Below are 42,691 nucleotides of genomic sequence, written 5' to 3'. Positions count from 1 at the left end.
AACAACGATCCTTAGAGGCTTAAGAAATAGAAAAATGAGAGGTAAATCCCTCTCTTATTTTACAAAATATGAAAACCAACTCCCAAAAGTCCGCTTTTTAGCGGACTTTTGGGTCAGCCCCTTTTACATTGGAATGTGTTATAATGGGGGCGGAGTGTGATAGTTATGCTAAAAATTGGTTATCGAACGACGAAAACAGCGATCGGAACAGCGAGTGCGATTGCGATTGCCCAATCGTTGCATCTTGAAAATTTCGCTTCTGCCGGAATTATTACATTACTTTGCATTCAAGTGACGAAAAAAAAGTCATTGCAAACGGCGCGTGCTCGGTTTGTTGCCGGTTTAGTTGGCTTGTTGTTTTCGTTTTTCTTTTTTGAAGGGCTTCGTTATCATCCGCTTTCGATCGGTTTATTGCTCTTATTTTTTATTCCGACGACCGTTTCGTTGAAAGTGACCGAAGGAATTGCGACAAGTGCGGTCATCATTTTGCACGTATATATGGCGAAAACGATGACGTGGCATCTCGTATATAATGAGGTGATGTTGATGATTATCGGCATCGGCATCGCTTTGCTCGTCAATATGTACATGCCAAGCGTGGAAAAAGATTTAAAAGAATATCAGCGCATTGTAGAAGATTTATTTCGCATCATTTTTAAAGAAATTGTTCATTATTTACGGACGAATGAAAGTTTATGGGATGGAAAAGAAATTGCGTTAGCGGGCGATACGTTAAAGCAAGCAAAGGCGCTTGCATTGCAAAATATTGAAAACCATTTTTTGCGCAATGAAGATTATTATTACCGATATTTTCGTATGCGCGAACGGCAATTTGAAATTATTGAGCGGATGTTGCCGCTGATTAGCTCCATGACATATACGGTCGAGCAACGCAATATGATTGCTGATTTTATCGATGAACTAAGCGATGCGATTCACCCGGGAAATACAGCGGATCGTTTTATTCGACAACTTCAGGAGATGAAAAAACAGTTTCAACAAATGCCGTTACCAAAAACGCGCGAGGAGTTTGAAGAACGTGCGGCTCTTTTGCATTTTGTGAAAGAGATGGAACAATATTTAATCATCAAAAGTCAGTTGTAACGGTATGATCGCCCTTTTTTCACGCACAATAATTGAAAAAGGGTGAGATGATGCCGCTTCTTTTTGCTTTCTTTCTTTTTCTTTCACCGCTTTGGCCGCTTGGAGACAATCCGCGCGTTGGTGATCCGATGATTATTGTTAATAAACAAACGAACCAACTTGCTTTTATTCGCCACGGGAAAATTGAACGTATATATCGTGTTGCCACAGGAAAAACGAATGCGCTCACGCCAGAAGGATTATTTACCGTTACGGTAAAGGCAGTCAATCCGTACTATCGAAAGAAAAACATTCCAGGTGGCGCCCCGAACAATCCGCTTGGTACAAGATGGATCGGATTTGATGCGCGCGGGACAGATGGACGAACGTATGGGATTCATGGAACGAATCGACCGTCATCGATTGGACGTTATATAACAGAAGGATGTGTAAGAATGCACAATCGGGATGTCGAGGCGTTATATCCGAACGTGCCAATAGGAACGAAAGTAGCGATTGTAAAAACAAATGAATCGTTCCAACAGCTCGGTAAAAAGTATGGGGCGCTGAAATAAACAAAGAACAAGCTGACCGAATATGGTCAGCTTGTTCTATATCCACATGCTTAATCCAGCGAGCAAAGAGGTTAAAAGCATCGAGCCGAGCATTAAATAAACAACAATTTTTTGCACTTTTTTTGAATGCATGTTCTTCACCTCTTGCTTTCTATTGTACAAACATGCTGTTCGGCAAACAAGCAGGAAAAATGCAAAAAAAGAAGGAAAAAAGAAAAAAGATGTCGAAATACATAAATGGTTTGCAACCGAGAACAACAAAGGGGTTGGGGGTTTATGGAAGTAAAAAAAGTCGATCATATTGGCATTGCAGTCAAATCGTTAGACGAGGCGCTTCCGTTTTATACGGATACGCTCGGCTTATCGTGCGTTGGCATTGAAACGGTCGAATCAGAACAAGTTCGTGTAGCGTTTTTAAAAGTTGGCGATGTCAAGCTTGAACTGCTTGAGCCGCTCTCTGAACATAGCCCGATTGCTTCTTTTATTGAAAAGCGAGGCGAAGGCATTCATCATGTCGCGCTTGGGGTTGATCATATCGAACAGCGCATCGAAGAGTTAAAAAATAACGGCATTCGTATGATTCACGAGCAACCGAAGCGCGGTGCAGGCGGTGCACACATCGCTTTTATGCATCCGAAGTCAGCCCGCGGCGTGTTATATGAGCTTTGTGAAAAGGTCGGTGGGCAATAATGGACATGTACGATAAAATCAACGAGCTGTATGACCGTCGCCGAGAAATTGAGTTAGGCGGTGGCGACGATAAAATTGCAAAACAACATGAAAAGGGAAAATTAACAGCAAGAGAGCGCATCGATCTTTTATTAGATGAAGGGACGTTCGTTGAGTTAAATCCGTTTATTGAACATCGTTGCACCGATTTTGGATTAGCGGGAAAAAAAGGACCAGGTGACGGAGTTGTCACAGGATACGGTAAAATCGATGGGCGAACAGTATTTGTCTTTTCGCAAGACTTTACTGTATTCGGTGGAGCACTTGGGGAGATGCATGCGAAAAAAATTGCGAATATTATGGATTTAGCGGCGAAAACAGGGGCTCCAATCATCGGATTAAACGATTCTGGTGGCGCGCGCATTCAAGAAGGTGTATTGTCGCTTGATGGATACGGCCATATTTTTTATCGGAACTCGATTTATTCGGGCGTCATTCCACAAATTTCGGTCATTATGGGGCCATGTGCAGGAGGGGCTGTCTATTCACCAGCCATTACTGATTTTGTATTTATGGTCGAAAAAACGAGCCAAATGTTTATTACCGGACCGAAAGTGATTGAAACGGTGACAGGCGAAAAAATTAGCGCAGAAGATTTAGGTGGCGCGCGCGTTCACAATACGATTAGCGGAAATGCTCACTTTTCAGGAGCGACAGAAGAAGAGGTGCTTGCGCAAGTACGACGGCTATTAAGCTATCTTCCACAAAATTGTCAAGAAAAGCCGCCTGCTGCACCTGCACAAAAGGAAAGCGATGATCGTCCCGATTTAGCGGATGCCATTCCTATTGATGCGGTGCGTCCATACGATGTGCGAAACGTCGTGTGGCAAGTCGTTGACGAAGGATCATTTATGGAAGTACAAAAAGATTTTGCGAAAAATATTGTCATCGGCTTTGCCCGCATAAAAGGAGAAGTTGTCGGACTTGTATGCAACCAGCCGAAGTTTATGGCGGGAGGACTAGATATCGACTCGTCCGATAAAGCGGCGCGTTTTATTCGCTTTTGCGATTCATTTAATATTCCGATTATTACATTTGAAGATGTGACAGGCTTTTTCCCAGGAGTCAAACAAGAGCACGGGGGAATCATTCGCCATGGAGCGAAAATTTTATATGCGTATTCGGAAGCGACGGTGCCGAAAATAACGGTCATTTTACGGAAAGCATATGGCGGAGCATACGTTGCATTAAACAGTAAATCGATCGGAGCCGATGTCGTATACGCATGGCCAAATGCAGAAATTGCCGTTATGGGACCACAAGGGGCAGCGAACATTATTTTCGCAAGCGACATCGAAAATAGTCCGAACCCAGAAGAAACGCGGGCGCAAAAAATTGAAGAATACCGCGATAAGTTCGCGAATCCGTATGTCGCAGCCAAGTACGGTATGGTCGATGACGTCATCGATCCGCGAGATACGAGAATCAAGCTCATTCAAGCGCTCGATATGCTTCGCCATAAACAGGAAGAGCGTCCAAAAAAGAAACACGGGAATATTCCGTTATAGTAGAGAAAAGCGAACAGTGGGTGCACTGTTCGCTTTTTCTTACGAGAACCATGTTTGCAATGTTGGAATGCGACGGATAACAATCCAATCGACAACAAAAGCGATGACTAATGAAAGAGCGACTAAAGGCATGGTAAGTCCTAATACGATAATGATGAAGGTGACCTTTCGCATCACTTTTTTGTTTTGGGGTGCAGGTGGTACCCCAAGTGCGCCTTTTGGGCGTCTTTTCCACCACATGACAACACCGCTATACGCAATGAAAATAAGACCGAGGCAAGTCATAAGACCGATCAATTGATTAAATAAGCCAAAATATCGACCTTCATGAAGAGCAATACCAATTTCGATCATTTTAGCTAGCCATCCATAATCTTTAAAGCGTAAATCGGCTAACACTTCACCGCTATATTGATCAATATGTAATGTAGCTTGATCTTGTGGCAAGTTCGGAAAGACGGAAACGGTATATACTCCTTTTTCTCCTTCAGGGAAGTAAATCGAAAAGCCAGGATGGACATGACGCTCTTTTGCAATTTGAATAACTGATTCAATCGGAATCGTCATTGCTCCATTTTGTTTCGATTCAGGCACAGGCATATTTTCTGCAGCCCAAGGCACATCTGCGACCAATTTGGTTGGAACAACAGATTCAGGTATTTCATCCCATAATCCAGATGGATATCCTGTATGGGTGGCTGTAGCGATTTGATTAATTTTATCGCCCATAAATCCAGCCCAAGGCAAACCGGTTAAAATAAGCAATAAAATAAACATGGAAAGCCAAATAGCAAGAACAGAATGAATGTCTTTCCACATGACGCGCTTCCCTTCATGAAAGCGAATTTTTACAATGCCATATAAAGAGCGGTTTCGTGGCCACCATAAATATAATCCTGTTATTAATAAAATAACGGCCCAACATGCTGCAAGTTCAACGATTCGATCGCCAACTGTTCCGACCATGAGCTCGCCGTGCAACTTGACAATGATATGCATAAGTTTATCTTCTTTAGCGAGTTTACCAACAATATCGCCGGTATATGGGTTAACAAAAACGATATAAGTTTTTCCATCTAAAACAATGCCCACTTCTGTTGAACGGTTAGGCGCATCGCTCGGACGATAACTGACGACAGTAGCATTTTCATACGTGTTTGTGACTTGTTCAATGATGCGGCTCGGGGCTAATTCGTGCTCTCCTTCTTGAACATAATAGAAATGTTTGTATAAAACAGATTCAATTTGTGGTTTAAATAAGTAGATGGCTCCCGTAATGGAAAGAATAATTAAAAATGGTGCAAAAATGATTCCGGCATAAAAGTGCCAACGCCATATCGCTTTGTAAAAATCTTTGTTCGTTAAAGAATCCATAAAAAACCTCCTGATTTACTATGAAATAAAGCCCAAGGTGAATGATATAATGAAATTGTGACAAATGTGTGAAATGAAAGAAAAAAATTTATGTGTACATGTTCATCGCCATATGAAGGAAATTTCGTTATACTTAAAAGTGAGTACATACATAGGAGGATGCATGATGGTCAATGAGCAACGTTTAGTTGATGAATTTTTAGAGCTTGTACAAATTGATTCTGAAACAAAATATGAACGTGACATTGCAGATGTGCTGAAAGCGAAATTTGAAGCGCTCGGTTTACACGTTATTGAAGATGATACGACAGCACAAACAGGTCATGGAGCAGGAAACTTAATTTGTACATTGCCCGCGACAAAAGAAGGAGTCGATCCGATTTACTTTACATCACACATGGATACGGTTGTGCCAGGCAAAGGGGTCAAGCCGTCGATTCAAGATGGATATATTGTGACAGATGGGACGACGATTTTAGGAGCGGACGATAAAGCAGGGCTTGCCGCCATGTTTGAAGCGATCCGAGTGTTAAAAGAAAAACAAATCGCACACGGCACAATTCAATTTATTATTACTGTTGGAGAAGAATCTGGGCTCGTTGGGGCGAAGGCGCTTGATCCGTCGCTCATTCAAGCGAAATTTGGATATGCGCTAGATAGCGATGGAAAAGTTGGACAAATTATCGTTGCTGCTCCGACGCAAGCAAAGTTGAAAGTGACCGTTCACGGAAAGACGGCTCATGCGGGTGTTGCACCAGAGCGAGGCGTATCGGCAATTACAATCGCCGCGAAAGCGATTGCGCAAATGCCGCTTGGGCGCATCGATGAAGAAACAACCGCAAACATCGGTCGTTTTGAAGGTGGAACACAAACAAATATCGTTTGCGATCGCGTTGACATTTTAGCAGAGGCGCGTTCGCTCGTTCCGGAAAAAATGGAAGCGCAAGTCGTGAAAATGAAAGAAGCGTTTGAGCGAGTAGCGGAAGAAATGGGTGGTCGTGCAGATGTTCATGTGGAAGTGATGTACCCAGGATTTAAATTTGGAGATGGGGATCATGTTGTTGAAGTAGCGAAGCGAGCGGCTGAAAAAATTGGTCGTCCGCATGAGCTGTTGCGTAGCGGTGGCGGTAGCGATGCGAATGTTATTGCAGGATTTGGCATTCCAACTGTAAACTTAGCGATCGGCTATGAAGACATTCATACAACAAATGAACGAATGCCAATTGAAGAACTTGTCAAAGCAACGGAGATGGTGCTCGCCATTATTGAAGAAGTAGCGACAAGGGGGTGAAACGATGGAGAAAGTCGTCGTTTTTCAACTTGCGAACGAACAATATGCCATTCCAGTTGAACATGTTGTTTCCATCGAAAAAATGAGCCATCCGACGCTCATCCCGGGAATGCCTTCGTATATGCTCGGTGTTGTGCGCATTCGCGGTGAACTTGTTCCTGTGCTTGATACGTCGCAAATTTTATATCGCCGTCCATATACGGAAACAGAAAAAACGCGCCTCATCGTTGTCCATACAGACGATGTATATGTCGCGTTTATTGTAGACGATGCAAAAGAAATTATTGATATCCCGTCACATATGATGAAGCAAGTGAATATGCTCGCTTATCAACAAACGCCATACTTCATCGGCATTGCGAACTTGCCTGATCGGCTAATTACCGTCATTGATCCGACAATATTATTCGATCATTTAGAAGGGTCGAGTACAATTAAAGAACATATAAAAAATGAGAAACAGAACACTTGAACGAGAAAAGATGATTATGGTATGTTCTTTTTTGAACAATCAAAATATAGAAAGGAACGTTTGCTATGGCGAAACAACAAATTGGTGTGATCGGTTTAGCGGTCATGGGAAAAAACTTGGCGCTTAACATTGAAAGCCGTGGATATTCCGTTGCCGTATATAACCGTTCACGCGAAAAAACAGACGAGTTTTTAAAAGAAGCGGAAGGGAAAAACGTCGTCGGTACATATAGCATCGAAGAGTTTGTCAACGCACTTGAAAAACCGCGCAAAATTTTATTAATGGTAAAAGCAGGTGCCGCAACAGACGCAACCATTGAGCAACTAAAGCCGTATTTAGAAAAAGGCGATATCGTGATTGATGGCGGCAACACGTATTTTAAAGATACACAACGTCGCAATAAAGAACTTGCTGAACTTGGTATTCATTTTATCGGTACAGGCGTTTCTGGTGGAGAAGAAGGGGCGCTGAAAGGTCCTTCCATTATGCCGGGTGGACAAAAAGAAGCGCACGAACTCGTTCGCCCGATTTTTGAAGCGATTGCCGCAAAAGTCGATGGCGAGCCGTGTACGACATATATCGGTCCAGACGGTGCGGGCCATTACGTAAAAATGGTGCATAACGGCATTGAATACGGCGATATGCAATTAATTGCCGAAGCGTACTTTTTACTAAAACATGTGCTTGGCTTAAACGCGCAAGAGCTTCATGAAGTGTTTGCGGAGTGGAATAAAGGAGAATTAGATAGTTATTTAATCGAAATTACGGCAGACATTTTTACAAAAATCGATGAAGAAACAGGCAAGCCGCTCGTCGATGTCATTTTAGACAAAGCAGGGCAAAAAGGAACAGGAAAGTGGACGAGCCAAAACGCGCTCGATTTAGGGGTTCCGCTGCCGATTATTACCGAGTCCGTATTTGCGCGCTTTATTTCCGCCATGAAAGAAGAGCGTGTGCAAGCAAGCAAGCTATTAGCAGGCCCAGCAGTGAAGCCGTATGAGGGTGATCGCGCGCACTTCATTGAAGCCGTTCGCCGCGCGCTTTACATGAGCAAAATTTGCTCGTACGCCCAAGGCTTTGCGCAAATGAAAGCTGCTTCGGAAGAATACAACTGGAATTTACAATACGGCAATATCGCGATGATTTTCCGCGGCGGCTGCATCATTCGTGCGCAGTTTTTACAAAAAATTAAAGAAGCGTACGACCGCGATCCAGCGTTGCCAAACTTATTGCTCGATCCATACTTTAAAGACATCGTCGAAAACTACCAACAATCGCTCCGTGAAATTGTCGCAACCGCAGCGATGCGCGGCATTCCAGTCCCAGCGTTCGCTAGCGCCTTAGCATACTACGACAGCTATCGAATGGACACATTGCCAGCGAACCTTATCCAAGCACAGCGCGACTACTTCGGTGCGCACACATACGAGCGTATCGACAAAGAAGGCGTTTTCCATACGGAATGGTTGAAATAAACGAACACCCCCTAGGGCAAGTGGCTCTAGGGGGTATATTAGGGTTATTTTGTTAAAATATTATAAAATTTCTAAGTAAATAATTGACATGTCTCTTTTTTTTTTATAATTGGTTCATCACCACAACATGTACTTGACAAGTGATACGCTTTCTTGAACAAAAATGTACAGAAATCATTGGTTTACTGCTTCTTCCTCACAAGCATCGGTAGAGTGTGTTATAAAAAATCAAGTACAACTTTTGGTGAAGAGCCTTATAATTTACACAGATGTGTATTAATTACCAGTTTGAATGTATATATTTTACGAAGTTAGTCTTTGTATTTTATAGATAGGAGCGATTTATTTTGAATGATAAGTACAATATCAGAAAGGATTATGTATGGATGAAATGGTTTTCTATACTATTCCGAATGATAGCAAATATGAAATTAGATGTTGCCTTGATTTCTATTTATTTGGGTATTCTCGTTTTTTATTGTATAAACCCGTATACAATAAATCCAGCTGAGTTTATTTTGTACAAGAAATATTTGCTCCCTATTGGAGTTGTTGTCTGGCTGTTGACAAGTTTTCGACTACATCTTTTGATTATAACCTCAACACCGATTGATTGGCTCTTAATGAATAATATTATACAAAAACCGAAAAAGATCATCGCTCATCAAATAGCTATTCTATTCACATGTTTTTTCATATTACAAATACTGATCGCAGGAGTTGTAGCAAGTACGATTGTTGTAAACTATTCGGCAGGTTGGGATCTTTTGAAGTTTCTTTTTCGGTTGTACTGTATTTGTTTTGTTCTCCCATTCATATGGGCATGGATCATCGGATTATTTATCAGCATGATTGATGCATACTATTCTCACAAAAAAGCAATGTTGCTCCTCAGTGTATTTCTTCTATGGATTACGACGCTATTTTCCCTTGAATATAGTCCGTTTCAAGTGTTTATCGAAAACCGCTTTCCTTATATTGATCCTTTATTTAGTCTAACGTTTATAGAAAAAAATGTGTGGATTCAGTTGGTATATGTTGTTTGTTCGATCATGATTTGCATTGTATTTATGAAAATTAAACGTGCGGCATTCGGGTCTACTATAAGTGTGTTTTTGATTATTTCTGTCACATTTACGATCTATCATACTCAAACGAAATTCCAGCTAGATGATATTTTACTCGCAAATGACTACAACCTTTATCAACATATAAAATATAAAACTTACCACAATAAAAGCATGACAAATAATTGGAGAATAACAGGAATCGAGGTCGAACCTGAATCACGATATCCAATTACAGTTGAGCTCACTTTAGATAAAAGAACCCATTTTGTGCGTTTTTCGATGAACGAGCAATTCGAAATCGACCACATAAAAAGCAGGGGGAAAAATTTATCTTTTAATCAACAAGGAAGAGTCGAGTAAAAGTGTATTTTTTGTCATACCAGAAAACTACAATCAGTTGTGGCGGAACTATCGTTTACGAGAAATACCTAAGTTGTTGAATCAGTCGTTTAGGAAATCTGAATTGTGCGAAAAGTATTGTATACCACCTGATGCGGCAATTGATTCGTTAACAGCATTTCAACGGCTAATTTATCACATTTCTCTTGGACAAGCATTAAAACGTACCATATTTATTTTTGATCAGCCGACGAAACATTTCGATTTTGAGGATTTAAACCATTTCTATTACTTTTTAAAAGAGGATTTTTCGGATGTGCATTATCTCATTTTTACGAATCGAATCGAAAACGTATTTTTAATGCTTTCTAATCCCATTTATCAAATCGATCGCATAAAATTATTTGCTTTGAAAGGGGGGATAAGAATGCTGATCGATGACATTATGCATTCTGTAGGTATTTGATTAGTTTAGATGTCTGGATGAAAGGAAAGAGACCGAATGACAAAAATTTAAAACTAGGGGAGGAAAAGTGTATGTTAGTGAATCGAAAAAACAAGTGGAAATCAAAATTTGCTTCTTTATCGCTTGCAGCAGCAGTAATTGCAACTGCTAGTGCGGTAACGGCAGAATCTGCAACCGCCTTTTTAGATGGATCAAGTACTTATAAAGACACAGCCATTGTTAAAGCAACTACAAATGGTACAGGAACACTGTATGCGATAAATAATGGAGCAAATACACAAACTAGAGGATATGCTTATAAGTCTATTGATTGGTGGCCTGAGAGCATTGTAGCTTCTACGAATTGGCTAAATCCAGGACAAACGGAAAACCGCAGTTTTACGCAAACAGCAGGGGATAACTATTACGGTCAAATTGTCGGTCAAACAGTTGGATCAAGGGGAAGTGTGACTATTACAGTTAAGTAGTCAAGGTTGGGTATGAGTGCTATAAATATCAGGGATGTGTATGACGGCACTTCCCTGATTTTACTTGTTCTGTATCCAAAATTAGCATACGCTCTTCAAAGAAAGCGGGTGAGCAGTCATGAGATGGAAATTTCTTTTTGTATTTTATTTCAAACACATGTTCAAAAGTAAGTTATACGCTAGTGCTAGCATCTTATTTTTTGTTTTGTTGATTGCTAGACTTATTTTATTCTTTTCAGATCCGTATGATATGGAAGCGTATGGACAATTGCCACACGAAGTCTTTATGCTTGTACAAATGATATCGATCTTTTACATTGTTTTTTTCTATCTTCTTCATTCAAAGGAGCTTCTTTATGGCGTTCAGTCATTTTTTACAGATGGGTATCGGATTATGTGGGAAAAAATGAGTTCAATGTTTGCGGCTCATGTGTTGTGCCAAGGAGCTATGGTAGTTTTTTCTTATCTCATTTTTGCCATTGTTTATTTTTGTGTAGGCATTGAGCCTTCCAATATTTATTTGTCTTTGTTTCGATTTCTTGTCGTTTATATGTTCGGTCCGCTTGTGCTTAGCAGTATGTACGGCTTGGTTGTGGCGATGTTATTTGGAACGAAAAAAATTAGTTTTTTTGTGATACTGATTATATGGATTATAACTGGACCGATGACGACGGAGCTATTTATTCCTTTCTTTATAAAGGTTCATGCGAATGACTTGGAATCTCTCCTTTTCATAGGTAAGCATGCCATCCAACATATTTATGACTCTTATATTGGTTTTGAGGTTGATCATGGTAATGAATTAAAACTTTTCACATGGTTTCTCGTTTTTTTCGCCATCATTTTAATGTTGTCGATTCGTTGGGTGCTCACAAAGAGGGAGCGGAATGCCGTCATAAAAGTGCTGCTTCTGCTTCCGTTCCTTATTGTCGCGTCAGCTTATAGTTCTTTACAATCCAACACTAAAGCGTTTACTCGAGCCGATCAAACAACGGAGATCGATGACTACCGACAGATGAGCACGGATGTAAAAACAGACTTGCGGTATGACATTCAGTCGTACTCCATTTCATTGAAAGGAAAACAGGCTACCGTGCATATAAAGTTCTCTCGTATGGACACAACCGAGCCAACGTTTCAACTGTACTATAAGTATCCGATTCGGTCGATTCAAGCGGATCATCAACAGGTTAAATTCACAAGAAATGGAGATATTGTGACGGTTTACTTGCCCGAACGCACGTTTTCTCTCATTTTTCGCTATGACATCGTGGATACGAGCCTTATCCCTTATACGAATGGACGGACGCTTCTTCTTGCCGATAAAGCGTGGTATCCGAAAAAGAGATCAACACAAATGTATAGAGTGTACGAGTTTTCATCGAATGATTCAAAAGGACGGGTAGAATGGGGTGAATTTACAGACAGATTCTTGCCAAGCGAAAGTCATTTTTTTACCCTGAAAGTGGATGGCGATGTGCTATTTTGTAATTTGCCGAAGCGTGGAGAGGTTTACTACGGTAAGGCGCAGGCGATCACGCTGATCAAGGGGCAAGGCAACCAACTTGTTTATAAAGGCTATCAAATTACATATCCGGCCGACTGGCCAGATATGGGAGAGAGGGTTTCAACGGTGGTACCGCAGTTGGAAAAGGCGTTTCAAGACGTGCGGCAACTTGCACAGACGGATGTTTCAATACTTCCAAAAAGAATTGTATTTTCTAGTTTTGGACTGTCTTCGTTTATGACAGATGATCATCTTATTTATAATACTAATGATTTATATGCTATTGATCAATACATCTTAGATCGGGATTTTTATGAAGAAATATTTTTTCTTTCCGTGCCGCTGAAAGGTTCGTTGATCATGTATCACGAGTGGATTTCGTTGGCCACTCGGTGGCTGATGCAAAAAAACGAGTTGTCCGCGATCGAATGGGTATCGAAAAGCTATCTATTCGGGGCACAGCCGCTGTCCGTGCAGAAACAGATTGAATCCATTTACGAAAGTTTTCAACCACTCAGCTTAGAACAAAAACAACAATTCCTGCGAACATGGTATGAAAAAATGGATGAGACTTGGACATGGGATCACGTATTACAATTAGTAAAGGAGTCGGGGGCCATTGGAGATTTACATTGAAGAACTGACCAAAATCATCAAAAAGAAACATATTTTATCAGGTGTGACACTTTCGATTTCTGGAGTTTACGGATTACTAGGACCGAACGGTGCGGGCAAGACGACATTAATGAAAATATTAGCCGGATTACTGGAGTTTAATACTGGACGCGTGCTTCTTGCAGGGGAGTTGATCAGTACAGGTACGCGTGTGAAGAGAACGGATCATATTGGGTATTTGCCGCAAGATTTTATGATTTATCCAGAATTAAGGGTATATGAAGTGCTCGAGCATATTGCAATTCTTCAAGGAGAGCATCCGAAGTTGTACCAAAGCAAAATTAAGGACGTTGTCGAACAAGTGAATTTATCTGAACATATCAATAAAAAAATGCGAGAATTGTCCGGTGGTATGCGTCGGCGCGTCGGCATTGCCCAACTTTTATTGCGCAAGCCGTCTGTGCTCATTTTTGATGAGCCGACAGCTGGGTTAGATATTCGAGAGCGCGTGCGCTTTCGTAATTTATTGAAACAGCTTGGAAAACGTCATACGGTTATTATTTCTTCGCACATTGTAGAGGATATTGAGTTTCTTTGCACGAAAATTGGCATTATTGACAAAGGGAGAGTTTTATTTGAAGGGAGACCAGCGGAATTAAAGAAAAAAGCAGAACACTGCACATATGAAATTCATGTGTCGTTTGAAGAACTTGATGAAGTCATGGCGACAAAGGAAGTAGTCCAAATGAGCGAAGAGCCATCACACGTTGTTGTCCGCGTATTATCGGATCATCCTATCGGTCAGCTGGTTAGTCCACGGCTAATGGACGGGTATTTAGCTCTTTTAAAAGAGGCGGATCTTTATGAATAAGCTTATTCATTTATTTAAGTTTGATATAAAGTTACTAGGTCATTTATATAGTTTTCCTTTTGTCATATACGTGCTGTGCATGTTGCTTATGTTGTCTTTTCACGCGCGCTCTAATGATCCATTTATGCCGTATATTGTCGTCCAAGGTATTGCTGTGCCGATTGCCGGTTGGCATATTGTTTTTTTATACAACAGCCTTTATGAAGAAGGAGCAACAGAGGCGCTATTTTTCTACTATCGCAAAGTGCTTATTACCGATATTATACGCTATGTGACTTTGCACGGAACGTTTGCTTTTTTGCTTGTTGGTTTCATCGTATGGATAAATGGTACAAAATTTTTTACTGTTTCTTTAGTCATCCATTTTATACTGTTGTTTATTTTTTATCAAATCGTTGGACTTGCTGTTCTAAGTGCTGTCAAAAGTTTAGATGTTGCACTTGCGATCATAGCGATGTATACGTTTATGGAAGTGGCGACACAAGGAACGTTCATGCCCTGGCCACATATATTTATTTTTCGCGAACCTGTTGATTCGATTTCAATGTTTCTTCCTTTGTTTTGGCTAGTCATTGGTATATTTTTATCCGTTGCACAAATATGGAGGACGTTTAAATAAACCATTGCGCATAAGCAACTCCTCGTACAACAGCTATCGAATGGACAACACACTGCCGGCAAGCCCTATCCAAGCACAGCGCGAATACTTCGGTGCGCACACATACGAACGCATTGCCGTGGCAATCATACAAATAAAGGGACATCATATGAATCGGGAAGTAATATTGAAGAAAAGGAAAGCTACTTTTTCATAGAAAAACAAGTTATTCAAAACTAGCATGTTTAGAAAAATGGCTTCTTAAAAATTAGTTGATTTTTTTTTTATATCCTAAAATTGTAATGAATTGTTTATTATGGAAGGATGTGAGAGTATGCGGGTGAAAACAAATGTTGTATCCATCTTAGCTATTTTAAGTGTATTAGCTGTAGGAAGTGTGAGTGCAGCATCTTATGTCACTTATGCTACTACTCTTCCTGTTTTATCTGGCGACAAGACATTAGCAAGTGCGAACAAAGCGAATAACAGCAAAAGTAAAGTTGAAAATTCAATTGTTGGACAAGATTACAAAGCAAATATGTGGATTCAGCAAGGTTCAACAAAAGTATCAGCGACAGCAACAAATGTAACGGACAACGATACAAGATATTTCACCGTAGATCAAAGCGCAGTTGGTAAAAAAGTTTCCCTAGTTGGTGAAAACGCGACTTGGACATACGTGACAGTGGACATTTCAGGTAAGTTTTATGCAGATACGGAATAACATTTGAACATCCCCATCTTAAACATTTTTAAGATGTGGATTCCTAAAGGGGTAGAGTGGTGATTATGTACGTGGAACTTTTAAAACGAATAAAAAATAAAAACTTTTATATTAGCATACTATGCTTATTTTTCATTGTTGTATCTTCTGTTATCACTGGACTTAAGCACTATCATGAAAATATAGATTTAGTGCAACGTATATACTCTAACAATGAGAACGTTTTAGCATTGGTTTCCGCACATAAAGAATGGATAGGTCTTTCTAGCCAAAACTTTTTTTCGTCATTATATTACTTTCTTTTTCCGTTGTTAATATCTATTGCTTTGACAGATTCGATTTATTTGGAAAAGCATAGTGGGAATATAAGTTATCAACTAACACGAATGAGCAGAAAAGCATACTATCGGAAGAAGTTTTTATTTACGTACATGAGTTCTTTTTTATTGTTTATAATCCCATTAATATTCGGAATCATATTGGTGAATTTTTTGGTCGATCAGTGGGACTATTCTTTCTACTCAAATATGTATAAACATTTGATAAATGGAGAGGTAGAGTTACCGGATAATTCATTTGAAGGAGAGAAGAAAGATATATTTTCGAGCCTGCTTGCTATATCACCGTACTTATACATATTGATTTATTATGTTATGGGCGGACTATTTGCAGGTGGTTATGTATGTATAGCTCTAGCATCTTCTTTAATGATTAAGAATAAGTATTTTGTCATTCTTCTCCCACAGATTATTTATATGGTTTCGTGGGCACTGTTTACTATACTAGGAAAGTTAAGTTGGGATCCGTTTAATTTCTTAGATCCGAAGCAACCCGTAGAGGGGTTATCATATAGCCCTATTGTTATTGCTTTTGTACTTCAAGTGCTTATTGCCTTTGGTTTGTATGTATATGGAGTGAAGAAAAACGATGATGTACTTTAAGAAAAACATATGTTTTGTTTGGCAAGATTTACAGCTGAATAAAACATCCATAAAAATGGTCATTGGAGTAGTAGCTTTACTAATGATTCTCGGAACTGTCCCTGGAAGTGAAAATACGCTTGTTCGATGGCATAGCGTAAAAGATTTTATTTTGCTTTACCGATATGAATTTTTTCATTTTCCTGCTTTTTTATGCCTTTTAGGCTCAACATTTAAAACAAACAGCTGGATCATCTTGAGAAGATACACAAATCGAGCCCAGATAGGGACACATAAAGTGTTTATGGTTATATTTTGTGCGTTATTTTTCTCATTCATAGTATTTATGTTAGGAGTTTTGTGTACAGCTTTTGTTAAGTACATCGTATACCCGAATATGAAAAATTATCATGCGATATTTTTGTATGTGCCTACATCTTCTCAACCTAGCTCGTTCGTTTATTTTGTATGTATGAACTTCTTGATAACAACGATATTAGGAATTATCTTTGTCATTATAAATGACATTTTTGCTCATCGATTTTTAAGTGTAGTCATATTGACAACATTCGTCATTTTAGATCGATTTACAACATCAATCATTCCTTATTTGTTTTATATGAGTGAAACGATTTCACCAATTTATACAATAATGATTTTAAGTGTTATAGTTATCATTTTAGGAAGTATAGTTCATTTTTCTTCAACTTATAAAAATTACTATACTCAGGATGATTTGTTATGAAATATATGTTTTTAGAGTTCAAATTTATTAAACCAGATATGAATAAAATATTATTATCATGTGCGGCATTCCTACTATTCGGTACAATGATCTGTTTAAAAGGTGGAGTGTTTCATTCTAGCTCATTAACGGAATCGATTAAATTTTTATTTGGCTCGGTAAATCTTTCATCGGTCAATTGGATGTATTGGCTATTGTTTTGTTTTGGTTATGTTGTTCTCCTTCAATTGATTTGGAAGAAAAGAGAAAAAAATGTTGAGCATAACGTTCTTATTCTTTTGCAAGATACATCTTTGTATTGTATCAATAGGCTAGCTATTGGTCTTTTTTTTTACATTTCTCTATGTTTCGTCTGCGTTTTTCATTGTTATCGTTTCTTATATTATTTTTTTAGATATGCCGTTTCGTATACATCTTTCGCTTCTTTTAATGTTCGTTTGCATCGTTATCAATTTCTACTTGCACGCTGTTTTGTTGATGTTTCTCAAGTTTTATATCACAAATCATTTTGCCAATGTGTTTATTCTCTCTTTGTTTTTTGCAGGTGTAAAGATACAAGCCCCTTTTATGCCTTTATATTATGGTATGATTGATCATTTTAGAGGCTACGATATGTTGCTCTTTGTTTTATTTATCGAGTTGTTGCTCATATTATTTTTAGGATATAGAATTGTAAAGAAATTCAAGAATGCAGATTATTGTTAGGGGGATTTGATGTGAATGCGATTAGACTGTCTGGTGTTTCAAAAAAATAAAAGGAAGAGTTGTGTTACAAAACATCAACTTGAATTTAGAAAGAGGAAAAATTTATGGTTTTACAGGTCATAACGGTTCAGGAAAAACAATGTTATTTCGGATTATAGGCGGGTTAGTGAAGCCGTCTAATGGTACTGTAGAGATTTTTGGTGATGTTTTGCACAAAGATGTATCTTTCCCTAGCGACATTTCTGTCCTTTTAGAAAAGCCTGGATTTCTTGAGCAGTACTCGGCTTTTGATAATCTAAAGTTTTTAGCTATGATCAAAAATAAAATAAGTGATTCAGATATTATAAAAGCGATAGAGAGAGTCAAATTAAATCCAATGGATAAAAGACCGGTAAAAGAGTATTCTCTCGGAATGAAACAGCGATTAGCTATTGCGCAGTGCATTATGGAACAACCCCAATTGATTTTGCTAGATGAACCGATGAATGGATTAGATGAAGAGTCTGTTCGCCATGTATATCGCATAATAAAAGAAGAGAATGAACGCGGTTGCACAATATTGCTAACATCACACAACAAGTTGGATATAGAAACATTATGCGATCAAGTGTATTCAATAAATGATGGAATGATTACAGGTGTGACTAACATTTCTATAGATGAATGAAAATTTTATTTTACATCCGGCTGTTTACTTGCCACACTGCATCGCATGTAGAACGGCAAAGTTAATTGTTTTTATTGTCGTATATAACGAAATATTTCCTGAAAAGATTGTTTTGTTTTTTACGTTAGAGGCTTATTGTTATGAATGTGCTTTACGAACTGCTGTTGAACAATAATACACGCGCTGGGGCGGCGTCGGATCCGAAAGCGTCTCCTTTGTCATTTGTTATAGGAACCCGTGGTGCTAGTTGAGCGCTAGCGCTCAACTAGCCCAAGTGTGACAAGCGAATATGCCAACAATATACCATCTAGTGCTACTTCGAATCCTGCAATCGAATGGGCACGAATGTCTGTGATCCGATACTGGTCAACGAGGACAGAGAACACCGTTTCAATGACTTTACATTTTTGTTTGAGCCATCTTTCCCATGATGCCGATGGGCGATGCTTCTGATTTCTGCGAGATGGAGTCCAAAAGGCAATTTGGTACGCTTTATACAACTTTTTTTGCAATTCGCTACTGATAAATCCCTTGTCTCCCAAATTAAAGGGGTGAGGAATTTGTGTCATGACGGTTTCTGCTGCGGTTCGATCGTGACAGGATGCTTCCGTCACCACGTATCCCATCGGCAGTCCTTGGTCGGTCACTTGAAGATGAAGCTTAAATCCGTAGTACCACTGCTTTTTGGACGCACAAAACCCGATGTCCGCGATTCCTTGAAATCGTTTGACTCGGTACATTCTTGCGGCATGGCACAACTCGATCGGCATACTGTCTACGACCGCATAGGCGTGGTGTTGCCCACGTTTGACTAGCTCATGGCGAATCCATTTGATCGCAAAGCGCAGCGCACGGCAACGGCGATTGTATCGAGAACGTTCGAGAAAATGTCCATCCGTAAACAAGTTCCCAGTAACAAAGCGATGCCATGCCCGTTCGGAAGAGAAACCAAGCAACTTTCCTAAAAGATGAATGGCAATGATCACCGCGTCTTCTTGTTTCGCCAAATGACGATTGCGACGTTGAAGATAGAATTGAATTTGTGACAGTTGGGCAGAAACAAAGAAGAAAATGGCTGCATATGGTTTTTGAATCTTTGCTTGATCTGTAGTAAAATGAAAGTGCTCTTGCATGGGGATTCTCCTTTCGAATGATGGTTAGCACTTTCATTCTACAGGAGATCCGCAGGCAAGGGCTATTTTTATGCTTACTCGATTTTATCTAGCACCACGGGTTATAGGAATAAAATGGAATTGAATCTAAGGTTGTTAGCTGAAGCCTTCTTTTCGCTCAACAATAGTCAAGCAAATTGGGGCCTTTTTTATTCAGGACATTGTCTATTTATAAATATGGAATCTATCCATGTGCAATAAGAAGGAAATGACATATAATTTAATTGAAAATGATTATCAATATTTATTTTTTGGTGGCAAAGAAAGAAATAACTATACTCCAAACGTTAGTGTGGTAAAAAAGAGATCGACATAGATAAGGTATTCTGTCGCCGTCATACGCCTTAGGTGGCGGAAAGAAAACTATTTATTGTTCTGTCTATCAACAAAAGATACAACAAGTACTAAACTTCACATGATGGACAAGAGGGTCAAAAACTATTCAGCTCACTTTTTGATGTGGATGAATAGTTATACAAAGAAATACAATAACCTAGATATTGGATATACGGCTGAATTTCTATACTTAAATAATTATAAACCGTGTAGAGGTTTATTAATATTGAAAATGTATCGTAATGGTATGCCGTATATTTAGATTAATAATCATTATCATAAAGGATATGTTTTTATAACTATTTGGTAATGATGACCATTTCTGGTTGTTTGGTTTTATGTAAAAATGCTCGACGCAGTTAGCTGGAATCAGCAAAGATGCTGGGAATGCATGCTTCGCTACTTGTCATTCATTGACCCATGGGCAGGAAAGGAGTGAAAAGGATGGATCAATGCGGAATAGCAGGAAAAGTGGCTCTTGTTACCGGCGCTGCCCAAGGAATTGGCGAGGCGGTAATAAGGGCTTTTGTTAAGCAAGGGGTGCTGGTTGTGGCTGTTGACCGAAATGGTGAAAGGTTAGATGCCCTTGTTTCTGAATTGCAGGGACAAGGTTATCGGGTGCAATCGTTTTTGGCTGACGTAACGAATCGCACTCAAGTGGATGAAGTAGTGGAGAAAGTGGAGCAGAGTTTAGGTCCGATCGAGATTTTAGTCAATGTTGCCGGTATTTTGCGGACAGGACCTGTAAGTAGCTTGACGGATCAAGATTGGGAAGAGGTATTCAAGGTTAATGCAACAGGTGTTTTTTATGTGTCTCGTGCTGTGAGCCGGCGTATGATTCCTCGCCGCTCGGGCGCGATTGTAACAGTAAGCTCAAACGCAGCGACGACGCCACGGATGTCAATGGCTGCTTATGCAGCGTCAAAAGCGGCTGCAACGATGTTTACGAAATGCCTTGGTTTAGAGTTGGCTCCTTATCACATTCGCTGCAACGTAGTTTCTCCTGGTTCGACTGAAACCGATATGCAGCGAGCGATGTGGACAGATGACAATGGGGCCAGTAAAGTGATCGCTGGCTCATTGGAGGAATACCGCCTTGGCATTCCTTTAAAAAAGCTGGCGCAGCCTTCAGATATTGCTGATGCGGTTCTATTCCTTGCTTCTGAGAAATCACGCCATATTACACTGCATGATCTCAAAGTAGATGGAGGCGCTACGTTAGATTCATAACATTCCATGGAGGGAACGACGGATGCAAACAAAAGAAATGATTCATGCTACAGCTGAACAGCTGCTTGCTGAATATAAAGCGGGGATCTCTTTTTTTCTAGCTTCGCCGCGGCAAACTCTGTTAGCTCAAGGAATGGTTGCGGTTGTGCCAACGAATGGCTATGAAAATGAAAAAGCACAAATAATAGATCATATCAAACAAGTGTTAAAAAGGGTAAAACAGCAGGGAATCAGTCATTATCCTATGGTGGTGGGCGCCATTCCTTTTGACCATCTGTATCCCGCCCAATTGATGGTGCCTTCAGAGGTGGAATGGGCCGGTCCGCTGTCCTTTGGCCAATGGAAGGAGCCGATTGAACAGCAGGCAGATCGAGAATATAAGGTAACCCCCATTCCATCACCGGAAGGCTATAAGGATGCAGTGGAACAAGGATTGCAGCGCATCAAAGCAGGGGATCTTCGCAAAATCGTTTTATCAAGATCCCTTCAGCTTACTTCAACCCAAAAGGTTGATATTCCGCGACTTTTGCGGCAACTGGCTGTACATAATCCAACAGGCTATACATTTGCTGCGGCCTTGCCAGATCGTGTTGTACGTGCTGATGCAGCGCCCCACGAAATCACCGGGAATCGCACGCTTGTTGGAGCGAGTCCGGAACTGCTCGTTGCCAAATCTGGCATGCAGGTGATCGCGAATCCATTAGCAGGTTCAGCGCCGCGCAGCAGCGATCCAGAAGAAGATCGGCGCCGCGCTCAGGAGCTTCTGTCTTCAGCGAAAAATCGCCATGAGCATGCAGTTGTCATCGAAGCGGTAGCAAATGCGCTCAGACCGTTTTGCAAGACATTGGATGTGCCGGAAGAGCCTTCGCTGATTCATACAGAAACGATGTGGCATTTATCCACGGTTATTCGCGGCGAACTATCTTCATCGTCGATTACTTCGCTTGATTTGGCGTTTGCGCTTCATCCGACCCCAGCGGTTTGCGGCACGCCAACCCCAGTAGCGAAGCGGGCCATTCAAGAGATCGAACCGTTTGAACGCGGCTTTTTTACCGGAATGGTAGGATGGTGCAACGAAGAGGGAGATGGAGAATGGATCGTAACGATTCGTTGTGCCGAAATTGAAGATCATACGCTTCGCTTGTTTGCCGGTGCTGGCGTTGTAGAAGGGTCAAAGCCGGAGGAAGAATTGGCGGAAACATCGGCTAAGTTTCGCACCATGTTGTTAGCGATGGGATTAAATGACGACATTCTTAAGTAAGTACGGAGGGGAAAGCCATGTTAAGCGGATGCGTTGCCTGGCCAAAAGAATTGGCTGATTTTTATCGTAAGGAAGGATGCTGGGCGGGTGAAACGTTCGGCGATATGTTGCGGCAAAGAGCAATGAAGTATGGTGAACGGATTGCCGTTACCTCTCGAAAAAGACAGCTTACATATCAAGAGCTTGATCGGCGAGCGGACCAGCTTGCGGCGGGACTTTATCAAATGGGGATTCGCCCGAAGGATCGCGTGGTTCTTCAATTGCCTAATCAAGTGGAATTTTTTGAAGTATGCTTTGCCTTATTTCGCTTGGGGGCGCTTCCTGTCTTTGCCTTGCCTTCCCATCGATTCAGTGAAATTCGCTATTTTTGCGAGTTTAGCGAAGCGGCCGCCTATATTATTGCTGATCAGCATGCGGGATTTGATTTTCGATCACTTGCCCGGCAGGTAAAGGCAGCTGTTCCAACATTGAAGCATGTCATCGTCACAGGAGAAGCAGAAGAGTTTCTATCATTAGAAGACTTGTTTATCGAGCCGATTGAGCTCCCTATTGTCCGTTCCAGCGACATTGCGTTCTTTCAATTATCGGGCGGCAGCACAGGGTTATCAAAAATGATTCCGCGCACTCATGATGAGTATATTTACAGCCTGCGCATCAGTGCGGAAATTTGCCAGTTAAATCAAGATAGCATCTACCTTGCTGCTCTGCCGATGGCTCATAACTACCCGCTTAGCTCACCAGGAGTGCTAGGAACGTTGTATGCTGGCGGAAGAGTGGTTTTGTCGGAAAGTCCTAGCCCAGATGAGGCGTTTCCGCTGATCCAGCAGGAAAAGGTGACCATTACGGCGCTTGTGCCGCCGCTCGTTTGGATTTGGCTTGATGCCGCCTCTTCCCGGCAATATGATTTATCGAGCTTGCAAGTTTTGCAGGTCGGCGGTGCTAAATTTAGTGCGGAAGTGGCGAAAAGAGTTCAGCCTGTGTTGGGTTGCAAGCTGCAGCAAGTATACGGTATGGCTGAAGGGCTCGTTAATTATACGAGATTAGACGATCCGGAGGAAATTGTGATTCATACGCAAGGAAGGCCGATGTCACCATACGATGAAATCCGCATTGTTGATGAGGAGGATCGCGAAGTGGAACCGGGAGAAGTGGGTGAGCTGTTAACAAGGGGACCTTATACGATCCGCGGCTATTATAAAGCGGAGGCGCATAATGCAAAAGCGTTTACTTCTGATGGATTTTACCGAACGGGTGATTTAGTGCGAATGACTCCGTCCGGCTACTTGGTGGTGGAGGGGCGCGTAAAGGATCAGATTAACCGGGGCGGTGAAAAAATCGCCGCTGAGGAAATGGAAAATCACCTTCTTGCTCATCCTGCGGTACGCGATGTGGCAATTGTCTCCATGCCTGATGAATTTCTTGGCGAACGGTCATGCGCTTTTATTATTCCGCGTGATGCGTCCTTGAAAGCGACGGAATTGAGAGCATTTTTGCGAGAGCGTGGGGTAGCCGCCTTTAAAATACCGGATCGAATTGAGTTTGTTGATTCATTTCCAAAGACGCCTGTTGGAAAAATCAACAAAAGAGAATTGCGCAAAAGGATTACTGAAAAGCTGCAAGCATCTCAAAAGACAATGGTATAACCATAGAGAAAGGAAGTGGTCAGATGGGTATTCCAGCTATTCCAGCTTATCCGATGCCTTTGTTGTCAGAATTGCCGAAAAATAAAGTGTTATGGACACTTGATTCTAAGCGGGCTGTTTTATTGATCCACGATATGCAAAATTATTTTCTTGACGCTTTTACTCCAAACGCTTCTCCTTTAGTGGAGCTTGTAAGCCATATTCAACAGATTAAACAGGAATGCAAAAAGCTAGGAGTGCCTGTCGTTTACTCGGCACAGCCAGGAGGGCAAGCCCCGGAAGAGCGCGGATTGCTTCAAGATTTTTGGGGAAAAGGCATTGCCGACGATCCTTATCAAAAAGGAATTATTGATGATCTAGCGCCGGATGCCGATGATATCGTTCTGACCAAATGGCGGTATAGCGCATTCAAAAAGACGAATCTTTCTAAAATATTAAAAGAACAAGGGAGAGATCAGTTAATCATTTGCGGAGTTTACGCTCATATTGGCTGCTTATTAACAGCTAGCGATGCTTTTATGCAAGATATCCAAGTCTTTTTTGTCGCCGATGCAGTGGCTGATTTTTCGCGTGAACAGCACCAAATGGCGATCCAATATGCGGCCAGCCGTTGCGCATTTACCATGTCTACGCAGCAGCTTCTTGGGGTGTTAAAAAGAGCGCAAAATCCGCTGCCGCTCAGCTTAGAAGATGTGCGGCGTCAGGTAGCCGAGCTTCTGCAAGAGGAAGCGGCTGATCTTTCCGATCAAGAGAATTTAATCGACAGAGGATTGGACTCCATTCGCATTATGAGTTTAGTAGAAAAATGGAGAAGAGCGGGAGCAGAAGTTACCTTTGCGGATCTTGCTGCGCGGCCGACTCTTTCCGATTGGTGGAATTTATTATATTTTCCACGAGAAAAGGTGCTATCTCACCAAGATTCGTAGTAAAGGAGGCCGAATCCATGTCCATGAATCAGCGTCTGCGTTTGCCTTTATCGGGGGCGCAAGCGGGTATTTGGTTTGCTCAACAGCTCGATCCAGCAAATCCTATCTATAATACAGGAGAATACGTTGAAATTCACGGGCCGGTTGATCCGGCTCGCTTTGAACAAGCATTGCGTCATGTGTTGGTCCAAGCAGAATCATTGCACGCTCAATTTGGCGAAGATGAAAATGGGCCATGGCAGATCATTGATCCTTCGCCGGATTTCCCATTTTATTTCATCGACGTGAGCACAGCCGCAAATCCGGAGTCTGAAGCGCTTTTTTGGATGAAAAAAGATCTATCTAAACCGGTAGATTTAAAATGCGATCCGCTTTTTACGGAAGCGTTATTTAAGCTTTCTGATCAGCGCTTTTTCTGGTATCAGCGCATTCATCATATTGCCATCGATGGCTTTGGCTTTTCACTGATTGCCCAAAAAGTAGCGGAGACTTATACGGCGCTTATGAACGATCGAATGATCGCTGCTGATGAAGCCTTTGCCTCATTTCGTGAGGTGATAGAAGAAGAGAAAGTTTATCATGCCTCTGAGCAATATGAGCGTGACCGCCAATTTTGGTTAGAGCGTTTTCGCGATCAGCCTGAAGCCGTAAGCCTTTCTGATCGAGCGGCGCGCGCTTCGCATACGTTTATTCGGAAAACCGTCCATTTATCCGTCGCTCAAACCGAACGGTTGAAACAATCGACTCAATATTGGAAAGCGGGATGGCATGAGCTTTTCCTTGCGGCAACCGCTCTTTATCTTCATCGGTTGACAAGCGCCACCGATGTTATTCTTGGCTTGCCGATGATGAATCGCTTAGGTTCCGTGGCGTTGAATGTGCCGGCTATGGTGATGAATCTGGTTCCGTTTCGTCTGCATCTGCATGCAGATATGAAAATGTCACAGCTATTAAGCGCTGTTCGCCAGGAAATCAAAGAAATCAAGCAGCATCATAAATATCGCCATGAGCAACTGCGCCGCGATTTGAAGCTATTAGGGGAAAATCAACGCCTATTTGGCGTGCAAGTCAATATTATGCCGTTTGACTATGGATTGCATTTTGACGGATATCAAGGAATTACGCATAACCTTTCAGCTGGGCCTGTGGATGATTTGGCGATTAATGTATACGACCGAACAGATGGAAATGGTCTAAGAATTGATTTTGATGCAAATCCGGAGATTTATCAAGCTGATGACCTTGCCATTCATCAATCTAGGTTTTTGCAGATTTTGGAGATGCTCACAGTGTTGCAAGAGGATGTGACAATTGGAAGTGTAGAGCTGCTGCTTGAGCAAGAACGCCGCCAAGTCCTCGAAATATGGAACGAGACGGCACGGCATCATTCAGAAGCAAGTTTTTTACAGTTGTTTGAAAAACAAGCACAGCAACATCCAGAGGCGATGGCGGTCATTTGCGAAAATCAAATGCTTCGTTATCAAGAGCTGAATGAACAAGCCAATCGTTTGGCCCATTTGCTTGTAGAAAAGGGAGCAGGCCCCGAACAGTATGTAGCATTGGCTCTGCCGCGTTCCGCTGATATGGTTATCGCGATGCTAGCGGTGCTAAAAGCAGGTGCAGCCTACCTGCCGATTGATCCTGAATATCCAAAAGAGCGCTTAGCCTTTATGCTTGATGATGCGGAACCGCTTTGCATCATTACAAACTCAGCGACACAACCGAAATTATCGGCGATTTCTCCGCTTTCAATGATTGTGCTTGATCATCCAGAAACCGAAGAGGCAATCAAACGCTATCCTAGCACAAATGTTGAAAATGGGCGCTCTGCTCTTCATCCAGCCTATGTTATTTATACGTCTGGCTCAACAGGAAAGCCAAAAGGAGTGGTTGTGCCATTCCAAAACCTAAATAACTTTTTATTTGCCATGCAAGACAAATTTATGCTCAATGAGCGTGACCGTTGGCTGGCAGTGACAACGATTGCCTTTGATATTGCTGCTTTAGAAATCTTTCTCCCATTAATGAGCGGAGCAAGATTAATCGTAGCGAAAAAAGAAGCCATTCATGATCCGCAAACGCTCGCTGCGCTGATTTCTAATGAAGAGATTACGATCATGCAGGCGACGCCGACACTTTGGCATATGCTTGTGACGTATCATCCAGACAGCATCGCCGGGTTGCGGGTGCTTGTTGGAGGAGAAGCGTTGCCAAGCAGCCTTGCATCGGCTTTGGATCAGCTCGGGTGCGAGATCACGAATTTATACGGACCGACGGAGACAACGATATGGTCCACGATGGCGACTTTGCAGCAGGATGATATTGTCGCTCCTGTGATCGGTAAACCTATTTGGAATACACAAGTGTATGTTTTGGATCGTCATCTGCAGCCCGTTCCTCCTGGGGTAGCTGGTGAACTATATATTGCTGGCGAGGGGGTAGCGAGAGGCTACTTGAAACGGCCGGATTTGACCGCCGAGCGTTTTGTCGCTAATCCATACGGCCCACCAGGAAGCCGCATGTACCGGACAGGGGATCTTGTGCGTTGGCGCAAGGATGGCTCTTTAGATTATATCGGGCGTGTCGATTATCAAGTGAAGCTGCGCGGCTTCCGCATTGAGATCGGTGAAATTGAAGCCATATTAACCAAATATGATGAGGTAGAGCGGGCGGTAGTCGTGGCTCGTGAAGATCAACCAGGCGCTCCGCGATTGGTGGCTTATCTCATTCCTCGCGGTTCAAAAGGCGCGCTTGATCTTGCCGAACTGCGGCTTTATGTCAGCGAAAAGCTGCCAGATTATATGGTCCCATCGGCCTTTATGATTTTAGAGGAATTTCCGCTGACTCCAAACGGAAAAATTGATCGCAAGGCGCTGCCGGTTCCAGATTGGACGGTGACAATGAAGGGACGCAAGCCGCGAACACCGCAAGAAGAAATTTTATGTGAGCTTTTTGCTGAGGTGCTTGATTTGTCGGCAGTGGGCATTGACGATAACTTCTTTGAACTGGGAGGTCATTCGTTGCTGGCCGCGCGCTTAATCAGCCGCATCCGCGATGTGTTGGGCGTGGAGCTGGCGATCGGCAAGCTGTTTGAATCACCGACGGTGGCGAGCCTTGTTCATCATCTAAAGGAAGCGGCGCACGGGAAGCCGCCAGTGAAAGCGTATGCTCATAAAGACGAGATTCCTCTATCATTTGCTCAGCGGCGTTTATGGTTTTTACATCATTTAGAAGGTCCAAGCCCTACGTATAATATACCGGTCGTTGTGCATTTAACAGGCGCGCTTCAAATTGCTGCTTTGCGCCAAGCTTTATATGATGTGGTGGAACGGCATGAAACGTTGCGGACTATTTTCCCGGATCGTTCTGGCACTTCAAGGCAAATCGTTTTGGAACCGCATCAAGCACGTCCGGAGCTGATCGTTCAAGAAATTAGCGAAAATGAGTTATCTCGCGTGCTAAATGAGGCGGTGCGTTATAGCTTTGATTTAGCAAAAGAGCCGCCTATTCGAGCGCAACTGTTTGTGCTTGGAGAGAATCGATATGTACTGCTGCTTTTAATGCACCATATTGCAGCAGACGGCTGGTCGCTCACTCCGCTGACTCGTGACTTGGCTAGCGCTTACCAAGCGCATTGTCAGCAGCAAAAAGTGGATTGGCCACCTTTGCCAGTCACATATGCTGATTATGCTCTTTGGCAGCAGGAATTTTTAGGAAACGAAAACCATCCGGATCATCTCATTGCTAAACAGCTGGATTACTGGAAGCAGACGCTTGCTGATTTACCTGAAGAACTGGAGTGGTCGACTGACTATCCGCGCCCTGCGGAGTCCAGTTATGAAGGAGGAGTGGTCGAATTCAAGCTTGATGCGGAGCTCCATCAACGGCTATTAGCTTTGGCGCGTGAAAATAAAACAAGCTTATTTATGGTGCTCCAAGCGGGCTTTGCCGCTCTTCTCACTCGGTTGGGAGCGGGAACAGATATTCCGATCGGCAGTCCAATCGCAGGAAGAAACGACGATGCACTGGAAGACCTTGTGGGAATGTTTATTAATACGCTTGTGCTGCGTATGGATACATCAGGGAATCCAAGCTTCCGCGAGCTGCTTGCTAGAGTGAAGCAAGTGAATCTATCAGCTTATGAAAATCAAGATCTTCCATTTGAACGATTAGTGGAGGTTTTAAATCCGGTTCGTTCGCGGGCCAAGCACCCACTATTCCAAGTCATGTTTGTATTTCAAAATACACCGGAGCCAAAGTTGGAGTTGCAAGGTCTGGAAAGTCGATTAGAGGTTCGCAGCGTCGGTTCTGCCAAATTTGATTTGACGCTGGAGCTTCGCGAAAACCGGATGGGAGATGGCTCGCCAGCTGGATTAATAGGTTTATTTGAGTATAGCCGAGATTTATTCCAGCAGGAGACCGTTGAACGATTTGCCAAGCGGTTATGTCAGCTTCTTAAAGAAGTGGTGACGAATCCAGAATTGCCGATTGGACAAATTCATATGCTGCTGCCAGAAGAACGCAAGCTCCTTCTAAATCAAGCAGAGCATCGACAGCGGCATCTGTCTGCGGAAACCCTGCCAGCTTTATTTGAAAAACAAGTCCAAAGAGTTCCAGATGCGACAGCCGTTGTTTTTGAAGATCAAAAGCTTAGTTATGCCGAGCTAAATAAAAAAGCGAATCAGCTGGCTCATTTTCTCATCAGTAAAGGAGTGGGCCCAGAAAGAGTAGTCGCTCTTGCGTTGCCGCGTTCATTGGAAATGGTGATCGGCATTTTAGCGGTATTGAAGGCGGGAGGCGCTTACTTGCCTTTAGATCCGAATTATCCTGAAGATCGCATTGCCTATATGATGGAAGATGCGCAGCCGATGTATGTGATTGCCAATCAGCAAATGGCCGTTAAGCTTCCGCATACGCCGAATGTGGAGCATATCGTAGTCGATGCGGAGCATGTTGTGGGGCAAATTGGCCACTATCCGGAAACGAATCCGAATGATGCGGATCGAATCGAAGCTTTATCACCGTATCATATGGCTTATATCATCTATACTTCTGGCTCAACAGGAAAACCAAAAGGCGTGATGATTCCGCATCAAAATGTAGTTCGGCTTTTCCGGTCGACGGAGCATTGGTTCCAATTTTCCGAAAATGATAGTTGGACATTATTCCATTCTTATGCGTTTGACTTTTCCGTTTGGGAGATTTGGGGACCGTTCTTATATGGCGGACGTCTTGTTGTCGTTCCGCACCATGTAAGCCGTTCACCGAAGGAGTTTCTTCAATTACTCGTGGAGCAAAACGTCACGGTTCTTAATCAAACGCCATCCGCTTTTTATCAGCTGATGCAGGCTGATCGGGAAAACAGCGAATGGTCGAAGCAGCTTTCCTTGCGCTTTGTGATTTTTGGTGGAGAAGCATTGGAGTTGAGCCGTTTAGAAGATTGGTATGAGCGGCACCCTGAGAATCAGCCGAAGCTGATTAATATGTACGGTATTACGGAAACGACGGTGCATGTCAGCTATATTGAATTGGATCGAACGATTCTTTCTCTGAAAGGGAACAGCTTAATTGGTTGCAGCATTCCTGATTTAGAGGTGTATGTATTAGATGATCAGCTGCAGCCGGTTCCGCCGGGAGTGATTGGCGAGATGTATGTGGCTGGAGCTGGATTAGCAAGAGGATACTTAGGGCGCCCTGATTTAACCGCTGAACGCTTTATTGCTAATCCATTTGGACCGCCGGGCTCAAGAATGTATCGCACGGGCGATTTAGCAAAATGGCGCGTAGATGGGACTTTGGATTATATTGGTCGAGCCGATCATCAAGTTAAAATTAGAGGCTATCGAATTGAGTTGGGAGAGATTGAGGCGGTTTTAGCAAAACATCCTCAAATTGCCCAAGTAGCCGTTATTGTTCGGGAAGATCAGCCGGGGGATAAACGGCTTGTAGCCTACATTGTGCCTGCAAAGGATGCCGTGTTTGAATCATCCGAGCTGCGGAAATATGTTGCGGCTAGCCTGCCTGATTATATGATTCCATCCGCTTTTGTCATGATCGAAGCTTTGCCGTTAACTCCGAATGGTAAATTGGATCGCAAAGCGTTACCAATGCCTGATTTAGCGATCGAAGTGAATGGGCGCGGGCCGCGAACACCTCAAGAGGAGATGTTATGTGACCTCTTTATGGAGATTCTCCGCTTACCGCGTGTCGGCATTGACGATGGATTCTTTGAACTTGGAGGCCATTCACTCTTGGCCGTTCAGTTAATGAGCCGTATTCGTGAGACGTTTGGAGTCGAGCTGAGCATAGGTGATTTATTTGAAGCTCCTACCGTTGCGGGTCTTGCTGAGAAATTAGAAATGGGAAGCAGTCATAATGCGTTGGATATATTGTTGCCATTGCGAGCTTCTGGTACAGAGCCTCCGCTATTTTGCGTACACCCAGCGGGAGGTCTTAGCTGGTGCTATGCAGGATTGATGACATCGATCGGAACGGAATATCCAATATACGGATTGCAGGCTCGAGGTATTGCGAAAGCTGAGAGATTGCCAGAGACATTAGATGAGATGGCTGCTGATTATATTGAGCAAATGAAGGCTGTTCAGCCTAAAGGACCATATTACTTATTAGGATGGTCGCTAGGCGGAAATGTCGTGCATGCGATGGCGACACAGCTGCAGCAGCAAGGAGACGAGATTGCACTTCTAGTGATGTTAGACGCATACCCTAGCCACTTTTTACCGATTGCTAAGGCACCGGATGAGCAAGAGGCCTTGATTGCATTGCTTGCTTTAGGAGGATATGATCCGGATAACATGGATGGGAAGCCGTTGAATTTGGAGAATACGATTGAGATGCTTCGGGGTGACGGTAGTGCGCTAGCTAGCTTAGAAGAGTCCACCATCTTCAATCTTAAAAACACGTATGTAAATTCTGTCCGTATTTTAAGTGAATATATGCCACGGCGCTATAAGGGAGATCTCCTATTCTTCCGCTCAACCATTATTCCGGAATGGTTTGATCCAATCGAGCCGGAGGCATGGCTACCATACATCGATGGCCGAATCATTCAATATGATATCGAATGCCGCCATAAGGATATGTGCCAGCCTGGGCCATTGGCTGAAATTGGCCGCGTTCTTGCTGATCAATTAAGAAATAAAGTGATTTCATTCCAATGAATGGAGGGAGAGGTATAAAATGACCAACCCTTTTGAAAATCAAGATGGGACCTATGTTGTCTTAATCAATGAGGAAGGCCAGTACTCGCTCTGGCCGTCCTCCATTGCGGTTCCTTCCGGTTGGAAAATTGTGTTTTCAGAAAATACACGTGCCGCTTGCCACGATTATATTCATACACACTGGACGGACATGAGGCCTAACAGTTTGCGAGAAATCAAAAAATAAAATAGATCATCCGCCTAGACCGTGGATCAAGTTCAGTAGCTTCAACACTTGTCGTAGAGCAGTGGCTTCTGTGGACTCTTCCACCTACACCTGATGAATAGGTTAAATAAAAACTTAACGACTTTAACTTGGCAATGAACGGTGCCAAATCGGAGTTGAGCAGGAAAGGATCAAGCCCTTAGAACACCTGCTTAACTCTTCTTTTATTTTCCACACGATCAAGCAAAACGGAAATGAGAGAGGAGAATGGTTGCCGTGGTGGAATGGGAAATAGCGAATTCAGTTCCTCATTTAACGAAGCATGCGTGCCAGGTTTGGCTCGCTAACATCCGCGATCTACAATCGTGGCATATTCGATTGCTGAATGCGGAGGAAAAGGAAAGAGTACAATCATTTCGGAAGGGGCAAGATCGAGCTCGTTTTATGATCGGTTGTGTATTAAGTCGCTTTGTATTAGCGGCGCAGCTCAATATGGCTCCGCATGAAGTGCCGATTGATCGCACTTGCTCGGCTTGTCGTAAGGCTCATGGCCGTCCGCAGCTGCCTGACCGTTCATTGCAATGGTCGATTTCTCATTCCGGTGAGAGAGTTCTCGTTGCTTTTACAGCTGGCATCCCCGTTGGTGTCGACATTGAGTGGATGGATGACTCTCACGCTTTAGATGTAAGGCAAATGGCCAATGAAGTGCTAGCAGAGGAAGAAAAATATCATGTGCTTCAAGCATCGCCTCAGGAGCAAAAGAGGGCTTTTTATACATATTGGACAAGGAAAGAAGCGATATTGAAAGCAACGGGCAAGGGATTGCAAATTTCTCCATTGCATGTGATCGTATCTGCGCCTCATCAAACCCCACGGTTACTTTATTTGAAAGATGACCCTGATTGCCTAAACCGTGCAACGATGTATCCGTTAGAGATTGATAACGGTTATGTGGCCTCATTAGCTTTGCTGGATAAAGCGAGCCAAAAAATAGAACGATATGATTCTGGAAGGTTGCTGAGGGAAGGGTTTGGCTGGAAAGATGAGTATAATAAATAAAGATGTGAATGATTGAGAAGGGATGGATAAGGCTGTTCTCAACAGGAGAACAGCCTTGTTTTTTTGCCGTGTGTCTGCGTGTTCCTGATCTTCGTGTGTTGAAAACACCCTATTCTCTTTCTTTTCAGATGCTATCTATATCAAATAGTTGAACTTGAATGGGAGTATATTGTGAAAAAGGGAATGATTTGATATAATTATTATAATAATGATAATCATTATCAAACGCTAAATAACAATGAATGGTCAAAGCTCGAATAAAATCGCTCTTTTTCATGTATAGATGCAGAAGCAAGAAGGAGGGAGAAAGATCATGGTCCAATCTGAAATGATCAAGCAAGAGGCCGATGAGTTTGCTTGGGATTGCTCGTTTTTTAGAATGCGGGAGATGCAGTTTATCAAAGAAGAAGGCGATTGGCGGATCGAACAGCAGCTTACAACTTCTCATGTACTGATGATCGTTAAAGGTGGACAAGGACATTTTATGTTAAATAGTCACAGGTATCGACTGCGGCAGAATACCGCTTATATGTGCTCCCCTGGTGATACATATGGAATTGAAATAGAAGCAAGAAGTAAAATGTTCTTGTTTAAGTTTGACGTGTTTCAACGGAAAGGTTCAGGATATGAGTGCCTATCCGATCACGGGGAATGCTTCTTTCCGTTACAGGGGGAAATCCCTGTGTTTCCTGCGGATCGGCTGATCTCGTTATGTGATGAAATTTATGATCATTGGCGAAGCGAGGATGAGCTGGAACGGTTTCGCTGCCAGCTTGCTTTCCAAGAGCTGTTTTATTATATCATGAAGCATCGTTCGCCTTTTCCTAAAGAATCACGAACATCGCTAGAGGAAGCTAAAAACTATATGGAACGTTATTTTTATGAGAATTTGACGATTGAGCAATTAGCAAGGATATCCAATATTAGTCCTAAATATTTTGTAGATTTGTTCAAAAAAACGTATGGAATGAGCGCAATGGATTATTTAACAGAGCTTCGGCTGAATAAGGCAAAGCGTCTGATGGCGCAATCCGACGCTAAACTGCGTGATATCGCCCATCAGGTTGGTTATCATGATGAATTTTACTTTAGCCGTAAATTTAAAAAGAAGGTAGGGGTTACGCCGACCGCTTATATGAAAAGCCGCCGGCGAAAAATTGCTGCTTATACGTCTCCGATTACCGGCCAATTGCTTGCATTAAAGATTATTCCTTATGCGGCGCCGCTTCATCCGAAATGGACGGCATATTATTACAAAATGTACCGTGACGATATTTCTGTCCCTCTCAGTGCTTATCGCAAAAACCAAGATTGGGAATCGAAAGTTGAGGCTCTGTCCCATGAGCGGCCGGATGTGATTATTAGCACAGACGATCTTGAAAAGATGGAGAAGGCGAGGCTTGAACAGATTGCTCCTATTTTTTATGTTCCGTGGACTGAGAAAAACTGGCGGGAGCAGCTGATGCTGACGGCTGAATTTTTAGGAGAAGAGAAGGAAGCAGAGAACTGGCTTCAAATGTATGATCGAAAGGTGAAGTTTGCTAGACAACAGCTAAAGCGAGAAGTAGGAGAGGACACATTTTTGGTCGTGCGAATCTCGAAGCAGCATTTATATGCTCATTGTAATCGTGGCATGTCAGAGGTGTTTTATCAGGATTTGCAAATGAATGCCGCGTATCCTAAGAGCGGTGTTTACAACGAGCCTATTGTGCTCGATCAGCTTGCTCAAATAGATGCGGATCATTTGTTACTATTAATTAGGCAGGAAGAAGAAACGTTAGCTTTTTGGAATCAATTGCAATATTCATTTCCATGGCAAGAACTGAAAGCGGTTCGCCATCATCAAGTATATGTGCTTCCTTCCGATCCGTGGGTGGAGTACTCGGCATATGCCCACGATCGAATTATTGATGAATCGTTAAAGTTTTTTTCTGGAATTTGTCCAAAATGAATTTCGGATACTGTCCATGTTCAGGGTGGAAGATCTAAATTATAATCATAAATGATAATCGTTATCACATAGAGGGTGAGGGGAGGACTTAAGAGAGACATGAAGAGAAACTATCTTTATCTAGGTCTGATAGCTCTACTTATTTTAGTATTGAGCGCTTGCGGCGCGAAAGAATCATCAGCGCCTGAAAAATCGGGGGATCGCTCGAATAAAAAACAAGAAACACAAGCATATCTAAATGAAAAACATACGATTCATTATCTTGGAAAAGATTACACAGTTCCAGTCAAAACGGATAAAATCGTTATCACTGGAAGCATGGAAACCATGGAAGATGCGCTTGTGTTAGGAGTAAAGCCGCTTGGGGGCATTACGGTTGGCGGCAAGTTCCCAGAAATGTTTAAGGACATTACAGGCTCTACTGTCTCTATCGGTGAGAAAGCGCAGCCTAATATTGAGGAAATCTTAAAATTAAAACCAGACGTTATTTTCTCGACGACAAAATTCCCGCCAGATGTTGCGCAAAAACTGGAAAAAATAACAACAACGATCCCGATTTCTCACATCTCAACAGATTGGGAAGCGAATTTGCGTGTGTTGGCAGAAGTTACTGGAACACGAGACAAAGCTGATGAAGTATTAAACCAATATAAAAAAGACTTGGAAGAAGCGAAAGCGAAGCTGGGAGACAAGCTAAAAGATAAAAAGGTCGTGGCGGTTCGCATTCGCAGCGGAAATATTATGATCTATCCGCCAGATGTATTTTTCAATCCTTCGCTATATACGGATTTAGGACTGACCGTACCTCAAGAAATTCAAAATGCGAAAGCTCAGGAAATGATTTCTTTAGAGAAATTTAGCGAAATGAATCCTGACTATATTTTTGTGCAATTCTCAGAAGATGAAAATAAAAACAATCCTAAAGCACTTGAAGAGCTGCAAAACAATCCAATTTGGAAAAGCATCAATGCTGTGAAAAATGATAAAGTGTTCGTCAACGTTGTCGACCCGCTTGCACAAGGCGGCACAGCGTGGAGCAAAATCAATTTCTTGAAAGCAGCTGTGGAGAAGCTCGGCAACGAATAATACAAGGCAGGTAGCGTCAATATGCAATTAAGAATTTCTCCGTCAGCTTTGATTTTATGGATTTCACCGATTGTGGCAGTGTTTATCATTATCGCATCTATTTTGTATGGGGCCAAAAATATAGATGCGTGGACTGTTTGGAAAGCGATAGTTGATTTTGATCCGAATAATGTGAATCATCAAATTGTCAGGCATTCCAGACTGCCAAGAGTGATCGGTGCTCTTTTGATTGGTGCATTCCTTGCGATTTCAGGAACGATTATGCAAGGGATGACAAGGAACTATTTAGCGTCTCCCTCCATTATGGGGGTTTCAGATGGTTCGGTTTTTGCGATTACACTTTGCATGATTATTCAGCCGGGCGCCTCTTCGCTTGAGATGATCATGTACTCGTTGGTTGGTTCAGCTGTTGCCGTAGGCTTCGTGTTCTGGATGGCCTCCGTCCTGCCCAATGGAATGTCGCCTGTTCGAATGGCGATTATTGGAACGATTATCGGAACATTTTTGAGCAGCATATCAGCCGCTCTCTCTTCTTATTTTCAAGTTTCACAGGATGTGAGCTTTTGGTACAATGCCCGGCTGCATCAAATGGATCCTCATTTAATTAAATTGGCAGTGCCCTTTGCCATTGTTGGCCTTGCTATTGCCATCATAATCTCTAAATCGATTACTATTTTGTCGTTAGGAGAGGAAATATCGGTCAGCTTAGGTCAGAAAACGATGGTGATCAAGGCCTTGGCGATCGCCAGCGTGGTTATCTTGACAGGCATTTCTGTTGCTTTGGTTGGCAATATCGGTTTCGTTGGTTTGATTATTCCTCATATGACGAGGTTTTTAGTGGGGGTTGATTATCGCCGAATTATTCCTTGTGCCGGTGCTCTTGGGGCGATCTTTTTGGCGCTTTCCGATATTTTAAGCCGATTTTTGAATTATCCGTTTGAAACACCGATCGGGGTCGTTACATCTTTGATTGGTGTGCCTTTCTTCCTCTATTTAATTTATACGAGAGGGGGAGGAAAGGATGCTTAATCCTTCAGCCAAGCGCTATTGGTTAGTGTTATTTAGTAATATTGTCATTATATTGTTGGCCATTTATATTAGTCTAACAAATGGAATATTTGATATAACCGTTCAAGATGTCTTAAAAACACTACTGCGAATTGATCCGGTTCCGGAGCATGATTTGGTGATTTTGGATTTCCGTCTGCCGCGTATTGTCATTGCTGCGTTGGTTGGTTTTGGCTTGGGAATTGCCGGAGCGACCATCCAAGGAATTAGCCGGAATGGTTTGGCTGATCCAGGAATTTTGGGCATTAATGCTGGAGCTGGAGCCATGATCGTCATTTTTATGCTTTTCTTTGGAGGGCGCATGACAGTGGAAAGCGATTGGTTATCAATTTTAGCGATGCCGCTGTTTGGATGGGTCGGCGGATTGGGTGCCGCCCTGCTGATTTATCTATTTGCTCGACAGAATGGCCATTTAGATACGCAGCGCCTCATTCTTGTAGGAATTGCCGGAGGGTCTGGTTTTGGGGCTCTATCCTTATATTTATCGTTAAAGATGAATCCACAGGATTTTGAAATGGCGACGGTATGGCTGGCGGGAAGCATTTGGAACGCAAATTGGAAATATATTGTTGCCATGTTGCCGTGGATCATTCTGCTGGTGCCGATTATTATAAGCAAAGCTTATATTCTCGATTTGTTCCAATTGGGGGAAAATAGTGCAAAAAGCTTAGGGGTTTCTACTGAAAAGGAAAAAAATATATTGCTACTGACGAGTATTGGTATTGTCAGTGCGTGCGTGTCTGTGTCTGGAAACATCGGCTTTGTTGGTTTGATTGCTCCCCATATCGCCAAGCGTCTCGTCGGGATTTATCATCAGCGCGTCATCCCTATTAGCGGAACGATTGGCATGTTGCTAGTAGTGGTTTCAGACTTTATTGCTAAAACGGTTTTTGCACCTGTCGAACTGTCTGTCGGAATTGTCATCGCCATCATTGGCATTCCTTACTTCGTGTACTTGTTATTTAAAACAAAAGTGTAAGCGAACAGGGGACATCTCGAAAACTGAAAAATGGAGGGTTGCTTATGGAGCTGAGCCAATTGCTGCGAGATCGCCGTTCCGTTCATATATTTGAAGATCGTCCTGTATCACCTGAGCTTGTAATGGAGCTGCTTGATACAGCTGTTTGGGCTCCTAATCACCGTCTGACTCAGCCTTGGCGGTTTATTTTAACATATGGAGAAGGCCGTAGAAAAATTGCTGATGCCGTGCGGACAATGAAAGAAAACAAAGAAGCGGACCCATTGAAAAGAAAGGAAATCGGCCAAAAATTTTACGATAAAATCATGTCTATTCCGATGATTTTAACGGTGTTGATGAGGGAGGACCCTAATTTGGTTGTTAGAGAAGAAGATTATGCAGCAACGAGTTGTGTGATCCATAATTTTAGTCTGCTCGCATGGGAAAAAGGGATCGGCATGGTGTGGGAGACATATGGATGGCTGCATGATCCTATTTTTCGGAAAGCGATGGGAATTCAGCCCGGAGAGAAAGCCGTTGGCAATCTCCATATCGGCTATCCTGCAAAGATTCCACCCGCTCGATCGCGTATTCCAGCTTCGCAATTAACGACTATTTCTAATCAGGCATAAGGTTGAGGTTTGTTCTATGTTAAAGGAAAGCTATATTGGGATGATATTTCCAATTGAAGGTTAGAGAGAGGGGGGAGAAAGTCCCTAATATGCAAAAGGAGTTAGCCAATATCGAATTGTCTATGTTAAAAATGGAGGGGATAAGGTTGGATTCTAAAGAAAGAGAGTTATTTTCTTCAATTATTCATCCGTCAAGCATTAGTGAGTTCACCATTCCACGAACGAAGCAGTTTGTGATGTATTCTCGCTGTGGGAATCGTGAATATCGGATTTTTGTTGCTCAACCTTATGCGGATCCGCCTCCTTCGGGATTTCCGGTGATTTATGTACTTGATGCCAATGTGGTATTTGGCACGATGGTGGAAGCAATGCGCGTGCAGGCAGAACGTCCTGATCGCACAGGAGTTATTCCGACAGTGATAGTCGGTATTGGTTATCCAACAGAAAGGGCATTTTCGCCTGCCCGCTTTTACGATTTTACCATGTCTGTTCCGGAAAGCGAATTACCTGATCGTCCAGATGGAAAGGCATGGCCGGAAATGGGAGGAGCAGCAACTTTTTTGGAATTTATTGAAACTGAACTGAAGCCTAAAATAGAGCAAGAATTGCCAATCGATCGGAAGAGGCAAGCCATTTTTGGCCATTCTCTCGGTGGTCTCTTTGCTCTGCAGGTGCTTTTTACGAAGCCGACTGCTTTCAAAACGTACATTGCTGGAAGTCCTTCTATTCATTGGAGTAAACAACTATTGCTTGAAGCGGAACAACGCTTTGTTGCTCGCATCAAACAAGAAGCACTCAACGTTAACGTACTTTTGGCGGCTGGAGAGTTAGAAAGAAGCCACAAAAGCCGGATTAACGTTCATGCTGAAGAACTGGCAGAGCGTCTTTCCAATTTAGTTGAATTTGGATTGTATGTAGAATTTTATGAGTTTATTGGAGAAGGGCATATTTCAGTTTTACCAGCCCTTGCTAGTCGAGCTTTACGATTTGCATCAAAAAATAGCATGTAATAAATTTCTTTGCTATTAGTCTGTGCGAATTGTTCATATAGCTCGTACAGCTAACATGTTAGAAAGATTTAATTTTTTTAATGGAAATGTATTATTTCTGTTTTATGTCGCAAGATGAGCGTTGATATTTCTATGCATTTTTTATAAATAAACAAAATAAAATGGGAGGAAATCCAAATGAAACGTTTATTTCTACAAACATTATTATTTTGTACCTCATTGCTATTTTTGTCGTCTATAAGTCCTGTGGCCGCAACGGGTTCCTTTTCTGATGTGAATTCTAGTCATTGGGCTTATGATGAAATAAATTATTTGGTCAACAAAAAAATTATCAATGAAAAAAACAAGAATTTCTTTCCCAATCTCGACATGAAAAGAATAGAAGCTGCCGAAATGTTAGTAAAGGCGTTAGGACTAGATACAAAAAACCGTCCAAATCCTAATTTTAAAGATATTAAACCTGGGGATTATGGATATGAGTATGTTGCTACACTTGCAGATGAGGGCATCATGGTGGGTAACAATGGTTATTTCAAACCTCGTGATACATTAACAAGGGGGCAAATGGCAAAAATTATTGCTGAATCTTATCATTTAGATTATGTGTTTGGTTCGGAATTTGATGATATTGATAAAGATAGTTGGCTATACGATTATGTTTCTTGCCTTGTTGATAACTATATTACAACAGGATATCCAGATAATAAATATCGTCCAAGCCATCCTGTGAAGCGTTCGCAGTTTTCCGTAGTCTTAGCAAGATTATTAGATGACTCATTTAAACAGACTATATTGTTTAAACCTATTAGTAATAATTGGAAAGAAGATGGGAGCTTAGTTATTACAGTAGAAATAAAAAATAACTTACCTTATCCTGTTGAGGTCAATGATTCACTTATAGTGGTAACCAACAGTGATGAATGGATTGCTCGCGAATTTTTTGAATTTGAGCCAAATGAGCTTTATTTAAAAGCCAAACAATCGAAACAATTAGATCTTATTTTCTCACCTTATAATTTTTATGATGCTTCAATCAATTCATCAACTAATTTAGCTAATATTGCTTTTTATGCCCAGACAACTATCTCGAAAAAATAAATCAGTATTAAGTAGACTTTTTTGTTAGTTGTTTTAGAAGAATTCGAGTATTTATAACTAATTCATTGATATTATAAAATGTTCTAAATATTTTATGTTTACAGATGAAAACAAAAGGATTATTTATAATTAATTATTATGGCGAAAGGGAGTGCGCTAATGGAAATATGGAAGTGGCTTCATCGTAGTTTCATTGTTCTACTTATTACGCTTTTAGCTATTGGTGGAGGACAAGCAATAGTCGAGGCAGCCACCAGCAAGACGATTAAAATTAAATATCTTGGGAAGACGTATACTGTTCCTATGCCAGTGGAAAGAATTGTGATAACCGGAAGCATGGAAACGATGGAAGATGCCCTTGTCCTAGATGTGAAGCCTATTGGGGGCATCACGATTGGTGGGAAGTTTCCAAGTATGTTCAAAAAAATTACAGGTTCTACGGTATCCATTGGTGAAAAAACTCAGCCGAATATGGAGACCATCGTCAAACTAAAACCAGATGTTATTTTAGCTTCGACCAAATTCCCGAAAGATGTGTTGAATAAATTGCAAAAAATCGCCCTCACAATTCCAGTTTCCCACATCTCGACAGATTGGGAAGCCAACTTACGGTTGCTAGCTACATTAACGGGAAAGAAACAGCAGGCAGAGAACATCATCAAAAGCTACAAAGCTGAACTGACGACGGCTAAGAAAAAGTTAGGTACTAAGCTGAAAGGGAAAAAAGTAGTTGCGATCCGAATTAGAAATGGCAACATTATGATTTATAATAAAGATGTGTTTTTCAATCCTACGCTGTATAGAGATTTAGGATTGATGGTGCCAAATGAGATTAAAAAGGCGAAATCTCAGGAAGTGATGTCTCTTGAGAAATTCAGCGCCATGAACCCTGATTATATCTTTGTCCAATTCTCGACAGAAGAGAACAAAAATAATACTGATGCATTGAAGCAACTGCAAAAAAATCCAATTTGGAAAAGTATAGAAGCTGTGAAAAATAAAAAAGTGTTCGTCAATGTTGTTGATCCACTTGCACAGGGAGGAACAGCGTGGAGTAAAACAAAATTTCTGAAAATCTCCGTGAAGTTACTGAGTAGTAAATAAATTGTAAGTTAAAGCCCGTTAATGTGAAGATCAGAATTTTTAGTTATAAACTTTGGTTTTTATCAATCACGATGGTGATTAGTCACCATCGTGATTCTTTTCACGATATATGTTCAATATTTTATATCTGCTAATTCACATCCTAGTGGTAATATACTACTTGTTAATGCGATTGGTACTCATATTCACCATGCCTTGTTATTGCGATTGTTTTTTTGTCAGTTTCCTAATCTCGGTTAATAAGCAAATCATGCGATATCTCTGTCTTGCCTAAAAGAAGCAAGAAAAAATGACAAAAAACCCATAAGAAAGCTACCTGTTGCGCTCGATTGTTTCTCCAAAGATATACAATTGTCATGACTGCAATGGACATGATACAAGAAAACCCTCCAATTAGCATGTCCATCACCTCTTCTTCTATCGGCAAATGCTTATGTATAAATGGGGCTGACCCAAAAGTCCGCTAAAAAGCGGACTTTTGGGAGTTGGTTTTCATATTTTGTAAAATAAGAGAGGGATTTACCTCTCATTTTTCTATTTCTTAAGCCTCTAAGGATCGTTGTTTGTCCT

At 41.9% G+C, this 42,691-nt stretch carries 34 protein-coding genes and 1 pseudogene; 32 read left to right on the top strand and 3 right to left on the bottom strand.

The window, feature by feature from the left end; translation table 11 throughout:
* Window positions 1-165 precede the first annotated feature (165 nt).
* Both K1I43_RS14500 and K1I43_RS14495 read left to right on the top strand, forming a co-directional pair.
* Window positions 166-1,104 (top strand): aromatic acid exporter family protein, encoded by a 939-nt coding sequence (locus K1I43_RS14500; RefSeq protein WP_026011552.1) that lies wholly within the window; start codon window positions 166-168, stop codon window positions 1,102-1,104.
* Between the two features lie 50 nt (window positions 1,105-1,154).
* Complete coding sequence (locus K1I43_RS14495; RefSeq protein ID WP_019416972.1) at window positions 1,155-1,658, top strand: L,D-transpeptidase; 504 nt, start codon at window positions 1,155-1,157, stop codon at window positions 1,656-1,658.
* A gap of 36 nt (window positions 1,659-1,694) precedes the next feature.
* Here K1I43_RS14495 and prli42 read toward each other — a convergent pair whose 3' ends face one another.
* On the bottom strand, window positions 1,695-1,790 hold the full coding sequence (gene prli42 / locus K1I43_RS14490; RefSeq protein ID WP_009373849.1) for a stressosome-associated protein Prli42: 96 nt from the start codon (window positions 1,788-1,790) through the stop codon (window positions 1,695-1,697).
* 144 nt (window positions 1,791-1,934) lie between these two features.
* Here prli42 and mce point away from each other — a divergent pair, with 144 nt between their 5' ends.
* Both mce and K1I43_RS14480 read left to right on the top strand, forming a co-directional pair.
* A complete protein-coding gene (gene mce / locus K1I43_RS14485) occupies window positions 1,935-2,348 on the top strand; it encodes a methylmalonyl-CoA epimerase (RefSeq protein ID WP_019416974.1) in 414 nt (137 codons plus the stop codon).
* Window positions 2,345-3,895, top strand: a complete 1,551-nt coding sequence (locus K1I43_RS14480) for an acyl-CoA carboxylase subunit beta (protein WP_026011553.1) — start codon at window positions 2,345-2,347, stop codon at window positions 3,893-3,895. The genes mce and K1I43_RS14480 overlap by 4 nt, the downstream gene beginning before the upstream one ends.
* 39 nt (window positions 3,896-3,934) lie before the next feature.
* Here K1I43_RS14480 and K1I43_RS14475 read toward each other — a convergent pair whose 3' ends face one another.
* Entirely contained in the window at window positions 3,935-5,269 is a 1,335-nt protein-coding gene (locus tag K1I43_RS14475; RefSeq protein WP_050982318.1) for a PepSY-associated TM helix domain-containing protein, read from the bottom strand.
* 166 nt (window positions 5,270-5,435) lie between these two features.
* On the opposite strand from K1I43_RS14475, the gene K1I43_RS14470 reads away from it, so the two are divergent.
* The 13 genes and pseudogenes from K1I43_RS14470 to K1I43_RS14410 all read left to right on the top strand — a co-directional run bounded on the left by K1I43_RS14470 (window position 5,436) and on the right by K1I43_RS14410 (window position 18,201).
* On the top strand, window positions 5,436-6,560 hold the full coding sequence (locus tag K1I43_RS14470; RefSeq protein ID WP_019416976.1) for a M20/M25/M40 family metallo-hydrolase: 1,125 nt from the start codon (window positions 5,436-5,438) through the stop codon (window positions 6,558-6,560).
* Window positions 6,561-6,564: 4 nt separating this feature from the next.
* Complete coding sequence (locus K1I43_RS14465) at window positions 6,565-7,032, top strand: chemotaxis protein CheW (RefSeq protein ID WP_006318083.1); 468 nt, start codon at window positions 6,565-6,567, stop codon at window positions 7,030-7,032.
* 65 nt (window positions 7,033-7,097) lie between these two features.
* On the top strand, window positions 7,098-8,507 hold the full coding sequence (gndA, locus tag K1I43_RS14460; RefSeq protein WP_019416977.1) for an NADP-dependent phosphogluconate dehydrogenase: 1,410 nt from the start codon (window positions 7,098-7,100) through the stop codon (window positions 8,505-8,507).
* Window positions 8,508-8,854: 347 nt separating this feature from the next.
* Window positions 8,855-9,937: a hypothetical protein gene (locus K1I43_RS14455; protein WP_019416978.1), complete on the top strand. Its 1,083-nt coding sequence runs from the start codon at window positions 8,855-8,857 to the stop codon at window positions 9,935-9,937.
* A 103-nt stretch (window positions 9,938-10,040) separates the two neighbouring features.
* Complete coding sequence (locus K1I43_RS14450) at window positions 10,041-10,382, top strand: P-loop NTPase family protein (protein WP_019416979.1); 342 nt, start codon at window positions 10,041-10,043, stop codon at window positions 10,380-10,382.
* 71 nt (window positions 10,383-10,453) lie between these two features.
* Window positions 10,454-10,849 (top strand): hypothetical protein, encoded by a 396-nt coding sequence (locus tag K1I43_RS14445; RefSeq protein ID WP_019416980.1) that lies wholly within the window; start codon window positions 10,454-10,456, stop codon window positions 10,847-10,849.
* Between the two features lie 118 nt (window positions 10,850-10,967).
* Complete coding sequence (locus tag K1I43_RS14440) at window positions 10,968-12,992, top strand: ABC transporter permease (RefSeq protein ID WP_019416981.1); 2,025 nt, start codon at window positions 10,968-10,970, stop codon at window positions 12,990-12,992.
* Window positions 12,976-13,842 (top strand): ATP-binding cassette domain-containing protein, encoded by an 867-nt coding sequence (locus K1I43_RS14435; RefSeq protein WP_019416982.1) that lies wholly within the window; start codon window positions 12,976-12,978, stop codon window positions 13,840-13,842. Before K1I43_RS14440 ends, K1I43_RS14435 begins: the two co-directional genes overlap by 17 nt.
* Window positions 13,835-14,461: a hypothetical protein gene (locus tag K1I43_RS14430; protein WP_019416983.1), complete on the top strand. Its 627-nt coding sequence runs from the start codon at window positions 13,835-13,837 to the stop codon at window positions 14,459-14,461. Before K1I43_RS14435 ends, K1I43_RS14430 begins: the two co-directional genes overlap by 8 nt.
* A 25-nt stretch (window positions 14,462-14,486) precedes the next feature.
* Window positions 14,487-14,657, top strand: a pseudogene (locus K1I43_RS14425) (hypothetical protein); the annotation flags it as partial.
* A 117-nt stretch (window positions 14,658-14,774) separates the two neighbouring features.
* Complete coding sequence (locus tag K1I43_RS14420; RefSeq protein WP_019416984.1) at window positions 14,775-15,164, top strand: hypothetical protein; 390 nt, start codon at window positions 14,775-14,777, stop codon at window positions 15,162-15,164.
* A 65-nt stretch (window positions 15,165-15,229) separates the two neighbouring features.
* Window positions 15,230-16,105, top strand: coding sequence for an NADH dehydrogenase (locus tag K1I43_RS14415; RefSeq protein WP_026011555.1), 876 nt, complete (start codon window positions 15,230-15,232; stop codon window positions 16,103-16,105).
* A 1,490-nt stretch (window positions 16,106-17,595) separates the two neighbouring features.
* On the top strand, window positions 17,596-18,201 hold the full coding sequence (locus K1I43_RS14410) for an ABC transporter ATP-binding protein (protein ID WP_019416988.1): 606 nt from the start codon (window positions 17,596-17,598) through the stop codon (window positions 18,199-18,201).
* Between the two features lie 254 nt (window positions 18,202-18,455).
* On the opposite strand, the gene K1I43_RS14405 is transcribed toward K1I43_RS14410, so the two are convergent.
* Window positions 18,456-19,334 carry an IS982 family transposase gene (locus K1I43_RS14405; RefSeq protein WP_019416990.1) on the bottom strand — a complete coding sequence of 293 codons (879 nt, stop codon included), beginning with the start codon at window positions 19,332-19,334 and terminating at the stop codon, window positions 18,456-18,458.
* Between the two features lie 819 nt (window positions 19,335-20,153).
* Here K1I43_RS14405 and K1I43_RS14400 point away from each other — a divergent pair.
* The 15 genes from K1I43_RS14400 to K1I43_RS14330 all read left to right on the top strand — a co-directional run bounded on the left by K1I43_RS14400 (window position 20,154) and on the right by K1I43_RS14330 (window position 42,121).
* The gene (locus tag K1I43_RS14400) at window positions 20,154-20,939 is read left to right on the top strand and encodes a 2,3-dihydro-2,3-dihydroxybenzoate dehydrogenase (RefSeq protein WP_019416991.1); all 786 of its coding nucleotides are present in this window, start codon (window positions 20,154-20,156) and stop codon (window positions 20,937-20,939) included.
* 22 nt (window positions 20,940-20,961) lie between these two features.
* Window positions 20,962-22,200 carry an isochorismate synthase DhbC gene (gene dhbC / locus K1I43_RS14395; RefSeq protein WP_019416992.1) on the top strand — a complete coding sequence of 413 codons (1,239 nt, stop codon included), beginning with the start codon at window positions 20,962-20,964 and terminating at the stop codon, window positions 22,198-22,200.
* A 17-nt stretch (window positions 22,201-22,217) separates the two neighbouring features.
* The gene (locus tag K1I43_RS14390) at window positions 22,218-23,843 is read left to right on the top strand and encodes a (2,3-dihydroxybenzoyl)adenylate synthase (RefSeq protein WP_019416993.1); all 1,626 of its coding nucleotides are present in this window, start codon (window positions 22,218-22,220) and stop codon (window positions 23,841-23,843) included.
* A 23-nt stretch (window positions 23,844-23,866) separates the two neighbouring features.
* Window positions 23,867-24,769, top strand: coding sequence for an isochorismatase family protein (locus K1I43_RS14385; protein ID WP_019416994.1), 903 nt, complete (start codon window positions 23,867-23,869; stop codon window positions 24,767-24,769).
* A 17-nt stretch (window positions 24,770-24,786) separates the two neighbouring features.
* Complete coding sequence (locus tag K1I43_RS14380; RefSeq protein ID WP_019416995.1) at window positions 24,787-31,950, top strand: amino acid adenylation domain-containing protein; 7,164 nt, start codon at window positions 24,787-24,789, stop codon at window positions 31,948-31,950.
* A 19-nt stretch (window positions 31,951-31,969) separates the two neighbouring features.
* Window positions 31,970-32,176, top strand: coding sequence for an MbtH family protein (locus K1I43_RS14375; RefSeq protein WP_019416996.1), 207 nt, complete (start codon window positions 31,970-31,972; stop codon window positions 32,174-32,176).
* Window positions 32,177-32,422: 246 nt separating this feature from the next.
* Entirely contained in the window at window positions 32,423-33,214 is a 792-nt protein-coding gene (locus tag K1I43_RS14370) for a 4'-phosphopantetheinyl transferase family protein (RefSeq protein ID WP_019416997.1), read from the top strand.
* A 313-nt stretch (window positions 33,215-33,527) separates the two neighbouring features.
* On the top strand, window positions 33,528-35,165 hold the full coding sequence (locus tag K1I43_RS14365) for an AraC family transcriptional regulator (RefSeq protein WP_019416998.1): 1,638 nt from the start codon (window positions 33,528-33,530) through the stop codon (window positions 35,163-35,165).
* 99 nt (window positions 35,166-35,264) lie between these two features.
* The gene (locus tag K1I43_RS14360; RefSeq protein ID WP_019416999.1) at window positions 35,265-36,251 is read left to right on the top strand and encodes an ABC transporter substrate-binding protein; all 987 of its coding nucleotides are present in this window, start codon (window positions 35,265-35,267) and stop codon (window positions 36,249-36,251) included.
* Between the two features lie 21 nt (window positions 36,252-36,272).
* Window positions 36,273-37,280 (top strand): FecCD family ABC transporter permease, encoded by a 1,008-nt coding sequence (locus K1I43_RS14355; protein WP_019417000.1) that lies wholly within the window; start codon window positions 36,273-36,275, stop codon window positions 37,278-37,280.
* Window positions 37,273-38,298 carry a FecCD family ABC transporter permease gene (locus K1I43_RS14350; RefSeq protein ID WP_019417001.1) on the top strand — a complete coding sequence of 342 codons (1,026 nt, stop codon included), beginning with the start codon at window positions 37,273-37,275 and terminating at the stop codon, window positions 38,296-38,298. The genes K1I43_RS14355 and K1I43_RS14350 overlap by 8 nt, the downstream gene beginning before the upstream one ends.
* A 44-nt stretch (window positions 38,299-38,342) precedes the next feature.
* Window positions 38,343-38,909, top strand: a complete 567-nt coding sequence (locus tag K1I43_RS14345; protein WP_220382685.1) for a nitroreductase family protein — start codon at window positions 38,343-38,345, stop codon at window positions 38,907-38,909.
* Window positions 38,910-39,055: 146 nt separating this feature from the next.
* A complete protein-coding gene (locus K1I43_RS14340) occupies window positions 39,056-39,919 on the top strand; it encodes an alpha/beta hydrolase (RefSeq protein WP_019417003.1) in 864 nt (287 codons plus the stop codon).
* 177 nt (window positions 39,920-40,096) lie between these two features.
* On the top strand, window positions 40,097-41,017 hold the full coding sequence (locus tag K1I43_RS14335; RefSeq protein WP_019417004.1) for an S-layer homology domain-containing protein: 921 nt from the start codon (window positions 40,097-40,099) through the stop codon (window positions 41,015-41,017).
* A 159-nt stretch (window positions 41,018-41,176) separates the two neighbouring features.
* Entirely contained in the window at window positions 41,177-42,121 is a 945-nt protein-coding gene (locus tag K1I43_RS14330; RefSeq protein WP_019417005.1) for an ABC transporter substrate-binding protein, read from the top strand.
* The last annotated feature ends 570 nt before the right edge of the window (window positions 42,122-42,691 follow it).

Source organism: Anoxybacillus sp. ST70 (genome assembly GCF_019553625.1).
Taxonomy (GTDB): domain Bacteria; phylum Bacillota; class Bacilli; order Bacillales; family Anoxybacillaceae; genus Anoxybacillus; species Anoxybacillus gonensis.
This window is presented reverse-complemented; position numbering and strand designations above follow the sequence as displayed.

Excerpts from the sequence above, each read along its gene's own strand:
- K1I43_RS14500 (WP_026011552.1), top strand. The coding sequence starts at position 166 with ATGCTAAAAATTGGTTATCGAACGACGAAAACAGCGATCGGAACAGCG.
- K1I43_RS14495 (WP_019416972.1), top strand. The coding sequence starts at position 1,155 with ATGCCGCTTCTTTTTGCTTTCTTTCTTTTTCTTTCACCGCTTTGGCCG.
- prli42 (WP_009373849.1), bottom strand. The coding sequence starts at position 1,790 with ATGCATTCAAAAAAAGTGCAAAAAATTGTTGTTTATTTAATGCTCGGC.
- mce (WP_019416974.1), top strand. The coding sequence starts at position 1,935 with ATGGAAGTAAAAAAAGTCGATCATATTGGCATTGCAGTCAAATCGTTA.
- K1I43_RS14475 (WP_050982318.1), bottom strand. The coding sequence starts at position 5,269 with ATGGATTCTTTAACGAACAAAGATTTTTACAAAGCGATATGGCGTTGG.
- K1I43_RS14470 (WP_019416976.1), top strand. The coding sequence starts at position 5,436 with ATGGTCAATGAGCAACGTTTAGTTGATGAATTTTTAGAGCTTGTACAA.
- K1I43_RS14465 (WP_006318083.1), top strand. The coding sequence starts at position 6,565 with ATGGAGAAAGTCGTCGTTTTTCAACTTGCGAACGAACAATATGCCATT.
- gndA (WP_019416977.1), top strand. The coding sequence starts at position 7,098 with ATGGCGAAACAACAAATTGGTGTGATCGGTTTAGCGGTCATGGGAAAA.
- K1I43_RS14445 (WP_019416980.1), top strand. The coding sequence starts at position 10,454 with ATGTTAGTGAATCGAAAAAACAAGTGGAAATCAAAATTTGCTTCTTTA.
- K1I43_RS14440 (WP_019416981.1), top strand. The coding sequence starts at position 10,968 with ATGAGATGGAAATTTCTTTTTGTATTTTATTTCAAACACATGTTCAAA.
- K1I43_RS14430 (WP_019416983.1), top strand. The coding sequence starts at position 13,835 with ATGAATAAGCTTATTCATTTATTTAAGTTTGATATAAAGTTACTAGGT.
- K1I43_RS14420 (WP_019416984.1), top strand. The coding sequence starts at position 14,775 with ATGCGGGTGAAAACAAATGTTGTATCCATCTTAGCTATTTTAAGTGTA.
- K1I43_RS14415 (WP_026011555.1), top strand. The coding sequence starts at position 15,230 with ATGTACGTGGAACTTTTAAAACGAATAAAAAATAAAAACTTTTATATT.
- K1I43_RS14405 (WP_019416990.1), bottom strand. The coding sequence starts at position 19,334 with ATGCAAGAGCACTTTCATTTTACTACAGATCAAGCAAAGATTCAAAAA.
- K1I43_RS14400 (WP_019416991.1), top strand. The coding sequence starts at position 20,154 with ATGGATCAATGCGGAATAGCAGGAAAAGTGGCTCTTGTTACCGGCGCT.
- dhbC (WP_019416992.1), top strand. The coding sequence starts at position 20,962 with ATGCAAACAAAAGAAATGATTCATGCTACAGCTGAACAGCTGCTTGCT.
- K1I43_RS14390 (WP_019416993.1), top strand. The coding sequence starts at position 22,218 with ATGTTAAGCGGATGCGTTGCCTGGCCAAAAGAATTGGCTGATTTTTAT.
- K1I43_RS14385 (WP_019416994.1), top strand. The coding sequence starts at position 23,867 with ATGGGTATTCCAGCTATTCCAGCTTATCCGATGCCTTTGTTGTCAGAA.
- K1I43_RS14380 (WP_019416995.1), top strand. The coding sequence starts at position 24,787 with ATGTCCATGAATCAGCGTCTGCGTTTGCCTTTATCGGGGGCGCAAGCG.
- K1I43_RS14375 (WP_019416996.1), top strand. The coding sequence starts at position 31,970 with ATGACCAACCCTTTTGAAAATCAAGATGGGACCTATGTTGTCTTAATC.
- K1I43_RS14370 (WP_019416997.1), top strand. The coding sequence starts at position 32,423 with ATGGTTGCCGTGGTGGAATGGGAAATAGCGAATTCAGTTCCTCATTTA.
- K1I43_RS14365 (WP_019416998.1), top strand. The coding sequence starts at position 33,528 with ATGGTCCAATCTGAAATGATCAAGCAAGAGGCCGATGAGTTTGCTTGG.
- K1I43_RS14360 (WP_019416999.1), top strand. The coding sequence starts at position 35,265 with ATGAAGAGAAACTATCTTTATCTAGGTCTGATAGCTCTACTTATTTTA.
- K1I43_RS14355 (WP_019417000.1), top strand. The coding sequence starts at position 36,273 with ATGCAATTAAGAATTTCTCCGTCAGCTTTGATTTTATGGATTTCACCG.
- K1I43_RS14350 (WP_019417001.1), top strand. The coding sequence starts at position 37,273 with ATGCTTAATCCTTCAGCCAAGCGCTATTGGTTAGTGTTATTTAGTAAT.
- K1I43_RS14345 (WP_220382685.1), top strand. The coding sequence starts at position 38,343 with ATGGAGCTGAGCCAATTGCTGCGAGATCGCCGTTCCGTTCATATATTT.
- K1I43_RS14335 (WP_019417004.1), top strand. The coding sequence starts at position 40,097 with ATGAAACGTTTATTTCTACAAACATTATTATTTTGTACCTCATTGCTA.
- K1I43_RS14330 (WP_019417005.1), top strand. The coding sequence starts at position 41,177 with ATGGAAATATGGAAGTGGCTTCATCGTAGTTTCATTGTTCTACTTATT.